The 57671-nt window shown below is 72.6% G+C and carries 46 protein-coding genes and 3 tRNA genes (2 of these 49 cut by a window edge); 24 read left to right on the top strand and 25 right to left on the bottom strand.

The genetic code is table 11. The features are described 5' to 3' along the window. Positions 1-1140 carry the 5' portion of an MFS transporter gene (locus OG422_RS09280; RefSeq protein ID WP_405741891.1) on the bottom strand. The gene continues 333 nt to the left of window position 1, outside the view, so 1140 of the gene's 1473 nt are visible here — the first part of the coding sequence; it begins with the start codon at positions 1138-1140; its stop codon lies beyond the left edge, outside the window. Between the two features lie 292 nt (positions 1141-1432). Between OG422_RS09280 and dusB the strand changes: the two genes are divergently transcribed. Further along, complete coding sequence (gene dusB, locus OG422_RS09275) at positions 1433-2560, top strand: tRNA dihydrouridine synthase DusB (RefSeq protein ID WP_143940321.1); 1128 nt, start codon at positions 1433-1435, stop codon at positions 2558-2560. Positions 2561-2661: 101 nt separating this feature from the next. Here the strand turns inward: dusB and OG422_RS09270 are convergent, their stop codons facing one another. Further along, positions 2662-3753: a glutathione S-transferase family protein gene (locus tag OG422_RS09270; protein ID WP_405741888.1), complete on the bottom strand. Its 1092-nt coding sequence runs from the start codon at positions 3751-3753 to the stop codon at positions 2662-2664. A gap of 443 nt (positions 3754-4196) precedes the next feature. Here OG422_RS09270 and ppdK point away from each other — a divergent pair, with 443 nt between their 5' ends. Further along, positions 4197-6977 (top strand): pyruvate, phosphate dikinase, encoded by a 2781-nt coding sequence (gene ppdK, locus OG422_RS09265; RefSeq protein ID WP_405741885.1) that lies wholly within the window; start codon positions 4197-4199, stop codon positions 6975-6977. Positions 6978-7169: 192 nt separating this feature from the next. Here the strand turns inward: ppdK and OG422_RS09260 are convergent, their stop codons facing one another. Then, on the bottom strand, positions 7170-7862 hold the full coding sequence (locus tag OG422_RS09260; protein ID WP_405741882.1) for a zf-HC2 domain-containing protein: 693 nt from the start codon (positions 7860-7862) through the stop codon (positions 7170-7172). Further along, the gene (locus OG422_RS09255; RefSeq protein WP_405741879.1) at positions 7859-8368 is read right to left on the bottom strand and encodes a sigma-70 family RNA polymerase sigma factor; all 510 of its coding nucleotides are present in this window, start codon (positions 8366-8368) and stop codon (positions 7859-7861) included. Before OG422_RS09255 ends, OG422_RS09260 begins: the two co-directional genes overlap by 4 nt. 547 nt (positions 8369-8915) lie before the next feature. Between OG422_RS09255 and OG422_RS09250 the strand changes: the two genes are divergently transcribed. Beyond that, complete coding sequence (locus OG422_RS09250) at positions 8916-9611, top strand: hypothetical protein (RefSeq protein WP_405741876.1); 696 nt, start codon at positions 8916-8918, stop codon at positions 9609-9611. An 852-nt stretch (positions 9612-10463) separates the two neighbouring features. Beyond that, positions 10464-11303: an ArsR/SmtB family transcription factor gene (locus OG422_RS09245; protein WP_405741873.1), complete on the top strand. Its 840-nt coding sequence runs from the start codon at positions 10464-10466 to the stop codon at positions 11301-11303. A 629-nt stretch (positions 11304-11932) separates the two neighbouring features. Here OG422_RS09245 and OG422_RS09240 read toward each other — a convergent pair. The 5 genes from OG422_RS09240 to OG422_RS09220 all read right to left on the bottom strand — a co-directional run bounded on the left by OG422_RS09240 (position 11933) and on the right by OG422_RS09220 (position 21719). Further along, positions 11933-12241: a hypothetical protein gene (locus OG422_RS09240; protein WP_405741870.1), complete on the bottom strand. Its 309-nt coding sequence runs from the start codon at positions 12239-12241 to the stop codon at positions 11933-11935. A gap of 712 nt (positions 12242-12953) precedes the next feature. Then, the gene (locus OG422_RS09235; protein ID WP_405741867.1) at positions 12954-13667 is read right to left on the bottom strand and encodes a hypothetical protein; all 714 of its coding nucleotides are present in this window, start codon (positions 13665-13667) and stop codon (positions 12954-12956) included. After that, entirely contained in the window at positions 13664-20518 is a 6855-nt protein-coding gene (locus OG422_RS09230) for a toxin glutamine deamidase domain-containing protein (protein WP_405747702.1), read from the bottom strand. Before OG422_RS09230 ends, OG422_RS09235 begins: the two co-directional genes overlap by 4 nt. Before the next feature lie 177 nt (positions 20519-20695). After that, entirely contained in the window at positions 20696-21181 is a 486-nt protein-coding gene (locus OG422_RS09225; RefSeq protein ID WP_405741864.1) for a hypothetical protein, read from the bottom strand. Between the two features lie 166 nt (positions 21182-21347). Beyond that, positions 21348-21719, bottom strand: a complete 372-nt coding sequence (locus OG422_RS09220) for a hypothetical protein (RefSeq protein ID WP_405741861.1) — start codon at positions 21717-21719, stop codon at positions 21348-21350. Between the two features lie 245 nt (positions 21720-21964). Between OG422_RS09220 and OG422_RS09215 the strand changes: the two genes are divergently transcribed. Beyond that, positions 21965-22729, top strand: coding sequence for an NAD(P)-binding domain-containing protein (locus OG422_RS09215; RefSeq protein ID WP_405741858.1), 765 nt, complete (start codon positions 21965-21967; stop codon positions 22727-22729). Between the two features lie 107 nt (positions 22730-22836). Here the strand turns inward: OG422_RS09215 and OG422_RS09210 are convergent, their stop codons facing one another. The 8 genes from OG422_RS09210 to nirB all read right to left on the bottom strand — a co-directional run bounded on the left by OG422_RS09210 (position 22837) and on the right by nirB (position 31583). After that, a complete protein-coding gene (locus OG422_RS09210; protein ID WP_405741855.1) occupies positions 22837-23673 on the bottom strand; it encodes a carbohydrate ABC transporter permease in 837 nt (278 codons plus the stop codon). 6 nt (positions 23674-23679) lie between these two features. Then, complete coding sequence (locus tag OG422_RS09205; protein WP_405747700.1) at positions 23680-24582, bottom strand: carbohydrate ABC transporter permease; 903 nt, start codon at positions 24580-24582, stop codon at positions 23680-23682. A gap of 83 nt (positions 24583-24665) precedes the next feature. Next, on the bottom strand, positions 24666-25934 hold the full coding sequence (locus OG422_RS09200) for an ABC transporter substrate-binding protein (protein WP_405741852.1): 1269 nt from the start codon (positions 25932-25934) through the stop codon (positions 24666-24668). A 240-nt stretch (positions 25935-26174) separates the two neighbouring features. Next, positions 26175-26993: a putative protein N(5)-glutamine methyltransferase gene (locus OG422_RS09195; protein WP_405741849.1), complete on the bottom strand. Its 819-nt coding sequence runs from the start codon at positions 26991-26993 to the stop codon at positions 26175-26177. 234 nt (positions 26994-27227) lie between these two features. Further along, complete coding sequence (locus OG422_RS09190; protein ID WP_405741846.1) at positions 27228-28178, bottom strand: oxidoreductase; 951 nt, start codon at positions 28176-28178, stop codon at positions 27228-27230. A gap of 82 nt (positions 28179-28260) precedes the next feature. Next, complete coding sequence (locus OG422_RS09185; RefSeq protein ID WP_143944505.1) at positions 28261-28452, bottom strand: hypothetical protein; 192 nt, start codon at positions 28450-28452, stop codon at positions 28261-28263. Positions 28453-28533: 81 nt separating this feature from the next. Continuing rightward, positions 28534-28959: a nitrite reductase small subunit NirD gene (gene nirD / locus OG422_RS09180; RefSeq protein WP_405741843.1), complete on the bottom strand. Its 426-nt coding sequence runs from the start codon at positions 28957-28959 to the stop codon at positions 28534-28536. After that, positions 28956-31583: a nitrite reductase large subunit NirB gene (gene nirB, locus OG422_RS09175; protein ID WP_405741840.1), complete on the bottom strand. Its 2628-nt coding sequence runs from the start codon at positions 31581-31583 to the stop codon at positions 28956-28958. Before nirB ends, nirD begins: the two co-directional genes overlap by 4 nt. A 257-nt stretch (positions 31584-31840) precedes the next feature. Here nirB and OG422_RS09170 point away from each other — a divergent pair, with 257 nt between their 5' ends. Next, positions 31841-32629: a sulfite exporter TauE/SafE family protein gene (locus tag OG422_RS09170; protein ID WP_405741838.1), complete on the top strand. Its 789-nt coding sequence runs from the start codon at positions 31841-31843 to the stop codon at positions 32627-32629. Between the two features lie 57 nt (positions 32630-32686). Here the strand turns inward: OG422_RS09170 and OG422_RS09165 are convergent, their stop codons facing one another. Continuing rightward, positions 32687-33067, bottom strand: a complete 381-nt coding sequence (locus tag OG422_RS09165; RefSeq protein ID WP_405741835.1) for a cupin — start codon at positions 33065-33067, stop codon at positions 32687-32689. Positions 33068-33684: 617 nt separating this feature from the next. On the opposite strand from OG422_RS09165, the gene cutA reads away from it, so the two are divergent. Next, on the top strand, positions 33685-34041 hold the full coding sequence (gene cutA / locus OG422_RS09160; RefSeq protein WP_405741832.1) for a divalent-cation tolerance protein CutA: 357 nt from the start codon (positions 33685-33687) through the stop codon (positions 34039-34041). Between the two features lies 1 nt (position 34042). Beyond that, positions 34043-35101 carry a hypothetical protein gene (locus OG422_RS09155; RefSeq protein WP_405741829.1) on the top strand — a complete coding sequence of 353 codons (1059 nt, stop codon included), beginning with the start codon at positions 34043-34045 and terminating at the stop codon, positions 35099-35101. A gap of 122 nt (positions 35102-35223) precedes the next feature. Here OG422_RS09155 and OG422_RS09150 read toward each other — a convergent pair whose 3' ends face one another. Then, a complete protein-coding gene (locus tag OG422_RS09150) occupies positions 35224-35904 on the bottom strand; it encodes a vancomycin high temperature exclusion protein (RefSeq protein ID WP_405741826.1) in 681 nt (226 codons plus the stop codon). A gap of 303 nt (positions 35905-36207) precedes the next feature. Here OG422_RS09150 and OG422_RS09145 point away from each other — a divergent pair, with 303 nt between their 5' ends. The 7 genes from OG422_RS09145 (at position 36208) to OG422_RS09115 (ending at position 45876) form a co-directional block, all read left to right on the top strand. Continuing rightward, positions 36208-37218, top strand: coding sequence for an adenosine deaminase (locus OG422_RS09145; RefSeq protein WP_405741824.1), 1011 nt, complete (start codon positions 36208-36210; stop codon positions 37216-37218). 184 nt (positions 37219-37402) lie between these two features. Further along, a complete protein-coding gene (locus tag OG422_RS09140; RefSeq protein ID WP_405741821.1) occupies positions 37403-38308 on the top strand; it encodes a sirohydrochlorin chelatase in 906 nt (301 codons plus the stop codon). After that, positions 38305-39696, top strand: a complete 1392-nt coding sequence (locus tag OG422_RS09135) for a deoxyguanosinetriphosphate triphosphohydrolase (protein ID WP_405741818.1) — start codon at positions 38305-38307, stop codon at positions 39694-39696. Before OG422_RS09140 ends, OG422_RS09135 begins: the two co-directional genes overlap by 4 nt. A gap of 274 nt (positions 39697-39970) precedes the next feature. After that, on the top strand, positions 39971-41233 hold the full coding sequence (locus tag OG422_RS09130; protein ID WP_143943833.1) for an NAD(P)/FAD-dependent oxidoreductase: 1263 nt from the start codon (positions 39971-39973) through the stop codon (positions 41231-41233). A gap of 9 nt (positions 41234-41242) precedes the next feature. After that, a complete protein-coding gene (locus OG422_RS09125; protein WP_143943834.1) occupies positions 41243-42268 on the top strand; it encodes a pyridoxal-phosphate dependent enzyme in 1026 nt (341 codons plus the stop codon). Between the two features lie 48 nt (positions 42269-42316). Continuing rightward, positions 42317-44227, top strand: a complete 1911-nt coding sequence (dnaG, locus tag OG422_RS09120; protein ID WP_405741814.1) for a DNA primase — start codon at positions 42317-42319, stop codon at positions 44225-44227. Between the two features lie 437 nt (positions 44228-44664). Continuing rightward, positions 44665-45876 carry a sigma-70 family RNA polymerase sigma factor gene (locus tag OG422_RS09115; RefSeq protein ID WP_405747698.1) on the top strand — a complete coding sequence of 404 codons (1212 nt, stop codon included), beginning with the start codon at positions 44665-44667 and terminating at the stop codon, positions 45874-45876. A gap of 5 nt (positions 45877-45881) precedes the next feature. On the opposite strand, the gene OG422_RS09110 is transcribed toward OG422_RS09115, so the two are convergent. Together OG422_RS09110 and OG422_RS09105 are read right to left on the bottom strand one after the other, a co-directional pair. Then, positions 45882-47366 (bottom strand): FGGY family carbohydrate kinase, encoded by a 1485-nt coding sequence (locus OG422_RS09110; protein ID WP_405741811.1) that lies wholly within the window; start codon positions 47364-47366, stop codon positions 45882-45884. Positions 47367-47447: 81 nt separating this feature from the next. Next, the gene (locus tag OG422_RS09105) at positions 47448-47747 is read right to left on the bottom strand and encodes a YtxH domain-containing protein (RefSeq protein ID WP_143943943.1); all 300 of its coding nucleotides are present in this window, start codon (positions 47745-47747) and stop codon (positions 47448-47450) included. A 273-nt stretch (positions 47748-48020) separates the two neighbouring features. Here OG422_RS09105 and OG422_RS09100 point away from each other — a divergent pair. The 5 genes from OG422_RS09100 to OG422_RS09080 all read left to right on the top strand — a co-directional run bounded on the left by OG422_RS09100 (position 48021) and on the right by OG422_RS09080 (position 49772). Then, positions 48021-48093: transfer RNA gene (locus tag OG422_RS09100), tRNA-Asn, on the top strand. Positions 48094-48098: 5 nt separating this feature from the next. Beyond that, positions 48099-48171: transfer RNA gene (locus tag OG422_RS09095), tRNA-Asn, on the top strand. A 180-nt stretch (positions 48172-48351) separates the two neighbouring features. Beyond that, positions 48352-48425 (top strand) — tRNA-Ile (locus OG422_RS09090). Positions 48426-48801: 376 nt separating this feature from the next. Beyond that, positions 48802-49185, top strand: a complete 384-nt coding sequence (trxA, locus tag OG422_RS09085) for a thioredoxin (RefSeq protein WP_143943944.1) — start codon at positions 48802-48804, stop codon at positions 49183-49185. Next, on the top strand, positions 49182-49772 hold the full coding sequence (locus OG422_RS09080; protein WP_405741808.1) for a histidine phosphatase family protein: 591 nt from the start codon (positions 49182-49184) through the stop codon (positions 49770-49772). Before trxA ends, OG422_RS09080 begins: the two co-directional genes overlap by 4 nt. 83 nt (positions 49773-49855) lie before the next feature. Here OG422_RS09080 and OG422_RS09075 read toward each other — a convergent pair whose 3' ends face one another. The 4 genes from OG422_RS09075 to OG422_RS09060 all read right to left on the bottom strand — a co-directional run bounded on the left by OG422_RS09075 (position 49856) and on the right by OG422_RS09060 (position 52959). Beyond that, positions 49856-50887, bottom strand: a complete 1032-nt coding sequence (locus OG422_RS09075; RefSeq protein WP_405741805.1) for a rod shape-determining protein — start codon at positions 50885-50887, stop codon at positions 49856-49858. Between the two features lie 149 nt (positions 50888-51036). Beyond that, positions 51037-51630, bottom strand: coding sequence for a hypothetical protein (locus tag OG422_RS09070; RefSeq protein WP_405741802.1), 594 nt, complete (start codon positions 51628-51630; stop codon positions 51037-51039). Positions 51631-51763: 133 nt separating this feature from the next. Beyond that, positions 51764-52417, bottom strand: coding sequence for a DsbA family protein (locus OG422_RS09065; protein ID WP_143943240.1), 654 nt, complete (start codon positions 52415-52417; stop codon positions 51764-51766). 110 nt (positions 52418-52527) lie between these two features. Continuing rightward, positions 52528-52959 (bottom strand): MarR family winged helix-turn-helix transcriptional regulator, encoded by a 432-nt coding sequence (locus OG422_RS09060; RefSeq protein ID WP_143943241.1) that lies wholly within the window; start codon positions 52957-52959, stop codon positions 52528-52530. Between the two features lie 88 nt (positions 52960-53047). Here OG422_RS09060 and OG422_RS09055 point away from each other — a divergent pair, with 88 nt between their 5' ends. From OG422_RS09055 to OG422_RS09040, 4 genes are all read left to right on the top strand, one after another. Beyond that, complete coding sequence (locus tag OG422_RS09055; protein ID WP_405741797.1) at positions 53048-54067, top strand: NADP-dependent oxidoreductase; 1020 nt, start codon at positions 53048-53050, stop codon at positions 54065-54067. 254 nt (positions 54068-54321) lie between these two features. After that, positions 54322-54750 (top strand): organic hydroperoxide resistance protein, encoded by a 429-nt coding sequence (locus OG422_RS09050; protein WP_405741794.1) that lies wholly within the window; start codon positions 54322-54324, stop codon positions 54748-54750. A 604-nt stretch (positions 54751-55354) separates the two neighbouring features. Beyond that, a complete protein-coding gene (locus OG422_RS09045; RefSeq protein ID WP_405741791.1) occupies positions 55355-56389 on the top strand; it encodes a LacI family DNA-binding transcriptional regulator in 1035 nt (344 codons plus the stop codon). A gap of 301 nt (positions 56390-56690) precedes the next feature. Next, positions 56691-57671, top strand: the 5' portion of a protein-coding gene (locus tag OG422_RS09040) for a sugar ABC transporter ATP-binding protein (RefSeq protein WP_405741788.1). It continues 762 nt past the right edge of the window; the window shows 981 of its 1743 coding nt (coding positions 1-981); its start codon is at positions 56691-56693; its stop codon lies off the right edge, out of view.

Below are 57671 nucleotides of genomic sequence, written 5' to 3'. Positions count from 1 at the left end.
GGTGTTGGTGATCGGCGCGTTGACCAGGCCGAAGCCGATGCCGAACAGGACGTACCCGGTGAACAGCAGCGCGGTGGTCGACTCGGCGTCGAACGCCGCGAACATCAGCCCGCTGGCGCCCATCGCGCAGCCCGCGAGCAGCAGCGGCAGCCGTGGCCCGCGGTTGCCGACCAGCCGCCCGGACAGCGGGGCGCACACCAGTGTCATCCCGGCCATCGGCAGCATGTACAGCCCGGCCTCCAGGGCGGAGCGGCCCCGGATGTCCTGGAGGTAGAGCGTGTTGAGGAAGAGGAACCCGGCCAGCGACGCGAAGGCGCAGACGGCTGTGACGGTGGCGCCGCTGAACGGCACGCTGTGGAAGAACCGCAGGTCGATCAGGGGTTCGCGGCGCCGCCGCTCGTAGCCGATCAGCGCGGCCAGCGCGGCCAGCGCGACGGCGGTGAACGTCAGGATCTCCGCGGAGAGCCAGCCCGTGCCCGGCGCCTCGATGATCGCGTACGTCAGGGCGCCCAGCAGCGCGATGACCAGCAGCTGGCCGACCGGATCGGGGCGGCGCGGCCGCGGTGCGCGGGACTCGGGGACGTACCGCAGGGTGAGGAAGAGGGCGAGGGCGCCGATCGGGACGTTGATCCAGAAGATCGAGCGCCAGCCGACGGACTCCACCAGCAGCCCGCCGATGACCGGCCCGGCGGCCATGCTGATGCCGACGACGCCGCCCCACACGCCGATCGCCCGGGCCCGCGCGCGCGGTTCCGTGAAGGTGTTGGTGATGATCGACATCGCGACGGGGTTGAGCATCGACCCGCCGACGGCCTGCACCATGCGGAAGACGACCAGCCAGGTGAGGCTGGGCGCGAGGCTGCACAGCAGCGAGCCCAGGCTGAAGACGGTCAGCCCGACGGTGAAGACGCGGCGCCGCCCGAGCCGGTCCGCGGTCGAGCCGGACAGCATCAGCAGCGACGCCAGGACCAGCGTGTAGGCGTCGATGGTCCACTGCAGGCCGGAGACGGAGGCGTGCAGCTCGCGCTGGAGGGAGGGGAGTGCGACGTTGAGGACGGTGTTGTCGAGGCTGACGATCAGCAGGCTCATGCAGCAGATCGCCAGGACGAGCAGGCGCCGCCGGTGGCTCAGCTCAGACATGGTTGAACGCTACAACGATATGTGCGGGGCGGCCCGGCCGGACGACGGGTTCCGGCCCGGCGTTGCGCGCGCCCGCGTGCCCGGCGCCGCCCCGGACCGGCCTGCACGGTGTGGTCCGGCGTCGCCCGGCGCAGGCCCGGTCCGACCCTCCCCGCACGCCCCGGCCCGGCCCCGGCCGCCGGTCCGGAAGGCACCCGCCGGGCCCGCCCGCCGGATGCGGGACAATGGGAGGTCGCACCGCCGGGTCGCCCGGCGCCGCACCGCCCCCGACCGCCGAAGGAATCCGCCTGCCATGACCTCGCTCCAGATCGGACCGCACACGGCGTCCCCGCCCGTGGTGCTCGCGCCCATGGCCGGGATCACCAACGCCCCGTTCCGGACGCTGTGCCGGGAGTTCTCCGGCGGCAAGGGCCTCTTCGTCAGCGAGATGATCACGACGCGGGCACTGGTCGAGCGCAACGAGAAGACCATGCAGCTGATCCACTTCGACGCGTCCGAGAAGCCGCGCTCGATCCAGCTGTACGGCGTCGACCCGGACACCGTCGGCAAGGCCGTCCGCATGATCGCCGACGAGGATCTGGCCGACCACATCGACCTGAACTTCGGCTGCCCGGTCCCCAAGGTGACCCGTAAGGGCGGCGGCTCCGCGCTGCCGTACAAGCGGCCGCTGCTGCGGGCGATCCTGCGCGACGCGGTGGCGAACGCGGGCAGCCTGCCGGTGACGATGAAGATGCGCAAGGGCATCGACGACGGCCACCTCACCTACCTCGACGCGGGCCGGATCGCCGCCGAGGAGGGCATCACCGCCCTCGCGCTGCACGGCCGGACCGCCGCCCAGCACTACAGCGGCACCGCCGACTGGGACGCCATCGCCCGCCTCAAGGAGCACGTTCCGGAGATCCCGGTGCTCGGCAACGGCGACATCTGGTGCGCCGACGACGCGCTGCGGATGGTCCGCGAGACCGGCTGCGATGGCGTGGTCGTCGGCCGCGGTTGCCTGGGCCGCCCCTGGCTCTTCGGCGATCTGGTCGCCGCCTTCGAGGGCACCGGTACGTACACCGAGCCGACGTTCCAGCAGGTCGCGGCCGTGATGGTGCGGCATGCGGCGCTGCTCGGCGAGTGGATCGGCGACGAGAAGCGCGGCGTGATCGACTTCCGCAAGCACGTCGCCTGGTACACCAAGGGCTTCGCGGTCGGCTCCGAGATGCGCCGCGGCCTCGCCGTCAGCTCCTCCCTCGCGGAGCTGGAGGATCTGCTCGGCAGGATCGACGGCGACCAGCCGTGGCCCGCGGGCGCCGACGGTCCGCGCGGCCGCACCTCGGGCCGCGACCGCGTCGTCCTGCCCGACGGCTGGCTCGACGACCCCAACGACTGCACGGGCGTCGGCGCCGACGCCGAACTGGACACCTCGGGCGGCTGAGCCCCGGCCCGGCACCCGCACCGGACCAGCTGGTTCCGCGCCCGCCCGGCCCGGCGCCCGCCGCCGCCCGGCCGGGGCCGCCGCGCCGGACGCCCGCGCGCTCATGGCCGTCCGCTCGGCGGCACCACCTCGGCCGCCGGTACCGGTCCGGGCGGGGTGCCGTCGCCGAACGGGCGGCCGCCCATCTCCTCGCGGTGGTGTGGCGTCAGCCAGCCGTCCAGCTCCGGGCCGTCCGGCACGATCCCGGTCGGGTTCACGCCGCTGTGCACCCGGTAGTAGTGCTGCTTGATGTGGTGGAAGTCGACGGTGTCGCCGAACCCGGGCGTCTGGTAGAGGTCCTTCGCGTACGCCCACAGCACCGGGTCCTCGGCCAGCTTGAAGCGGTTGCACTTGAAGTGGCCGTGGTAGACGGGGTCGAACCGCACCAGCGTGGTGAAGAGCCGGATATCGGCCTCGGTGATCGTGTCCCCGACGAGGTAGCGCCGCTCGGCCAGCCGCTCCGACAGCAGGTCCAGCCGCCGGAACACCGCCGCGTACGCCGTGTCGTACTCCTCCTGCCCGGTCGCGAACCCGGCGCGGTAGACCCCGTTGTTGACGTCCCGGTAGACGCCCTCCATCACCTCGTCGATCTCGTCACGCAGCGCCTCGGGGTAGAGGTCGGGCGCCCCGGGCCGGTGCAGCGCCCGCCACTCGGTGGCCAGGTCGAGCGTGATCTGCCGGAAATCGTTGGTGACGAGCTGTCCGCTCGGTACGTCCACGACCGCCGGGACGCTGACCCCGCCCGGGTATCCCGTCTCCCGCCGGTCGTACGCCTTGCTCAGGAAGCGGATGCCGAGGACGGGGTCGCGGCCGCCGGGGTCGAGGGTGAAGCGCCAGCTGCGGTCGTCCTGGATCGGGTCGACGATCCCCAGGGACAGCGCGTCCTCCAGCCCGAGCAGCCGCCGGGAGATCACCACCCGGCTCGCCCAGGGGCAGGCGCGGCTGGCGATCAGCCGGTAGCGCCCCGCCTCGACCGGCCAGCCGAACCGGCCGTCGGCGGTGATGCGGTCGGCGAAGTGGCTGCGGGAACGGGAGAACGGCTTGCGGCCGTAGGCGGTGTTGCCGACGCCGTCGCCGGTGGCGGACGCGGCTCCTCCTGCTGTGGGGGCGGCGTCCTCGGGTCCGGCGTCGTGGCTGTCGTGCGGGCGGGCCATCGCTCACTCCTTGCCGTGGGGTGCTGCTTGCCCGCCAGCTTTCCCGCCCGGGGCCGCCGCGTCCTGGAGGCATGGGCCGACCGGGCGCCCCGCCACCTGGCAGAGATCCGGAATCGGACCCGAGAGTGCTCGAATGATGGGACCGCAGCCCGTCCGAGCGCGTGATTCTCGCCACCCCTGATAGCCCCTGTGCTCAGATGAGCGGTTCGCGTGGGGTCCATCTCTCCAATGCTGGCACTGGGTGCCACGTAGTTGATGTTCATTACTCGTAGTGATGAACTCCAGAGAGTGAGGAAGCTGCGCAACTCGGCAACACTCCGCGCACGTCCGTTCAAGTGATGTATTCACTCGCCAAGGAGATATCTCTTTCGATCCGGTGGCGGACGGGCGGTTACGTACGGATGTCGACCAAGTGGACGTACCCAGATGCCTGCGATCTGGGTATGTTCCTCGCCGTCAGGGCAGCCATCCGCGAGGAGTCCAGTCCCGTGTCGGAAACACAGAATCCCCACGTAACCCAGCTTGCGTCCGCGAAGTTCGTGTACGACTTCACCGAGGGGAACAAGGACCTCAAGGATCTGCTCGGCGGCAAGGGCGCCAACCTCGCCGAGATGACGAACCTCGGTCTTCCCGTCCCGCCCGGCTTCACCATCACCACCGAAGCCTGCAAGGTGTACCTGGAGAGCGGGGAGGAGCCCGCGGCACTCCGTGCCGAGGTTTCGCACCACCTCGACGCCCTTGAGCAGCGGATGGGCAAGAAGCTCGGCCAGGCCGACGACCCGCTGCTCGTATCGGTGCGTTCGGGTGCGAAGTTCTCCATGCCCGGCATGATGGACACCGTCCTCAACATCGGCCTCTCCGACGCCTCGGTGAGCGGCCTGGCGCAGCAGGCGGGCTCCGAGCGGTTCGCGTGGGACTCCTACCGCCGCCTCATCCAGATGTTCGGCAAGACCGTGCTGGACGTCGACGGCGACCTCTTCGAGGAGGCGCTGGAGGAGGCGAAGAAGGCCAAGGGCGTCACCGTCGACGTCGACCTCGACGCGGGCGACCTCAAGACGCTGGTCGAGCAGTTCAAGGGCATCGTCGCCCAGGAGACCGGCCGGGACTTCCCGCAGAACCCGCGCGAGCAGATGGACCTCGCCGTCCGCGCGGTCTTCGACTCGTGGAACACCGACCGCGCCAAGCTCTACCGCCGCCAGGAGCGCATCCCCGGCGACCTCGGCACCGCCGTCAACGTCTGCTCGATGGTCTTCGGCAACCTCGGCCCGGAATCCGGCACCGGCGTCGCCTTCACCCGCGACCCGGCCAGCGGCCACCAGGGCGTCTACGGCGACTACCTGCAGAACGCGCAGGGCGAGGACGTCGTCGCCGGTATCCGCAACACCGTGCCGCTGGCCGACCTGGAGGGCATCGACAAGACCTCCTACGACCAGCTGATGCAGATCATGGAAACGCTCGAAACGCACTACAAGGACCTGTGCGACATCGAGTTCACCATCGAGCGCGGCAAGCTGTGGATGCTCCAGACCCGCGTCGGCAAGCGCACCGCCGGCGCCGCCTTCCGCATCGCCACCCAGCTCGTCGACCAGGGACTCATCGACGAGGCCGAGGCCCTGCAGCGGGTCAACGGCGCGCAGCTGGCGCAGCTGATGTTCCCCCGCTTCGACCTGGGGGCGAAGGCCGACACCATCGGCCGCGGCATCGCCGCCTCGCCCGGCGCCGCCGTCGGCAAGGCCGTCTTCGACTCGTACACCGCGGTCAAGTGGTCCCGCTCGGGTGAGAAGGTCATCCTCATCCGCCGTGAGACCAACCCCGACGACCTCAACGGCATGATCGCCGCCGAGGGCATCCTCACCTCCCGCGGCGGCAAGACCTCGCACGCCGCCGTCGTCGCCCGCGGCATGGGCAAGACCTGTGTCTGCGGCGCCGAGGAGCTGGAGGTGGACACCAAACGCCGCCGGATGACGACGCAGGACGGCGTGGTCGTCGAGGAGGGCGACACCGTCTCCATCGACGGCTCGACCGGCAAGGTCTACGTCGGCGAGGTGCCCGTCGTACCGTCCCCGGTCGTCGAGTACTTCGAGGGCCGGATGCACGCCGGTGCCGACGACGCCGACGAGCTGGTCAAGGCCGTCCACCGGATCATGGCGTACGCGGACCGGGTCCGCCGTCTGCGGGTCCGCGCCAACGCCGACAACGCCGAGGACGCCGCCCGCGCCCGCCGGTTCGGCGCCCAGGGCATCGGCCTGTGCCGCACCGAGCACATGTTCCTCGGCGAGCGCCGCGAGATGGTCGAGCGCCTGATCCTCGCCGACACCGACGCCGACCGGGACGCCGCCCTGGAGCAGCTGCTGCCGCTCCAGAAGGCCGACTTCATCGAGCTGTTCGAGTCGATGGACGGCCTGCCGGTCACCGTCCGGCTGCTGGACCCGCCGCTCCACGAGTTCCTGCCCGACATCACCGAGCTGTCGGTCCGCGTCGCGCTCGCCGAGGCCCGCAAGGACGCCAACGAGAACGACCTGCGCCTCCTCCAGGCCGTCCACAAGCTGCACGAGCAGAACCCGATGCTGGGCCTGCGCGGCGTCCGCCTCGGCCTGGTCATCCCCGGTCTGTTCGCCATGCAGGTACGGGCCATCGCGGAGGCCGCGGCCGAGCGCAAGGAGGCCAAGGGCGACCCGCGTGCGGAGATCATGATTCCGCTGGTGGGCACCGTCCAGGAGCTGGAGATCGTCCGCGACGAGGCCGAGCAGGTCATCGCGGAGGTCGAGAAGACCCACGGCGTCAGCCTCAAGCTCACCCTCGGCACCATGATCGAACTGCCCCGCGCCGCTCTCACGGCCGGTCAGATCGCCGAGTCCGCCGACTTCTTCTCGTTCGGCACGAACGACCTCACGCAGACGGTCTGGGGTTTCTCCCGCGACGACGTCGAGGCCAGTTTCTTCACCGCGTACCTGGAGAAGGGCATCTTCGGCGTCAGCCCCTTCGAGACGATCGACAAGGATGGTGTCGGCTCGCTGGTCCGCAACGCCGCCGCGGCGGGCCGGGCGACCCGCCCCGACCTGAAGCTCGGCGTCTGCGGTGAGCACGGAGGCGACCCGGAGTCCGTGCACTTCTTCCACGAGGTCGGACTCGACTACGTCTCCTGCTCGCCGTTCCGCATCCCGGTCGCCCGCCTGGAGGCGGGCCGGGCGGCCGCGGAGTCGAAGGGCAGCGACAGCCGCTGAACCGAATTTCCGGGGCCCCACGGATGCCGAGCGCACCGTGGCGCCCCGGAAACGCACCACCGGAGCCGGCGGCCGGGCGCCCGACCCTCACCCGCCCCTCGCCGGACTCCGGAACCCAACGAGGGCGGCACCTTGTGCGCAGGTGCCGCCCTCGTTTTTTTGCGGCTGGGGACCGTCGGGAGCGCGTCAGTCTCAGAGTGGTCGGGTCGTGGCGACCAGGCGTCCCGCATGGTCCATCACGGAGATGGATCGGATGTCGGGAAGGTGCAGGGCACTCGCCCCCGTCACGGCGGCGCTGCCGTTGGGAGTGATCCCCCAGGTGGCCGCCTGCTCCTTGCGGCCGTCTACCGAGGAGACCTGGAGGACGAAGGGTCCTGGTGCTCCTGCGGGCAGGTCGGCCAGCGTGACGCTCACCGCAGTGCCCCAGGGCTTGGCCGTGAGCGTGGCACTGCCGGACACGGAGTACTCGGCGGCTGAGGTGAAGGCCGTGGCCGGGTCGGCCGAGTGCGGGAACGACAGCATCGACCCCAGTCCGAGCCCGGCAACCACGATCAGAGCCGCAGCCAATGCCAGCCACTGCCGACGAGCCCGGCGCCTGCGTGCGACATCGTCGGCGCGGACCTGCTCCAGCAGACGGCCGAGCCCGGCCGACGAAGCCGGGGGCGCCGCATCGGCGTCGGCCTCGCGCGTGGCCTGGAGACGGGGCGCGGGCATGCCCGGGGAACGGCGGAGCAGTCCCGCCAGCGGGGCCGAGCGCGCGAGCTCGTCACGGCATTCCCGGCACGTGGGCAGGTGGGACTCCAGGACGCGGCGGTCGGTCTCGCTGAGACCGCCCAGCACATACGCGCCGATCAGCATGCGCACGTCATCGTGGTCGGTGCTCACCGTAGAACTCCCATTTCTTCAAAGGCTGCGCGCAGGTTGCGTACGGCGTAGTAAGCGCGGGACTTGACCGTCCCCTCCGGGATCGTGAGCCGTGACGCGGACTCGGCGACGGTCAGCCCCTCGAAGTACAGCGCCTGGATCACGTCACGATGCTCGCTGGACAAGCGCTCCAACGCTGCGGTGATCACGTGCCCCTCCAGCGCCGCCTCCACATCATCGGCGGAAGGTATGGCCGCGAGTGCCTCGTTGTTGTAGAGCGGTTCCGGACGTCGCTGCTCAGCGCGCCAGCCGTCGGTGAGCACGTTGCGGGCGATCGTGAAGAGATACGAGCGGATGGTGACGTGGTGTGCCTCGATCTTGTCGATGCTGCGCCACGCCCGCAGCAGCGTCTCCTGCACGATGTCCTCCGCCTGCTCGGGACTGCGCACATATCTGCGCACGAAGGAGAGCAGCACATCGTGGTGCTCGGTGTACAACGCAGTCATCAACTGCTCGTCCGGCGTCACGCTCGATGTCCTCGTCTCGCAGGCTGGGGTCGCTTGGAGCATCGCCGGGCCCGGGCTACGGGCGGTGGACAGCCCGCGCCCCGGGGAGGCGCGGAACCAGATCCGATCCATCCGACTCACTTCCATACCTGACCGCACTGGCCGCGCCGTCTTCGAGGACGGCTGCGACATGCGGCTTCTTGTGTCCTGAGGCACTGATCGTGTGCCCTCGCGGCTACGTATACGACGAGCTGGGAGTTTGAGTTCACCTTGCAGGCAGCGGATGAACTCAGGTTCTCGCCGTCCGTTCGACCGAAGGCCCGTCGGCGCTTTTTGGCAGGGGTGTGCACGGGCGTGCAGACGCGGGGTCGGCGTGGAGACCACGGGCGCGCCGGACGGCATCCTCGTCCGGAGCCGTAGGGACAAGGAACCGCCGGAACGCGACCGTGACCAGCCCCCGGCGCGCGCCACCCAAGAAAGCATTACTGGTCGGCCTGAGGACTGAACCGGGTGCCGCAGGTGGTCGTACGCATGACCGCAAGCCTCTCAACACTCAGGAGAACACGTCATGAGCAAGAAGAAGCTCGGCTGGACCCTCGGCGCGGGTGCGACCATGGTCCTCGGCCTGGGCGTCGCGGCCTCCGCGCTGTCCGGCGCGAACGCCTCAAGCCCGGACACGTCCGCCGCCAGTACATCGCACCCGGTCAAGGTGGAGGTCCTCGCGCCCAAGAGCGGGGACAACGCGGGCGTGGAGGGCAAGGGCTGGTTCGTGGACCTGAAGCTCTCCTTCCGGGGCAAGACCCTGGCCCAGACCGGCTTCAACGGGCTCCAGCTCACCGGCCCGGCCGCGCACAACAACATCGCCCCCTTCCCCAGCACGTTCTCCACCGGCCAGGACGACAAGATCCCTGGACTGGTCGTGCTGGACTCCACCACCAACAGCACCCTCCCCGGCTTCTCCGGGCCCGGCACCAACCTGGCCAACCTGTTCAACCTCTCCGGCGTCACCAACCGCACCCCGGACAAGACCGAACTGTGGGACACCTGGATCGTGGGCGCCCCCATCGCGGGGCAGAAGGTCGACACCACCCTGACCGTGGCCGTCGTCGGCGACCTCAACCACGACGGCATCTACAACGACGCACCCAACGTCGTGAAGGACCTCAACGGCGATGGGAAGACCGACGCCAAGGACCTGGCTCTGATGGGCGTCGCCTCCAACATCGTCACCGTCCCCTTCCACATCAACGCCGACCCCGCCTGATCCCCGCCAGGTCATCAGGGCGCCGCCCGGGCTCGCCAGTTCCCCGGATACATCACCGCCGGCGCACGCCCGGCCATACCGAAGACCGCCCCTGCCCGCAGTGGCATCCCGCTCCGCGGGCAGGGGGTGGGGCCGACACCCGGCCCCACCCCCTGTGAGGAGCTACTCCCATGAACTCCCCGAAGACCCGTGTGGCCCTGGTGGCCTCCACGGCACTGCTGGTCGCCACCGGCGCAGCGTCGAACGTCACCGCCGCCCCTGCGCCAGGTACGGCCTGGACCACGCCCAGTCGCTGTTCCAGGAGCGCTGACACGGTTGGGCGAACACCGCCTCGACTGGCTGCTGGAGGAGTGGGGATCTCCGCTCCGATTGGTCATGCGGACGAGGGCGGCACCCGTGCGGAGGTGCCGCCCTCGCTCTTTCCGAACTCCCCCCTCGGGAGCCGCCGCCTCCCCTGTCGGCGTGGGGGGCGGCTTTCAACGCAATGCGGCGCGGCCGGTACCATGCCCGTCACCCCCCACGGGATCGAGCAATCCGGGCCGCGTACACCGGCGTTGAATTGAGTACAGCATTCCTGGTGTCCACCCCTGTGCGCGACCCTTTTCAACTCTGGCCAAAAGGGCATGGTGACCGCACGTATCGGCGTGCATACTCAGGCGGTTGGGGTCGTCAGAGGTAACCAGGGGTGGGGGTTCGGTGTTACGCGTCCATTTCAGTGGACCCGATCTGGCCCGCGTGCGGATAGCCGCACGGCCCGATGTGCTGTGGGAAACAATTTTAAGTTTTCACCGACTCCGTGACCGGCGGGACGGCCTGGCCTTCGGGAAATGGCGCGCGGAAACCCGGGAAAAGTTGAACGGCGAAACGCGGCTGCTGGCGCCACTCGTCCCCACCCGGGGCTATTTCCCGGATTTCCTCACCCCGCCCGAGGGCCAACTCGGCGTCGACGACGCGCTGTCCGCACTGCGCGAGACGCCGCCCGCCCGCGTCCACACCGAACTGGCCGGGCTCGCCCGCACCCGGACGCTGCCCACCTGGATACGGGCCATGGGCGACGGCGACACCCGGCAGCTCGGCCATCTCGCCGGAGCCCTCCAGCGCTACCACGCGGCGGCCGTCGCCCCCTACTGGCCGCGACTTCAGGCCCGTATAGAAGCCGACCGCGCCGCCCGGGGCCGGACCCTGCTCGACGGCGGCGCCGACCGGCTGCTCGCCACCCTCCCGTCGGCACTGCGCTGGCGCGCCCCGGTCCTGGAGATCGATTACCCCGTCGACCGCGACCTCCACCTGGGAGGACGCGGGCTCCTCCTCATGCCGTCCTACTTCTGCCGCCGCACGCCGGTCACCTTCCACAACCCGGACCTCACACCGGTGCTGGTTTACCCCGTCGATCACCCGGCCCCACGCGCCACACCCGTACCACCGCCCGGCCGCTCCCTGGGGCGCCTCGTCGGGCAGACCCGCTCCGCGATCCTCCGCGGCGTCGGCGCCGGCTGCACCACCACCGAACTGGCCCGCCGCGTCGACGTCTCCCTCGCCTCCGCCAGCCAACACGCGACGGTGCTCCGCGACGCCGGCCTCCTCCTCACCCTCCGCCGCGGCAACGCGGTGCTGCACACCCTGACACCGCTCGGCGCGGCCCTCCTGCGGGGCGGTCAGGCCGGGGAAGCGGGGGCGGGCGGGGCGGCTTGAGCAGTCGGGGCGCCTCGTGACGGCGTTGGCGGCACGGCCGGTGTGAGGGGCGCCGGCATCGGGGCTGTACGGAGTCGACCGCAACGGCCGAGCGGCTCAGGCCCGTTCCCATCCGGCGCGGAGCAAGGGCGTGATGCCCTGGTGGACGTCGGGGTACCCCGGGCCGCCCGGAGTCCGGAGCGACCAGTGGACCGCGATGTCGAAGGTCAGCGTGGATCGGTCCCTGTGCACCTGGTACTCGAACGGCGCGTGCACGACGGCGGCCCCCGCAGGGCCGCGGACCCAGCGGGTGGCGTCGTGCGCCTCGACGGGCTGGAGCGAGTCGCGCCGGCGCGCCCAGAAAGTCCGGAGGGAGGCCGAACTCGCCGTGCCGGTAAGGGGCGTGCACCTCCATGGAGCGCGGTACGCAGAGGTTCTCCGAGAAGGCGAAGGCACCGTCGAGCGCCAGCTGCGCCAGCCGAAGGTGATCGTCCGCCCTCGCCTCCACGTCCCGCTCCGGACGGACGACGTGGCTGGGGAAGTCGAGAAGCCTGATGTCGGTCATGCGTGGCGCCTTCGGAATTCCCCCGGGGTGGGCGGGGCACTGTCCCCATTCCCCAGGGGCGCTGTTCCCACTGTCCCGACGGGAATTACTGGTTCTGCTCCCGGTAGAGCGCGATGGCGCTTTCGGTGGGGAGATTGGGGACGGTGACGGATTCGCCGGTCGCCTTGGACACCACGATTTTCGCTCCGCCGGGTGGTGCGGGAAGAGGGTTTCCTGCGGCATCGGTCCGGGAGACCCGGGGGAAAACGGGGTAGACGAGGTAGCCGATGTCGAATTCCTCGACCGCCAAGGGCACCGGCGTACCGTCGGGCAGCCTCGGCTCCGCGTAGCGGCTACGGACGAGGCCGAGCGCTTCCTCGGAAGTGGTCGGCGGGGTATCGGCGTGCTGGGGCATGGCCGCTTGGCTCCTGTTCGGCGTAATCCGGTGTGCTTCCGGGGGATCCTTCGTACGGCCCGGGCTGCAGATCGCCCGCGCCTCGTGCCGCCGCGAACCGAACCGCGTCGACCGCGGACGCCGGGCAGCGAATGAGGACAGCTCAGTTCACTGTGGGTAAGACCTGTCTTTCATGAGATTCCCTTCCTTGTTCCACTTTTGAAGGCTTACGCGGTGACCCTGAGTGTGGAAGAGTGTGTATCGGGCCAGGTTTCCGTTTGGGTGCCAGACACGCCATTCACCGATGGCGATGCCGTACCTGACGTTCCCCATACTTCTCTTTTTTCCATCCGGGTACCAGCACGTCTGTGTCCCGGAAGGAACGCCTTCGACACAAGAGATAGCGGCGATCAGTCGGCCTACTCCGTCGATGTGGATGACTTCCCCCGTGACGGGATCGTCCCCGCAAAAAAGGCGCGCATCTTCGTCGCGATGAGTGTCCTCGTGGGCGATGAACATCTTTCCCTCGTGCGGTGCGGGCGGACACATAGTGCTCTGCCAGCTGGCCGTTCGGGTGCCACTCACGCCCGCCGACCGCCACCCCCATCTCCGACTGCCCTTCCTTCTTCTTCGCCCCGTCGGCGTACCAATGCTGTTGGGGGCCGCAGGTCAGTCCCTCCAGTAGGTCACGAGGCCGGTGGTCCGACCCTCGGGGAAGGGAAGCCGCGAGAGATCAAGATCGCTGCCACCCGTCCTTGAGCAGGGTTTCGACGGCTCGGTCGACATCGGGGCGCCCTGGGCCTCCCGGAGCCCAGAGGGACCAGTAGGTAGAGATGTCCAGAGCGATCTCACCCTGATCTCTGTGAATTCGATACTCGAACGGTGCGTGTACGACAGACGCTCCGATCGGACCGTAGATCCAGGACGTGTCACCGATGGACTGGACCGGATGCTCCACGTGTCCTCGCGCCACTTCCAGGCTGACGGTTTGTTCACCCTCCGGGAGGAAATTCTCCGGGAGTCGGGCCATCATGCCGTTGAATTCGATCTCCTGCCATCCGATGCTGAGGCCGGCAGCGTCGGATGCGTCTTCGGTGAGAAGGCTCTCGACGAACTCGAGTGCCACGCTTTCGCTGACTTCCTGAACATTGGTCACCGGCGAATTGCGTCCGCGTGGGTCTACTGTGAGACCTTCCGGAAGGTTGCTGCATCGCAGTATCCCGAATTCGCGCAGGCGTGATGGTGAAGTGATGGGGAGGTCGAATTCATTATCCCAGTAAGAGGTTTCGACCTCCATGGCAAGTGGGATGCACAGCCTCTGCGAGAACTGAAAAACGCTGGCGATCGCGAGTCTGGCCAATCCGATGTGATCTTCGCTCATCGCTTCGACGTCGCGTTCCAGACGGATGGAAGATCCCGGAAAGTCGATAATTCTGGCCTGTGTCATCGGATGCGCTCCCACTTGACCCCGTCATGCATGTATTCCGCCAGTACGCCAAGGTCCGGATCCGAGCAGATGATGCGGTCCAGCTTTTCGGCGTCGGGTGTCTTTCCCAGATTCTCGAGGATGTCGTCGAAAAGATTCCTTTCACTGATGAGAGTGCCGTCCGGCCTGCGGAGGGTGACGCTTCCATCGGGGAGTCTCTCGGTCGTCAACCCCTTTTTCGATCGCACCTCGGCCTTCACCTTGAGGTAGATGCTGACATCTCGCGGCCGCGGAAGCGGGACGCCGTACGCCTCCCGCTTGTTGATTTTATCGAAGCCATGCGCTACCGCGTTTCTGATGTCGCCCGGCTTGGTGATCTCCTTCTCCACCGTCGTCACTTCTACGCGGCGTGTGATGGGACCGTCGGGTTCTGCGAGCCCGAGGTCAAATTCTGCTAGGGCCTCGTTCGATTCCGTGGTGGGCGCGTTCAACTCCAGTGCCGTGTGGAGCACATGGTCCGGATTCTCCTCCAGGAGCCTTCTTGCCTCGCGCATTTCGTTCAGGGTTTGTTCAAACTCTGCGTCGGCCTTCTGGGAGTGGAACTGGAGCCACGAATCCAGATCGACGATACGTTCCGCGGTGGGGCCGAGCAGGGCTTCGGCCTGGCTGCGGCGCTCGGCAAGGGACGACGGCTCATCGTCCGGGGCGGGGGCGCTGCCCGGTTCCTCGGGTGCCGGATGGTCGTCGGCCGAGGTGTGGTCGTCGTGCGGGTGCTCTTGCGCTGGTTCCGCCTCGGGCGTGGACAGGTGGTCGTCATCCGTCGCCGGAGTATCCCGAGGGGGTCCCTGGTGACCGTCCGGGCTCTGGCTCGACTGCGGGTCGGCCGGGGACGGGTTCTGCCTATGGGCATTCTCAGACGCCGGATGGCTGTCCGGTGCCGCGAGGGGCGGCTTGCCGTATGGCATCGGGTGTTGATCGTGGCGCAGCGCGTCGGCGAGGTACTGCGAGACGTGCGTGCCACGGCTGTCCGGCGTGTTCTCGCGGGCCGCCGCCGCACTGGGGAAAGGCTGCTCGCTGACGGGCGTGTCGTCGCTCTTGGCCGGGGCCTGGCCGATGGGCGTGCCCTCGGCCGTGGCATCGGGGTGGGAGCTGTCCTCCGGGACGGATGCGTGGGATGTGGCCCCGGATGAGGCGTCGGACGGCGACGTGCCCTCATCGGCCGTGTTCTTGGTGTCGGCCTTCGCGTCGGCGCCGTTGTCCGCCCCGTTGCCGGTCTCCTTGCCCTTGTCCTTCTTGTCCCCGTCATCGCCGGTCTTGTTGACCGCGTGATCCGCGTGGAGGGGCTGGCGGTCGGGGCCCAGGGGGATGTGCCAGACGTGTTCGGCCTGGGGGATGTGGAGCGGCTCGTGGCTGACCTTTCCGGACTGGGTGTCGATCCAGATGATCTTGCCGTGGTGGTTGACCGCGTTGAAGGCGTGGCCGCCGCCGTTGGGCCAGCTGACCTGGACGATCGCGGCCGAGCCGTGTCCGGCCTGCTGGAGTTCGTTCGCGATCCGCGCGGCCGTGGCAGGGTTGTTGCCGGGGCCGGCGTAGGAGTGGGTGGCGCCGCTCCAGCGGATCTGGTTCTCGTTGGCGTTGCTCTCGGGCGACCAGGAGTCCGGCTTCCCGTTGGCGTCGGTGTCGGGCGTGCGGGCGGCGGAGACCTGCGGGTTGCCGTACCAGGACTCCAGGAACGAACGGGAGCAGTCGGCGCAGTTGTTGCTGCGGCCGGGAACCGTGTGGCCGCCGTCGTTCTGCAACTGCCCCCAGGTACCGAAGGGGTCGGCGAACCGCTGGGGTGTGCCGTCCTCGTTGCGCGGAATGGCATCTTCCAGGCGCTGCTGGTCGTTGGGGTCGGGCGGGAGCAGGCCACCGGGGTGGTGGTCCAGATCGTCGCGGATCGCCCCGAGGCTGTTGGGGTCCTTCGCCTCGGAGTCCTGCTCCGCGTCGGCCTGGTGCTGCGGATCCTGCTGGTCCGGCTGCTGGTCGGCTTGGCCGTCGTCCTTCTGGTCCGGCTGCTCGGGCTGCTGTTCCCCGTGCTCGGGCTGATGCTCCGGCTGCTCGGCCTGGTGCTCCGGCTGCTCGGTCTCGTGCTCCGGCTGCTCGGTCTCGTGCTTCGGCGGCTCGGTGTGGGGCTCGGCCTGCGGGGCCGGCTCCTGCTGCGTCTGCGGGGACGCCTCGTCCACCGGGGGCTGCTGGTGGGGCACCTGCTGTTGCGGGGACTGCTGCGGACCTTGCTGCTTCGGCTGAGGCGCCTTCGCGGTCTGCTGCGACTGCTGGGGCTGGGATTGCTGCTGCGGGGCCGGCGCCTGTTGCTGAGGCGTCTGCTGCTGCGGCTGTTGGGTGTACGGGTTCTGCTGCTGAACCTGCGGGGGCGTCTGCTGCTGGTACGGGCCGGGCTGCTGTTGCGGCTGCGGCGACTGTGCGTACGGCGACGGCTGTTGCGGATTCTGCTGTGGCGACTGCGCGTACGGGCCCGGCTGCTGGGGCTGCTGGACGTACGGGTTCTGCTGGGGCGGGGGCTGCTGGGTATGCGGGCCCGGCTGCTGCGGTGAGTACGGACCCGGCTGCTGCTGGGCGTACGGCCCCGGCTGTTGCGGCGACGGGGAGTACGGGCCGGGTTGCTGCGCGTAGGGACCGGGCTGTTGTGGGTTCGGCTGCTGCGCGTACGGGCCCTGCTGCTGCGGCCCGGGCTGCTGGGCGTACGGCGTCTGCTGGTTCTGGGCGTACGGGCCGGGCTGCTGGTTCTGGGCGTAAGGGTTGGGCTGCTGGTGCTGTGGGGTCGGCTGCGGCGCGTAGGGGCCCGGCTGCTGTTGCGGGTGCGGCTGGTTCGGGCCGGGCTGCTGGGAGTGCGGGCCGGGTTGCTGCTGCGGGTGGGGCTGTTGTGCGTACGGTCCCGGCTGCTGCTGGGGCTGCGGCTGCTGGGCGTAGGGACCCGGCTGGGACTGCTGGTACGGGTTCGCCTGGGCCTGCTGCTGGTGCGGGCCCGGCTGCGGCTGCTGGGTGTACGGGCCCGGTTGGTTCTGCTGGGGCTGCGGCTGCTGCGCGTACGGTCCCGGCTGCTGGGCGTAGGGGTTCTGCTGGGGCTGGGGATGCTGGGTGTGCGGGCCCGGCTGGGGCTGGGCGTACGGGCCGGGGGCCTGCTGATGCTGAGGCTGCGGGTTCTGGGGATTCGGCTGTTGCGCGTACGGGCCGGGCTGCTGCGGCCCCGGCTGCGGCTGCTGCGCGTGGGGCCCCGGCTGTGGTGCGTACGGGCCCGGTTGTTGCTGGGGGTTGGGGCTCTGGTGGTTCTGGGGCTGAGGGTTTTGCTGGGCGGCGGCAGGGTCGAAGGGGCGGCGGTTGGCGTCAAGGGTGAGGTGCCAGACGTTCTCGGCGCTGGTGTTGATGGGCTGTTGGCTGATCTCGCCGCTCTGGCTGTCGACCCAGATGACGCGGCCGTTGTGGTTGACCGCGTTGAAGACGTGCGCGCCACCGCCGCTGCCGTCGGGCTTCTTGGGCCAGGTCACCAGGACCGCGGAGGAGGCGCCGTGGCCGGCCTTGCGCAGTTCGTCGGCGATCCGGGAATAGCCGTCCTTCGCGTTCTGCCCGGAGTTGCGGAAGGTCGTTCCGGCCCACTGCTCGATGTTGGCGGTGCCGTCGCGCTCTCCGGAGGCGCGGTCGATGCCGCCGTTGCCGTCCGGGTCGTAGGTGCGTACCGCGGAGACCTGCGGGTTGCCGTACCAGGACTCCATGAACGAACGAGTGCAGTCGGCGCAGTTGTTGGAGCGGCCGAGGACATTGACGCCGCCGTCGTTCTGGAGCTGCGCCCAGGGCTGGAACGGGTCGTTGAACGGCCGCGGGGACCCGTCCGGATTGCGTGGGAAGCTCGTCAACAGCGCCTGCTGGTCGTGCGCGTACGGCGAATACAGGCCGTTCGGCTTGACGTGGAGGCCGATGCGTACGTCGGTGTGGCTGCGCAGATGCGGGGGCTGCGGCACCGGCGGCTCATGCTGGGGCGGAACCTGGCCGTGGCCCTGCTCGGGACCCTGCTGGTGCGGCTGCTGTGGCTGCTGCTGAGGCGTGTGCTGCGGCTGTTGGTGCTGTGGGGTGTACGGGCCCTGGTGGTGGGGCTGTTGCGGGTGGGGAACGTTGCCGTGCGGGGCCGGGCTCCCGGCGGAGTGGAGGCCCGGGGTCGTCGGGGGCGTGGCCGGGGCGCCGTCCCGGGGGCGGTCCGTACGGCCGGGCTGCGTGGTGGCACCGGCCGGGGTGTCGGGGCGGCGCGGGGCGTCCGGCCCGGGCGCGTCCGGCCGGGGGGTGGCGGCGCCGGGGCGCGTGCCGGGTCCGTCGCCGGGGGGACGGTTGCCCTCCGGGGCGGGGGAGGCCGGGCGCCCGTCCCCGGGGGCGGTGGTCCCGGTCCGGTCGCCCCGGGGAGCCGTGGTGTCGGGCCGGTCGCCCCGGGGGCGGTCGGTGCCCGGGCGTTCGTCGGTCGGGCGGGTGGGGGAGCCGGTGGGGCGGGGTGCGGCTTCCGGGGTGCGTTGTCCCTCGTCCCGGCGGGTGGCGTCGGGCCGGGTGGCATCGCCGGTGCCGGGCCGGGACCCGCCGTCGCGGGCGGGCCCGTCGAGGCGCGGGTTGTGCGGCGGCGCCTGCGGGGCCGGCTGCCGGGTGTGGTCCTGGACCACCTGGGAGCCGTCGGGTCTGCGCTGGTCACCGGGTGGTGTGGCGTCGTTCGGCCGCGGGCCGTCGAGGCGGGGGTTGTAGGGCCGGGACGTCTCCTCCCGGCGTGGCCCGTCGAGACGGGGGTTGTACGGCCGCGACGTCTCTTCCCGGCGCGGGCCGTCGAGGCGCGGGTTGTACGCGGGGCGGTCGGGGGCGGGCCGCTGGGAGGCGTCCTGGATCGCCTGGGAGCCGTCGGGGCGGCGGTGGGGACCGGGGCGGTGGGGAGTGTTCGCGGACGGGGCGCCGCCGCGGGGCGAGGTGGTGCCGGGGCCGCCCTGGGAGGGGAAGCCGCCCTGGGGCGGCATGGCGCCCGTCATCACCGGGCCGCCGGACTGCGGGGCCCCGGACTGCGGGGACTGCTGGTGGGGCGCGGACGCGGTGGGTCCGGCGGTGTCCGGCGCCTGCTGGGTGGGCGGCGGCAGGGTCGCCGAACCGGCGGACTGGGTGGTGACGGTGGTGTCGTCGGGGTCGTGCACGGTCGGCATCGGGTTGCCGGGGGCCGGGTCGCGCTGCTGCACCGGGGGCGCGGACGGCGGGGCGCCCTGGGACGGCGCGCCCATGTGCGGCACGGACGGACGCCCGGCACCGGCCCCCGAGCCGCTGCCGGAGTCGCCGGAGGAATCGTGGCTCCCGGACGGACCGCCGTCGGCCACGGGCGGGTTGCCGCCCAGGGGCTCGGGGCCCGGCGAGGACGGCGCGGGCGACGGCTCGGGCACCGGCGACGGCTCGGGCCGCACCGCGTCCGGGGTGTTGTCGTGTGCGGGTTGGGTGCTGACGGGGTCGGGGCCGAGGTCGGGGCGCGTCGCGTTGTCGTGGGCGGGTCGGGTGCTGATCGAGTCCGGGTCGGGTCCCGGGGTGGGGCGTACCGCGTCCGGGGTGTTGTCGTGTGCGGGTTGGGTGCTGACGGGGTCCGGGCCGAGGTCGGGCCGTGTCGCGTTGTCGTGCGCGGGCTGCGTGCTGACCGGGTCCGGGCCGGTCGTGCCGTACGGGCTGTCGTTGCCGCCCTGGTAGCCGTCGTCGAACGGGGACCGCTGCTCCGGGGGCGGCAGCGGCTGGGTCGGCGGGAGGCGGTGCGCCGGGTCCGTGGTGGGGGAGTCGGGCGAGGCGGGGTCGGTGCGCGGGTCACCCGTGTCGCCCAGGGGGGTGTCCCGGTCGCCGCCCACGTTGTCCGACGCGCGCGGGGAGTGTGTGGCGGGTCCGTCGCCCGTGTCACCGCGGTCGCCCGGGCCGTCACCGGTGTCGCTGCGGTCGCCTCCGTCGGGACCGTCGCCGCCCTCGGAACGCGAACCGGGACCGTCGCCGCCCTCGGGCCCGCTGCCCTCGGGCCCGTCGCCACCGCGGTCGCCCGGGCCGTCACCGCCGTGTTCGCCCGAGCCGCCGTCGCCGTCGCCGTCGCTGCCGCGGCCGGCGGCGGAGTCCAGGCCGCCGTGGGCGCGGTTCCCGGCCCGGCCGGCGGCGCCGTCGCGCAGGCTCTCGCCGAGCGTCTCGCCGGTGTTCTCCAGGGCGTCCTTGCCTGCCGCGTACCCCTCCTTCGCGGTGCGGCTGAGGTTGTAGCCGTTCTGCGCGCCGAAGTTCTGGTTGACGGTCTGCGCGATGAGGTCGGAAGCCATCGCCTCCAGCGCCGAGATGACCGGCTCCTTGGCCGCCTCAAGAATGGCGTCCAGCAGCTGCTTGGCGACCTCCTTGAGGAGGCGGCGGACCATCTCACGCGTGGCCAGCGTCGCCGCCGCGCCACCGATCTCCGACAGGCCGAGCGTGAACGGTGCTGCCACCTGTGCCGCGATGATCTCCGCCGCCAGAATCGCCAACTGGACAATGACGGCCACCTTCATGCCGATGACCAGCATCGCCGCGGCTTCCAGCGTGAAGGCGATCACCTCGGCGGCCTGCGCCGCGTCGTCGAGGTACCCCGAGCCGCCGGAGAACTTGTCCCACTCCTTCCGGAAGCCGTCGATGGCGTCTCCGGAGTTCTCCGACAGGACGTTCCCGGCGTACGACGTGCCCTGCGCCGCGTGCCCCTGGACCTCCGACGCGAAGGTGCGCCACACCTGGGCGCACTCCATGAGCTTGTCCTCATCCGCGTGCGGCCAGTTGAAGCCGAGCATGTCCAGGACCCACTCCAGCGGATCCGGCAGCATGACAGACAAGATGAAGCTCCCCCGTGAGATGACGCTGCATGGTGCGTGGGCGGAAGGCGGGTGGTGACCTGCCGTCCGGTGGGTGCCCGCGGTGCGGCGCCGACGTGATCAGGGCTCGGGAAACCGGGCCCCGGTGTGCGGAATCAGTGGCCGGGCGCGGGCGGGAAGGACGACAGGTCAGACCGGCTTTATGCTGCTGGAGGAGGCCGTCGGGTCCTGCCAGCCCTGCTTGTTCGCGACCTTCTGCTTGATCAGCGTGTCGTTGAAGTCCTCGTTCTCGGCATGGTTCTTGGACATCTCCTGCAGCGCCTTGCCGATCTTCTGGAACTGCGCGGACAGATGCCCCATCGACTCGTACATGCCGTCGCGGACGCCCTCGTAGACGACGCCGAACTTCTCGCCGATGTCGTCGTCGCCCCAGGGCGGGGCGCCGGCCATGCTGTCGAGCGTCGTCAGACCGCCGACGAATTGCTGCCCGAACGACTTCTCCGGCGGGGCGCCGCCGCCCGGCTTCGCCGTGGCGGGCGGTCCGGCGCCCAGTGCGCTCAGGCCGTCCATCAGCCGTGTGACCGACGCGGAGAAGTCCTCGCCGAGCTGGTTGAAGTTGGTGCCCTGGGCCTTCAGGCCCTCGGTATTGACCTGGAAGCTGCTCGATCCGGCCACGACGTCCCCCGACTCCGTAACGGTTGTCCCATGACACTTTCAAGACGGAGTGTAGTCAGGGGCACTGACAAGAGAACAGGTGATACGGGCCACGCGCTGTCCTGGCGGCGGTGAGCGGGCGCGCCGGCGGGCAGGAGCGGCCCGCCGGCGCCCGTTGCGCGGGAGGTCAGCCGGGCCGGTTGGCGCGGAGACGGTGGTAGAGCTTGACGGCTTCCGGCGGCGGGAAGTTGGGAAGGAAGGTCACCTCACCGTCCTCCTTGGCGATCACGACGTTGCTGCCGCCGGGCTGCGCCGGGGGAGCGCTCGGGTCCTCCGGGAGCGGCCAGCCCGCGTGGATGAGGTAGCCCTCGTCGAATTCGTGGACGAACAGGCCGGTGGGGCCACCGGGCGAGCCGACCGGCGGGAAGTGGTTCCGCCCGATCTCCAGCGCCTCGTCCGCGCTGTGCGGCACCGGTCCGCCCGTGGTCTGCGCCTCCGGTGGAAGCGGCGGCGGCGGGGGCAGGGCGGAACCGCCGACCGGCGTGCCGGGGTCAGTCATGGATGCTCCTCGTTCGGTGCGCTGCGGATGAGGACGGTCAAGGTAACCCACGCGGCCGAGGGCCGATCGGTTTCGCCGGAGGACCCGGGACGGGCGGACGTGCCGGGCAGCCGATGACCCGCCGCAACGTAGCCGCGTGGCCCCTCCCTTGACGGAACGGTAAGTGGCCTGCGTGTGCATGCCGTTCGCACCTACACTGCGCGGCGAAACGCGGGCCACCACCGGCGAGACGACAGGGAGACGCAGTGGAGCGCATCGGGATCATCGGCGTGGGCGAGATCGGCCGGGCCATCGTGGACGGCCTGTGCGACGGCGTCGAGGAGCCACCGGAGATCTACCTCTCGCCTCGCGGCGCCCGTACGTCCGCGGAGCTGTCCCAGCGGTATCCGAATGTGCAGGTGTGCGCTGACAACCAGGACGTGGTGAACCACTCCGACGTGGTGATCATCGCTGTCCGCCCGGTGGGCCACGCCGAGGCGCTCGCCGGGCTCCGGATCGGCAGCGACCGTACCGTGGTCAGCGTGATCGCCGGTGTCGCCCTCAGCGAACTGCGCCGGACGCTCGGCACCGGCGCTCCCCTGGTGCGTGCCATCCCGCTGCCCGCCGCGCGCGAGCGCCGGTCCGTCACCGTCACCCACCCCTCCCACCCGGTGGTCGACGCCCTCTTCGATCGCCTCGGCGGGGCGCTGCCGGTCGCGGACGAAGCGGCCTTCAGCGTCTTCTCCACGCTGACGGGCACGCTGACCGTCCATTACCGGTACCTGGCCACGCTCACCGACTGGGCCTCCCGGCAGGGCATTCCCTCCGAGGACGCCGACCGCTACATCCGCGGCCTCTTCCAGGGCGTCGGGCGCGCGTTGGGCGACGGCACGCGCTCCCTGCATCAGCTCGCGAGTGACCACGAGACGCCGAACGGAAGCAACGAGCGCATCCGCAGCACCTGGTTCGACACGGCCAACTCCGAGGCTCTGGTCAGAGCACTGGACGCGCTCCTCGCCCACCTCGCATAGCCACGTCGGCGCAGGTCACCGCACTCCCCTCCGCCCCTCCCGGTGTGCAGGGCGAACACGATGCCCCGGCACCCCCACCGGGACCCGCGCCCCCCCTCGCCCGGCCCTCAGTCGTCGATCCCCGACCGCTCCACCCCCGCCACGATGTACCGCTGAAGCAGCAGGAAGACGACGATCAGCGGGGCGATGGAGACCGCGGCGGCGACGAAGAGTTTGTGGAGGTTGAGGTTCTGGGCGGTGGTGAAGGTCGACAGGGCGACCTGGACCGTCCATGCCTCCTGGTCCTGGCCGATGACCAGCGGCCACAGGAAGGCGTTCCAGGCGCCGATGAAGACGATGGTGGAGACGGCGGCGAACACCGGGCGGGAGTTGGGGACGACGATGCGCCAGTACGTCCGCCAGTGGCCGAGGCCGTCGACCCGCGCCGCGTCCTCCAGCTCCCGGGGGAAGCCGAGGAAGTACTGCCGGAAGATGAAGCAGGCGAACGCGCTGAACAGCGTCGGGATCACCAGACCGCGCAGCGTGGAGATCCAGCCCAGCGACGACACCAGCACAAAGCTCGGTACGAACGTCACGGCCGCCGGGACCATCAGCGTGCCGAGGATCGCGTAGAAGACGGCGTTGGCGCCGCGGTACGGGATGCGGGCCAGCCCGTACCCGGCGAGGGACGCCAACAGCACCGTGCCGAGCGTCGTGGAGACCGCGATCAGCGTGGAGTTGAGCAGCGCGTGGCCCAGCGGGAGGTTCGGATCGCCGAAGACCTTGGTGAGGTTCGACCACTGCACATGGTGCGGGAAGAACGTCCAGTCCGGCGCGGTGATATCCGCCTCGGTGGCCAGGCCGTTGCGCACCAGCAGGTAGAAGGGGACGAGGAAGAGCAGCGCCAGGGCGGTCAGCAGCGCCACCCGCAGCGCGCGGCCCACCCGGATCCAGGCGTGGTGCATCGGCGGTCAGTCCTCCTTGCGGCCGAGGCCGAGCCAGCGGGCCTGGACGACCGTCGCCACCGCGATGATCAGCGCGAGGATCACCGCGCCCGCGCTGCCCAGCCCGAGGTTCTGTTCCCGGCCGAGTGCCGTGTAGTAGAGGTAGACCAGCGGCGGCCGGGCGTAGGGCGGATAGCCGCGGGCGTCGCTCAGCAGGTTGTAGAACTCGTCGAACGCCTGGAACGCGTTGATCACCAGCAGCAGCACCACCGCCACGGACGTGGCCCGCAGCTGCGGGAAGGTGATGTGGCGGAACGTCTGCCAGCCGGTCCGCGCGCCGTCCACCGCCGCCGCCTCGTAGAGCTGCGGGGAGATCCGCTGGAGCCCGGCGAGGAAGAGGATCATGTAGAAGCCGGCCTGGAGCCAGAGCCGGACGGTCACGATGACCAGCCAGTACCAGGGCGGATCGGTCGTCGACAGCCAGGCCGTCTGGTCCGCGCCGAACCAGCCCAGCACCGTGTTGACCAGGCCGAAGCGCACCCCGCTGAAGAGCGACAGCTTCCAGATCAGCGCCGCCACCACATACGAGCACGCCGTCGGCAGGAAGAACACCGACCGGAAGAACGCCTGGGCGAAGCGCAGCCGGTTGACCATCACGGCCAGTGCCAGCGACAGCGCATACGTCGCGGGGACGATGAACAGGGTGAACAGCGCGAAGGTGCCCAGGCTGGAGAGGAACGCGCCGTCCGTCAGCATCGACGTGTAGTTGCCGAGGCCCACGAAGTCGGTCGGGGTGACGGTGTTGTGCGCGTCGAAGAAGCTGAGGTAGACGCTCCACGCCAGCGGTACGTACGTGAACAACGCCAGGCCCAGCGCGAACGGGCCGACGAAGATCCAGAACCACAGGGAGCGGCGTTGCGGGCCGAACAACCGCGCGCCGGGCGTGCGCCGTTCGCGCTCCGCGGCGCCGCGCGCTCCCTGCCCGTCCGGGGGAGCCTCCGCCGTCCGCGCCGTCACCTCTTCCTGACCCGGGCCAGCTCGGCGTCGACCTTGCGCACCACGGTCCGCATCTCGCTCTCCGGGGAGGCGCCGTCCTTGATGATGTGGCTCAGCGCGTCCTGGTAGGCGGTGCGCGACGCCGTCGTCCACCGCAGCGGTTCGGCGTGGCCGTGGTCGGTGGCGTAACGCACCGCATCCGCGGCGGCGCCCGTCCGCAGCCGCGCCGCCTTCTTCGCCAGCGATGTCCGGGCCGGGATGTGGAAGCCGTACGACAGCGCGAAGTCCTGCTGGAGGTCGGTGCGTTCGATCCACAGCCAGGACGCGAACGCCTTGGCCTCCGCCGTACGGGCGCTGTGCGCGCTGACCGCCGAGGCGTAGGCACCCACCGGGACGGCCGGTGCGCCGTGCGGGCCGTCCGCCGGGAACGGCAGGACGCCGAAGTCGTCGCCGAACGTCTGCTGGATCTGCGGCAGCGCCCACAGGCCCGACCACTGCATCGCGGTGAGTTCCTGGAGGAACGCCGCCGGGTCGGACCAGTCGGTGGGGGCGCCCAGCAGCAGCGACGTGTCGGCGTACAGGCGGCGGATCTTGCCGAGGGTACGGGCGGCCGCCGGGTCGTCGAAGCCGACCTTGCCGTCCTCGGTGACCAGGCTCAGCCCGGCGGCGAAGAGCGGCGTGCCGCCGAGGACGCCCGCGCCGCCGTCGTTCCCAAGGAACAGCCCCTTGGTCTTCTTCGTCGTCAGTTTCCGCGCGGCGTCCACCAGGGCGTCCAGGGTGCGCGGCGGTTCGACCCCGGCATCCTTCAGGAGGCTTTTGCGGTAGTAGAGCAGCTGGGTGTCGATGGTCTGCGGGATGCCCCAGATACGGTCCTGCCAGATCTTGGGGGCCAGCACCGCCTGGTGGAAGTCGTCCTTGACCGGCTCGGCCTCGGCCGTCAGATCGACGACTTGGCCGCCGCGGATCTGGTCCAGCGTCGGGCCGTTGACCTCGAAGACGTCCGGTCCGGAGTCGGTCAGTAGCGCGGCGGCGGTCTGCCGGTCGTAGTCGCCGGGCCGCCACTGGACGGTGACGTGCGCCTTCTTGTACGCGTCGGCATAGCGCCGGACGGCCCGTTCGACGCCGGGCTCACCGTACTGGTGGTACCACTGGCTGATCCCGGGCCCCGAACCGTCGCCGCCCCGCCCGGTGTTGGAGCCGCAGGCGGCCAGCAGGCCGGTGAGCGTGAGCCCCCCGGTGGCGGCCAGCAGCCCCCTTCTGCCGATGCCTGTGCCGGTGCCCGTCATGGCCTCGCCCCCTGCGTCCGCTGCTCGGTGCCTGCCGACGGTGATCGACGATCACCGCGTGGTGCCCGACCACTGTGCCGTACGCGCGTTACCACCGCATGGCAACTGGACGAATCCGCACGGTGAGCGGTGAGGTGACGGCCCGTCCGGGGCGCCCCGGGGTGCGCGGCGGGGGCGCCCGGGGCGCGCCGCACGCCCTGCACGCCCCGCGCACCCTGCGCGCCCCGGGAACGGCGGGCGCTACGTGCCGCTTACGGGGCGGGTGCCGATGACGACCGTGGCGGCCCGTTCCTCGCAGCGTTCCGTACGGGCGTGCAGGCCGCTGCCGGACAGGGCGCGGAGGGCCGCCGGTGCCTGCCGTTCGCTGGTCTCGCTCAGCACGCTGCCGCCGGGCGCGAGCCACTGCGGGGCCGCCTCGGCGACCCGGCGCAGCACATCGAGGCCGTCGGCGCCGCCGTCCAGCGCCACCCGTGGTTCGTGGTCCCGCGCCTCCGGCGGCAGCAGCCCGACCTCCTGGGACGGGACGTACGGGACGTTGGCCAGCAGGACGTCGATCCGGCCGCGCAACTCCTGGGGGAGCGCGGCGAAGAGGTCGCCCTCATGGACCCGGCCGCCCGCCGTGGCGACATTGGCGCGGGCGCAGCGCACCGCCGCCGGGTCGATGTCGGCGGCGTGCAGTTCGACCGGCCCGGCAGCGGCGGCCAGGGCCGCGCCCAGCGCACCCGAGCCGCAGCACAGATCGACGACGACCGCGCCGGGGCGGGTGCGCCGGGCGGCCCGGCGGACGAGGAATTCGCTGCGCCGCCGGGGGACGAAGACGCCCGGCCCGACGCATATCCGGTGGCCGCAGAACTCGGCCCAGCCCAGGACGTGTTCGAGGGGCAGGCCGTCCATGCGGCGCCGCGCCATGGCGGCGAGTTCGGCGGGGGTACGGGCGGTGGCGAGGAGCAGTTCCGCCTCGTCCTCGGCGAAGACACATCCGGCGGCGCGGAGGCGCGCGACGAGGCCGGGCGAGGACGGCGGTGCGGAGGAAGGGACGGCGGGGCGACGCGCGGGCATGAGGGCCTTTCGGGGTGCCGAAAAGGGCGCTCTCCGGTCACCTCTGCCTGGTGAACCGCGCGGTGTCGGGGCGAGAGCACCCACCTGATACAGCGGTGATGGGTCCCACCTCCTCGTCTCGTCCACTGCGAATGCGCCGTCACTCTACCCCGGGGGCGCGCGCCGGGGACCCGCGCGCCGGTCGCCGCCCGGAGCCCGGTGAGGCTCCGGTCTCAGGCCGGTGCGGGCCCTGGCTCAGGCCGGTTTCCGGCCGCCGCGCACCGTGAAGTCGTAGCGCACCCCGGTGAGTTCCTCCGACGCCTCCCAGAGGCGGGCGGCGGCCGCGTCATCGCGTGCCCAAGGGGCGCGGGGTGAGGGGGCCGGGGCGCCGCGGAGCAGGGCGCGGGGGCCGACGAAGGTGTCCGGCTCCATGTGCGGGGCGGTGGCGGCGCACAGGACGGGCAGCGCGCCGCCCTCCGGGCTCTGCCCGATGAGGCGGTTGCCCAGCTCCATCAGGTGCTCCGCGGACCGGCGGCCCTCCATACGGGGCGCCGTGGTCAGCAGGTTGGTGGCGGCGTACCCCGGGTGTGCGGCGGCCGCGACGACGGGGGAGCCGACCGCAGCCAGCCGCCGCGCCAGCTCGTGGACGAAGAGGAGGTTGGCGCTCTTGGAACGGGCGTAGGCGCGCCAACGTCGGTAGGGACGCGTGCTGTTGAGGTCGTCCGGGTCGATCCCGGCGAGGATGTGGAGAAAGCTGGAGACGGTCACGACACGGGCGCCCGGGGTGGCGAGCAGCCGGGGCAGCAGAAGGCCGGTGAGGGCGAAGTGGCCCAGGTGGTTGATGCCGAACTGCCGCTCGAAGCCGTCGGCGGTGGTGCCGCGGGGCAGCGCCATCACGCCCGCGTTGTTGATGAGCAGGTCGAGGCGGACGCCGTCGAAGCTGTCGAGCCCGGCGGCGAAGTCGCGGACGGACGCGAGGTCCGCCAGGTCCAGGCGGCGGAACTCCGCCTCGGCGGCGGGCACCTCGCGCCGCAGCTCGGCGAGGGCCGCCTCACCGCGCGCTGCATTACGGCAGGCCAGCACCACCCGGGCACCGCGCCGGGCGAGCTCCCGCGCGGTGGCGTAGCCGATACCGCTGTTGGCGCCCGTGACGACGGCGCAGCGGCCCGTCTGGTCCGGGATGTGGCTGGGGTTCCACCGGGGCACGGCGCCTCCTCCGTCGGGGACGCATCAGCGTACGCCCGGGGCGCACGGAACCGGACGGGCGCGGGGTCCGCACCCGGGGCACTCAGGGTGATGCGGGCGGGCCCGGTGGGGTTTCTCCCTCCGCGGGCCGTGTGACGGCGGCCAGGCGGTGGTCCCAGTCGGCGGCGAGGCGGTCCAGCCAGCGGGCCGTGGCGCCCAGCCGCGCCGGGACGACCGCGTACCGCGTCTCCCGGCCCGCCCGGTGGCCGGTGACCAGCCCGGACCGGCCGAGCACGCCGAGGTGTTTGGCCCCGAGGGCGCCGCGGGGCCGGGCCTCCCCGAAACCGCCGCGGGGCCCGCCCCCGGGAGCGCCCCGCTACGGCTCCCGCACCCGTACCGCGTACACCGGCACCGCCACCCCCGGATCGTCCAGGCAGGCCCCGCTGGCGAGGTCGAAACGCTGCTTGAGCAGCGGTGAGGCGACGTACGGGCGGCCCGCCGCCGAACCGGTCAGGCCGCGGGAGAGGACCTGTGCGCCGGTGAACGGGTCGCGGTTGCCGATCGCGTACACCGCTCCCGCCCGGTCGCGGAAGAGCGCCGCCTGGCCGCCGTCGGGCAGCAGCACGGCGGCCCCGCGCCCGGGGGTGAGCGCGGTGAGCGCACAGACCGGGAACCAGCCGTCGGGCCCGTACACCTCGACGACGCCCGCCGCCGTGCCCGGGGCGCCCGCGGTGGACCGCACGCCGGGCGCGCACCCCGCGCCCGCCGCACCTGTGGCGGCCCTCGTGTCCATGGAGGTCATCGCGCAAAGGTCCCTTCCAGTGTGCGTACGGGCAGGTCCGGCCCGGCCAGGAGGGGCAGGTCGGGCTTGATCTGGTCGCGTTCGGGGACGAAGCGGACCGACGGGTCCGGTGCGTCCGGCGCGTTGACGAAGGAGGCGAAGCGGGCCAGCCGCTCCGGGTCGGCGAGGGTGAGCCCCCACTCGTCCAGGTAGCCGTCGACATGCGCCGCCATCAGGGACTCCAGCTCCGCGCAGAGCCCCAGGGAGTCGTGCACCACCACGTCCCGTACGTGGCCGAGACCGCCCTCGATCCGCTCCAGCCACGCCGCGGTGCGCTCCAGCCGGTCGGCGGTGCGGAGGTAGAACATCAGGAACCGGTCGATGAGCCGCACCAGTTCGGCGTCCGACAGGTCCTGCGCCAGCAGATCGGCGTGGCGGGGCGTGGCGCCGCCGTTGCCGCCCACGTAGAGGTTCCAGCCGCCCGCGGTGGCGATGACGCCGAAGTCCTTGCCGCGGGCCTCCGCGCACTCGCGGGCGCACCCGGAGACCGCCGATTTCAGCTTGTGCGGCGCGCGCAGCCCCCGGTAGCGCAGCTCCAGCGCGATCGCCATCCGTACGGAGTCCTGCACGCCGTAGCGGCACCAGGTCCGCCCCACGCAGGACTTCACCGTCCGCAGCGCCTTGCCGTACGCGTGCCCCGACTCGAAACCGGCGGCCACCAGCCGCGCCCAGATCCGCGGCAGTTGCTCGACGCGGGCGCCCAGCAGATCGATCCGCTGCCCGCCGGTGATCTTCGTGTAGAGCCCGAACTCGCGGGCCACCTCCCCGATGACGATCAGCTTCTCCGGCGTGATCTCGCCGCCGGGGATCCGCGGCACGACCGAGTACGAGCCGTTGCGCTGGAGGTTCGCCAGATGGTGGTCGTTGGTGTCCTGAAGGGCGGCCTGCTCGCCGTCGAGGACGTACCCGTCGGCGCCGACCGTGGGCGCCAGCGACGCGATGACCGAACCGATCACCGGCTTGCAGATCTCGCACCCCTCACCGCCCCGCGCCCGCGGCCGTCCGTACGACTCCAGCAGCGCGGCGTACGAAGGCAACCGCAGCGTCCGGACGATCTCGTACAGCTCCGCGCGGGTGTGCGGGAAGCAGCCGCACAGCCCGGTGTCGACGACGGCGCCGGACGCGGTCAGTTCGTCGTGGACGACGGCGGTCAGCGTCCGGACGCAACTGCCGCAGCCCGTACCGGCCTTGGTGCACTTTTTCACCTCGGGCACGGAGGTGCAGGAGTGCGTGGTGACGGCCGCGCGGACCGTGCCCTTGGTGACGTTGTGGCAGCTGCACAGCACCGCGTCGTCGGGCAGCGCCCCCGGGCCGAGCGCGGCACCACCCGCCCCGGTGGGCACCACCAGCTCCTCGGGCGCCACCGGGGGCACCGACCCGGTCAGCGGGCGCAGCATGCCGTACGCCTCGGCGTCGCCGACCAGCACGCCGCCCAGCAACTCCCCGCCCGCGCCCACCACCAGCTTCTTGTAGATCCCGGCGCGGGCGTCCGCGTAGACGACGTCCAGGCTGCCCTCCGTGGTGCCGTGCGCGTCGCCGAACGACGCCACGTCCACCCCGAGCAGCTTCAGCTTGGTGGACAGGTCCGCCCCGGTGAACGCCGGTACCTCCTGCCCGGCTATCGCCGCCGCGGCGGTGCGGGCCATCTCGTACCCCGGCGCCACCAGGCCGTACACCCGGCCGTCGGCGGCCCGCGCGCACTCGCCGATCGCGTAGAGCGCCGGGTCGTCGGTGCGGCACCGCGTGTCGACGACGACCCCGCCGCGCTCCCCGACCGGCAGCCCGCACTCGCGCGCCAGCTGATCGCGCGGCCGCACCCCCGCCGAGAACACCACGAGGTCCGCCGGTATCCGGCTGCCGTCCGACAGCTCCAGCGCGGTGACCGCGCCGGACGCGTCCGCGACGATTTCCTTCCCGGCGACCCCGGTGTGCACCCGCAGCCCCTGCCCCTCGACCGTACGGCCCAGGGCGCGCCCGCCGCCCTCGTCCACCTGGAGGGACATCAGCCGGGGGCCGAACTCCACGATGTGGGTGCGCAGTCCGAGCCCCTTCAGCGCGCCGGCCGCCTCCAGGCCCAGCAGCCCGCCGCCGATCACCGCACCGGTGCGGGAGCTGCCCGCGTACTCCTCGATGGCGAGCAGATCCTCGACGGTGCGGTAGACGAAGCACCCCGCGCTGTCCCGCCCGGGGACCGGCGGCACGAACGGGGACGAGCCGGTGGCCAGTACGAGGGTGTCGTAGCGGACGGTGCGGCCGGAGCGGGTGGTGACGGTGCGGGTCCGCCGGTCGATCGCCGCCGCCGGGTCGCCCAGGCGGAGTTCGATGGAGTGGCGGGTGAGGAAGTCCGGGTCGGTGAGGGAGAGTTCCTCGGGGCTGCGGCCGGCGAAGTACGAGGTCAGCTGGACGCGGTCGTACGCGGGTCGGGGCTCCTCGCCCAGTACCACGATCCGGGTCTGCCCGGTGACGCCCCGGTCCGCCAACTCCTCCAGGAACCGCTGGCCGACCATGCCGTGCCCGATGAGCACGAGGGCCGGGCGGTGCGCCGGGGGCGCTGCGGCAGAGGGGCGGGCGGTGGCTGGGGCCATGTCGGTGCCTCCATCACGGGGGAGCGGGGAGCGGGGAGCGGGGGAACGGCGCAACGGGGGAGCGGGCGTCGTTCAGCGTCCGCCGCCGCTGTTACCCGTAGGGGTCCTGCCTGTTTCCCGTACGGAACGCTGCGCTCAGCGGGCGGGGGGTGGGGGTGTGAGGGGGCGGAGGGGCCGGAACGGCGGGCGGGCGCGGGGCGGTCGACGCCGTGGCCGACAACGCGGCTGGCGGGGCGGCGCGTTCGTAAGATCGCACGGTGCCCCCTGACATATCCCTCACCGTCCTGTCCCTGCTCTGCCTGGCGGCGCTCGCCGCGGGCTGGATCGACGCCGTCGTGGGCGGCGGCGGGCTGCTGCTGCTCCCCGCACTGCTGGTCGGCCTGCCGCACACCCCCGTCGTCCAGGTCCTGGGCACCAACAAGTCCGCGGCTGTCGTCGGCACCACCGCCGCCGCTGTGACCTACGTCCGCAAGACGCCCGTCGACGTGTGGGCGGCGCTGCGGATCGGGCTCGCCGCCCTCGCCGGATCGCTCGGGGGTGCCTTCTTCGCCGCCGGGATCAACAGCGCGGTGCTCCGCCCGCTGATCATGGTGATCCTCCTCGGCGTGCTCGCGTTCGTCCTCCTCCGCCCGGCCTTCGGGGCCGCGTCCGCACCGTCCGGGCCGGTCACCCGGCGCCGGGTGCTGGCGGCGATCCTCCTGGTGGGCCTCGGCATCGGCTTCTACGACGGGCTGATCGGGCCCGGCACCGGGGCGTTCTTGATCGTCGCGCTCTCCGCAGTGCTCCGCATGAACCTGGTGGCCGCCTCCGCCACCGCCAAGATCGTCAACGTGTGCACCAACGTGGGCGCGCTCACGGTCTTCACCCTCCAGGGCGCCGTCCTGTGGCAACTCGGCGCGGTACTCGCCCTGTTCAACCTCATCGGCGGCATGGTGGGCGCCCGCATGGCGCTCAAGCGGGGCGCCGGATTCGTCCGCGGCGTGCTGGTGGTCGTGGTCGTCGGGCTGCTGTGCAAGTTGGCGTACGACCAGTGGTACGGGGCCTGAGCCGCTGTGTCCCGCGCGCCCCGGGGCCGTCACCTCAGGCGCGCCGCCCCGGGCTCGTCACCCCTGGGCCGTCGCCGACCCCGCCGGGGCGGGGTGAGGTGTCTCCGGTACGGCGGTGACGGCGGTGAGCAGGACCGCGGAGTCCTCGACGGCGTGCAGGGCGTGGCGTTCCTGGGGGATGCGGGCGATCTGTCCGGCGACCAGTTCGCGGTTGCCGCCGGGGGCGGTGAGCCGGACCCGGCCGTGCAGCACCTCCAGGCTGGCCGCGGGCGGTGCGTTGTGCTCCTCCAGCGCGCGGCCCGCCAGCAGCGCGATCACGGTCTGGCGCAGCGGTCCGTCGTGCAGGAACAGATGGGCGCTGCGGCCGTGCGCCGAGGTGCGGGCGTCGTCGAGCCGATCGCGGACGAGGGCCTTGAGGTCGTTGACGTCGTTGTCCATGCCGTGCCCTGCCCTTTCCGCCGCCGCCCTCGGCCTTCCGGCCATCCGGGCGTCCGGCCGTCCCGCTTCCGGCCTCCCGCCGCCCCGTCCGCCCGCCACCGGGCCGACCCGGTCGTGCGGCCTGCCGGATACGCCGGGCCGTGCCGCGGCCCACGGGCCCCGGGGGCCGTGTGCCGTCCGTCCCGTTCCATCGTGGCCGCTGGTACGCGGGGCGCAAGCCGGGCCGACGGGGAGAGGCGGACAGGCCGGGCGGGGGAGATGCAGCCGGGCCCGTACGGGGCGCCCCCGCCGGGCCGTGCGCGCCCGGCGCCCGCCCCGGCCCGGACCGCCCCGTCCGGCGCCGGTCGCCGCCCTCCGGCGCCCGCGTCGGCCCCGCTCGCCTGGCGCCCGCGCGCGAAGTCGGGGCGCGCGTTCGCGATCACACGCCCCGGGCCGCACCCCGGTCGGTGCCCCGCTCCCGTCCGGTGCCGCCGTCCCGGTCCACTGTGATCGTCCGCGTCCGTACCATGCCCTCCGGGGATCAACTCGGCCTCTCCGCCCAAGAATCGTCCCGCCATGAACCGTTCCGGCCGGGAATCGTCCCGGCCGGGGCACCCGACCCGCAAAGGTGCGCATCCGTGACCGACCCGTACGAGCCCCCGGAACCCGCCGGCGGCCCGGCCCGCTGCCTGACCGTGCTGACGACCACCGACGACGAGGCGAAGGCGCAGGAGCTGGCGCGCGGTGCGATCGCGGCGCGGGTGGCGGCGTGCGCGCAGGTCAGCGCCCCGGTGACGTCCGTCTACCGCTGGGCGGGCGCCGTGGAGACCAGCCGTGAGGTGCAGGTGCTGTTCAAGACCACCGAAGCCCGCTACGACGCGCTGGAGGCCCATATCCGGGCGGCGCACGACTACGACACCCCCGAGATCATCGCGACGCCCGTGGTGCGCGGCTCGGCGGACTATCTGGACTGGATCGCGAAGGAGACCCGCTGACATGCGACGACACGGCAGGAAGCACCGCGGGAAAGCGGTGGCGGCCGCGCTCGGCGCGGGCCTCGGCCTGGCCGCCTGGCTGACCACGGCAACGGTCAGTCAGGCCGGAACCACCGGCTCCGACAACCGCCCTCAGGGGCACGCGGCACCCGGCGCCCCCGAGGGCGGCGCCCCCTCTGCGTCCCCGGGGCCGTCCGCCACCGGCGACGGCCACACCCCCCGGATCACCATCACCTCCGCCGCCGCCTCCTGGACGACCGAGGCGGCCGCCGATTTCTGGACGCCCGCCAAGATGGCCGCGGCGTTCCCCCGCAGGACCGCGCCGGGCGGCCCGGAGGCGATGACCTCGTCCGGCACTCCGGCCGCGGCGTCCGTGCCCACCGCCCGGCACATCGACGGCATCCCGTCCGTCGGGGTCCTCTTCTCCGTCGACAAGGACGCCCGCGCGCACTACTGCACCGCGAGCGTGGTCACCAGCCCGCGCCGCAACCTCCTGCTCACCGCGGGCCACTGCAATCCCGGTACGCACGCCGCGTTCGTCCCGAAGTACCGCTCCGGGGCGACCATCCAGCCGTACGGGGTGTGGGCGATCACCAAGTCGTTCACGTACCCGGGGCACGGCACCACGGGCGACGCCTCCGACCTGGACTTCGCGTTCGCCACCGTCGCCCCCGACGGGCGTGGCCGCTCCGTCGAATCGCTCACCGGGGGCAACACCCTCACCCCGACCCCCGGTTACACCAACGACAACGTCACCGTCATCGGTTACCCGAGCGTCCGCAACGACCCCCAGGACCGTGCCGTACGCTGCGAAACCGGCACCCGGCGGCTGGACGGATACCGCCAACTCCGCATGGAGTGCAACGGGTTCCACGGCGGCACCTCGGGCAGCCCCTGGCTGACCCACTTCGACGAGCGGACCAAGACCGGCCGCGTCATCGGCAACATCGGCGGCCTCAACGGCGGCGGCCCCAGCGGCCCCCACGCCGACCGCACCTCCTACAGCCCCTATTACGGCGCGAACATCCTCATGCTCTACCTTCGGGCGATCAGCGGGTGAGCAAGGGGCTCCGGGGGTACCTGGCCGCGTGTCCGTCCTTGGGGCGGTCGCACGGCCGCGTGCCCCCGGGGCTGCGGTCCGGCCGGGCGCCCCCTGGGGCGGGCCCGGCCCAGGGGCTACCCCTACCGCAACGCCGCCATCAGCCCCCGTTCGCGCGGCCCCAGGAAGCGCGGGTCGGGCCGCAGGGCCGCGTCGGCCGCCGCCTTTCCCGCCGCGGCGACCTCCCGTACGCCGCCGTACACCCAGGTCACATCGTGCGGGGCGGCCACGCCCACGCCGTACGCGTCGATCCCCGCAGCGGTGCACAGCGCCAGCGCCCGCCGGATGTGGAAGCCCTGGCTCACCAGCACGGCGCGCCGCACGCCGAAGATCCGGCGCGCCCGGCTGCACGAGTCCCAGGTGTCGAACCCGGCGTGGTCCCCGACGATCCGCCGCCCCGGAACGCCGCGGTGCACCAGATAGCGGCGCATCGCGTCCGGCTCGTCGTAGTCGGCCCGCCCGTGGTCGCCGGTCACCAGGACCGCCCGGACCGTGCCGCGCCGGTAGAGCCGTCCGGCCGCGTCCAGCCGGTCCGCCAGATAGGGCGACGGTTCGCCGTCCCAGAGGCCCGCCCCGAACACCACCGCCACGGGGGCGCGCGGCACCTCGTCGAGCGCCCGCACCCGCGGCCCCGCGGAGACGTTCAGCCAGGTCGCCGGAGCCAGCGCCAGGACGGTCAGCGCCACCACGACCTGGTAGACGCGCCGCTGCCCCCGCCGGGTCCGCGGCAGCCGCCACCACACCCGCCCCTTCGGCCCCCGCATCCCCGTTCCTCCACTCCCCGGGGCCGGACCCGGCCCGCACGTCACCGGCAGCGACGCAGGGCGGCCCGGCACGGTTGCAGCAAGGCCCTCGCCACCGGGCCCGAAGCCACGGCCGAACGCCCCGGTGGACACCTGGTCGACGCCCCGGCCCCGCCCCGCGCCCGTCGCTCGCCGCCCCGCTCCGCACCACCGCACGTCCTCGCCGCACGGCCCCCGGCCCACCACCCGCAACGCCCCCACCACGGCTAACCTGGGCGAATCCGCCGACCGGCCATCGATCCGTACCGCAGAACAGGTGTGACCGTGCCTTCCTCCCCGCCCGCCGCCCCCGCCCCGCTCCCCAAGGCCGAACTGCATCTGCACATCGAGGGCACCCTGGAGCCCGAGCTGGCCTTCGCCCTCGCCGAGCGGAACGGCGTCACCCTGCCGTACGCCTCCCGCGACGAGCTGCGCCGCGCCTACTCCTTCACCGACCTGCAGTCGTTCCTGAACCTCTACTACGCGCTGATGGCCGTCCTGCGCACCGAGGACGACTTCCACGACCTCGCCGACGCCTACCTCGCCCGCGCCCGCGCCCAGGGCGTCCGGCACGCCGAGATCTTCTTCGACCCGCAGGCCCACACCGCCCGCGGCGTCCCCCTCGTCACCGTGATCAACGGCCTGGCCCGCGCGCTCGACGCCGCCCCGGAGCGGCACGGCATCACCACCCGCCTGATCATGTGCTTCCTGCGCGACGAGAGCGCCGAATCGGCCCTCGCCACCTTCGAGGCGGCCCGCCCGCACCTCGACCGCATCGCCGCCGTCGGCCTCGACTCGGCCGAGGTCGGCCACCCGCCGTCGAAGTTCCGCGAGGTCTACGAACTGGCCCGCGAGGCGGGGCTCAAGTGCGTCGCCCACGCCGGTGAGGAGGGTCCGCCCGCGTACGTCTGGGAGGCGCTGGACATCCTCGGCGTGGACCGCATCGACCACGGCGTGCGCAGCATGGAGGACGAGCGGCTGGTGGCCCGCCTCGCCGCCGAACAGGTGCCGCTGACCGTCTGCCCGCTCTCCAACCTCCGGCTGCGCGTCATCGACGACCTCGCCGACCACCCGCTGCCCGCCATGCTCGACGCCGGACTGCTGGTCACCGTCAACTCCGACGACCCCGCCTACTTCGGCGGCTACGCCGACGACAACTTCACCGCCGTACGCGACGCCCTCCACCTGGACGACGCGACGCTCCGCACCCTGGCCCGCAACTCGTTCCGCGCGGCCTTCCTGGACGAGGCGACCCGCGAGAAGTACCTGAAGGAGCTCGACGCGCACCAGGGCTAGGGCGAAGGGGCCACCCGGTGACGACGCGGTCCGCATCCGGTGGCGACGGGCCCCGCACCCGGCGTGGGGCGGCTGCCGCCCCGCCCGCCCCTCTCACGCCCCCTCCCCGCCCAAGGTGCCCCCGGTTACCACCCGTTCCCCGTCGGGAAACACCCCCGAAACGCCCGCTCGGCACCCTCGCCCCATGACGGCGTCCCGCACCCGCACCCAGCTCCGTCCGCCCGGCGCAGCCCTGTACGAGACCGGTGGACCGGGCCCGGCCGGGCCGGGTTCCGCCGGGCCGGGCCCCAGCAGGCCGGGCCCCGGCGGCGGGCCTCCCCGCCTCCTCCAGGCTGCCCCCACCCTCGTCGCCGTAGCCCACGGCAGCCGCGACCCGCGTGCCCTGCCCGTCGTCCGCGCGCTGCTGGCGCGGGTCCGGGCGCTCCGCCCCGGGTTACCCGTCCGGCTGGGCCACCTCGGGCTCGACCGGCCGCTGCTCGCCGATACCCTCGCCGGGCTCCGTGGCGGCGCCGTGCTCGTCCCGCTGCTCTTCGGCCACGGTCACCACGTCACCCACGACCTGCCCGCCGCTCTCGCCACCGCCCCGCACCTGGACGGCAGGATCGCCGCGCCCCTGGGCCCGCACCCGTTGCTCGCCGAGGCGCCGCACGGCCGCCTCGCCGAAGCCGGATTCGACCCGTACGCCGCGCCCGGGCGCCGCGCCCACACCGCCGTTGTCCTCGCCGCCGCCGGTTCCCGTGCCCCGCGCTCCGCCGCGGACACCGACGCCGTCGCCGCGCTCCTGTCGGCCCGGCTCGGCGGCCTCCCCGTCGTCACCGGGTACGCCTCCGCCGCCGCGCCCACCGTCACCGGGGCGGTCCGCGCCCTCACCGCCCGGGGGCACCGCCGGATCGCCGTCGCCGGATGCTTCGCCGCCCGGTGCGCCGCCGACGCCCCGGACATCGCCGCCGCCCCTCTGGGGGACCACCCGGCCCTCGCCCGCCTGCTGCTGCACCGCTACGACGACGCACTCGTCGCCGGAGGCGGAGGTGCTGCCGGAGGCGGCGCTTCCGTTCGGGACTCCACCGGGGCGGCTACCGTCGCAGTATGACGGGCATTCCTGCACACACCGGCTGTACCGGCCACGAGGACACCGGCGGACCGGCCGAGGCGCACCCGGGCCGCCAGGCACCGGCCGGTCCGCCGTCCGCCACCCCCGGATACGCCCCGGCGGACGCCGACCGCTGGGTCGCCGAGCCGGACAAACGCCCCGGCCGCACCGCCTTCCAGCGCGACCGGGCGCGCGTCCTGCACTCCGCCGCCCTGCGCCGCCTCGCCGGGAAGACGCAGGTCGTCACGCCCGGCACCCGCACCCACCTCTGGGACGCCAGCCCCCGCACCCGCCTCACCCACTCCCTGGAGTGCGCCCAGGTGGGCCGCGAACTCGGCGCGGCCCTCGGCTGCGACCCCGACCTCGTCGAGACCGCCTGCCTGGCCCACGACCTCGGCCACCCGCCCTTCGGGCACAACGGCGAGCAGGCCCTCAACGAGGTCGCCGCGGCGTGCGGCGGCTTCGAGGGCAACGCCCAGTCGCTCCGCCTCCTCGCCCGCCTGGAACCCAAACGTTTCCGCACCACCGCCGACGGCCCCCCCGTCAGCGTCGGCCTCAACCTCACCCGTGCCGCGCTGGACGCCGCGACCAAATACCCCTGGCCCCGGGGCGGCCACCCCACCGACCCCACCTCGCCCAAATTCGGTGTCTACGCGGACGACCTGCCGGTCTTCGCCTGGTTCCGCCAGGGCGCCCCCGCCGCCGCCCGCAGCTTCGAGGCCCAGGTCATGGACTGGTCCGACGACGTCGCCTACTCCGTCCACGACGTCGAGGACGGTCTGCACGCCGGGCACCTCGACCCCAACCTCCTGCTCGCCGACGCCGAACGCGCCGAGATCTTCGCCGTCGCCGCCCGCCGCTACGCCCCCGGCGCCGGGCCCGCCGAACTGGCCGCCGCCCTCGACCGCCTCCTCGACCAGGAGTGGTGGCCGCACGGCTACGACGGCTCGGCCCTCGCCCAGGCCCGCCTCAAGGACGCCACCAGCCAGCTCATCGGCCGCTTCTGCACCGCCGCCGAGGCCGCCACCCGCGCCGCGTACGGCACCGGCCGCCTCACCCGGTACGGCGCCTCCCTCGTCGTCCCGGAGGAGAGCCGGCTGGAGTGCGCCGTCCTCAAGGCCGTCGCCGACCGCTACGTCATGCAGCGCCCCGACCAGGAGGCGCTCCGCGCCGACCAGCGCGTCGTCCTCGCCGAACTCGCCGAGGCCCTGCTGCGCCGCGCCCCCGACGGCCTCGACCCGCAGTTCCGGTCACGTTTCGACGAAGCTGACGCCGCCGCCGATGACACCGCCCGGATGCGCGTCGTCATCGACCAGATCGCCGCCCTCACCGACGCCTCGGCCCGCAGCCTCCACGCCCGCCTCACCCGTGCCCCCGGGGCGCCCTGACCGCGCCACCCGGGACGCGCCGCACCGGACCGGACCCTTCCGTCCGCCCCCGCCGTGCGGGAGGCTCGGACGGCGCACGGCGGCCGCATCCGGGGCGCGCACACCACGTGGGTGTCGCCGGGCGCGACACCCGCACCGGTACCAGGCCGCGAAACACGGTAACGAGGACGGAGAACGGGGGAGCGTACACGGGGGACCGAACAGCGGGGGAACGATCGGCGACGTGCACGGCCGCGGAAGCGGACGTACGGCACCGACAACGAGGAGGAAGCAAGTGGTCGAAGCACACCAGACGTTTGTCATCGTCGGGGGCGGCCTGGCCGGGGCGAAAGCCGCCGAGACCCTCCGCGCGGAGGGCTTCACCGGACGGGTGATCCTCATCTGCGACGAGCGCGACCACCCGTACGAACGCCCGCCGCTGTCCAAGGGATACCTGCTCGGCAAGGAGGAGCGCGACAGCGTCTTCGTCCACGAACCCGCCTGGTACGCGGGCGCCGACATCGAACTGCACCTCGGCCAGCCCGCCGTCCACCTGGACCCGGACGCCCGGACCGTACGCCTCGGCGACGGCACCCTCATCGTCTACGACAAGCTGCTGCTGGCCACCGGCGCCGAACCGCGCCGCCTCGACATCCCCGGCACCGGCCTCGCGGGCGTCCACCATCTGCGCCGCCTCGCCCACGCCGAGCGGCTGCGCGGCGTCCTCGCCTCCCTGGGCCGCGACAACGGCCATCTCGTCATCGCCGGGGCAGGGTGGATCGGCCTCGAAGTCGCCGCCGCGGCTCGCTCGTACGGCGCCGAGGTGACCGTCGTGGAGACCGCGCCGACGCCGCTGCACACCGTCCTCGGCCCCGAGCTGGGTGACCTCTTCGGCGATCTGCACCGCGAGCGCGGCGTCCGTTTCCACTTCGGCGCCCGCCTCACCGAGATCGTCGGCCAGGACGGCATGGTGCTCGCCGTCCGCACCGACGACGGCGAGGAGCACCCCGCCCACGCCGTCCTCGCCGCCATCGGCGCCGCGCCCCGCACCTCCCTCGCCGAACAGGCCGGACTGGCCCTCGTCGACCGCTCCTCCGGTGGCGGCATCGCCGTCGACGCGGCCCTGCGCACCTCCGACCCGCACGTCTACGCCGCGGGCGACGTCGCCGCCGCCGACCATCCGCTGCTGGACACCCGCATCCGCGTCGAGCACTGGGCCAACGCCCTCAACGGCGGCCCCGCCGCGGCCCGCGCCATGCTCGGCCAGGACGTCGCCTACGACCGCGTCCCGTACTTCTTCTCCGACCAGTACGACGTCGGCATGGAGTACTCCGGCTACGCCCCGCCCGGCTCGTACGACCAGGTCGTCTGCCGCGGTGACGTCGCCAAGCGTGAGTTCATCGCCTTCTGGCTGTCCGAGGGACGGCTGCTCGCCGGGATGAACGTCAACGTCTGGGACGTCACCGAGCCGATCCAGCAACTCATCCGCTCCGGGCACCCGTTGGACCCCGCGGCCCTGGCCGATCCCGAGGTTTCCTTGGAGAGCCTGCTCCCGTAGCGTGCCGCCATGAGCGCCCGCATCTCCGGCCCCAGTGGCCCCACGCCGCCCGCCGGCCCCGCCGCGGCCGTCACCCTCGACTCCGTCCGTGACGCCGCGGCCCGGCTGGCGGGCGTCGCGCACCGCACCCCGGTGCTGCGCTCGCGCACCCTGGACGCGCTGGTGGGCGCCGAGGTCCACCTCAAGTGCGAGTCCTTCCAGCGCGTCGGCGCGTTCAAGTTCCGCGGCGCCTACAACGCCGTCGCCCGCCTCACCCCCGAGCAGCGTCGCCGCGGCGTCGCCGCCTACTCCTCCGGCAACCACGCCCAGGCCGTCGCCCTCGCCGCCCGCGAACTGGGCACCACCGCCGTCATCCTCATGCCCGAGGACGCCCCGCGCTCCAAGCGCGAGGCCACCGCGGGCTACGGCGCGGAGATCGTCACGTACGACCGCTACACCGGCGACCGCACCGCCCTCGGCCGCGCACTGGCCGAGGAGCGCGGGCTGGCCCTCATCCCGCCCTACGACCACCCGGACGTCATCGCGGGCCAGGGCACCACCGCCCTGGAGCTGATCGAGGAGACCGGGCCGCTGGGCGCGCTGCTCACACCCGTCGGCGGGGGCGGCCTGATGGCGGGCTGCGCCACCGCCGCCACCGCCCTCGTCCCCGGTATCCGCATGATCGGCGTGGAGCCGGAGACCGGCGACGACACCGCGCGCTCGCTCGCCGCCGGGGAGCGCGTCGCCGTCCCCGTGCCGCGCACCATCGCCGACGGGCAGGCCATCGAGATGCCCGGCGAGCTGACCTTCGCGATCAACCGGCGGCTCCTCGACTCCGTCGTGCTCGTCACGGACGACGAGATCCGCGCCGCCATGCGGTTCGCCTTCGAACGCCTCAAGATCGTCACCGAGCCCAGCGGTGCCTGCGCCCTCGCCGCCCTGCTCAGCGGCCGTATCGCCGCGCTCCCGCCCCGCGTCGGCGTGGTCGTCTCGGGCGGCAACATCGCCCTCGACCGCTTCCTGGAGGTGATGGGCGCGGCCCCGGACGCCCTCTGACGCGGCGGCCCGGACGGGACTGTCGGCGCCCGGCCGTAGAATTCACGCGTGGCAGGCAGGATCAACGATGACGACGTGAAGGCGGTACGGGACGCGGTCCCGATCGACGCCGTCGTGTCCGAATACCTCCAGCTCCGCAACGCCGGAGGCGGCAACCTCAAGGGCCTGTGCCCGTTCCACGACGAGAAGTCCCCGTCCTTCCACGTCAGCACGGCCAAGGGGCTCTACCACTGCTTCGGCTGCCAGGAGGGCGGCGACACCGTCGACTTCATCATGAAGATCGACCACCTCTCCTTCGCCGAGACCATCGAACGCCTCGCCGCCCAGGCGGGCATCACCCTGCGTTACGAGGAAGGCGGCTACACCCCCGGCCGCCAGCAGGGCGAACGCACCCGCCTGGTCGAGGCCCACAAGGCCGCCGCCGGCTACTACATCGAGCAGCTCGACTCGCCCGAGGCCGAGATCGGCCGCCGCTTCCTCGCCGAGCGCGGCTTCGACCAGGCCGCCGCCCAGCACTTCGGCGTCGGCTACAGCCCCGCCGGGTGGGACCACCTCACCCGCTTCCTGCGCGGCCGTGGCTTCACCGACAAGGAGCTGATCCTCTCCGGTCTCTCCCAGGACGGCCGCCGCGGCCCCATCGACCGCTTCCGCGGCCGCCTGATGTGGCCGATCCGCGACATCTCCGGCGAGGTCGTCGGATTCGGCGCCCGCAAGCTCCGCGACGACGACAACGGCCCCAAGTACCTCAACACCCCCGAGACCCCGATCTACAAGAAGGGCCAGGTCCTGTACGGCATCGACCTGGCCAAGAAGGAGATCGCCAAGTCCTCCCGCGCGGTCGTCGTCGAGGGCTACACGGACGTGATGGCCTGCCACCTCGCCGGAGTCACCACCGCCATCGCCACCTGCGGTACCGCCTTCGGCGGCGACCACATCAAGATCCTCCGCAGACTCCTGATGGACAACGGCTCGGCTCGGGTGATCTTCACCTTCGACGGTGACGCGGCGGGCCAGAAGGCCGCCCTGCGCGCCTTCGAGGACGACCAGAAGTTCGCCGCCGAGACCTACATCGCCATTGCCCCCGACGGCATGGACCCCTGCGAGCTGCGCCTCGCCAAGGGCGACACGGCCGTCGCCGATCTTGCCGAACCCCGCACCCCGCTCTTCGAGTTCGCCCTCCGCCAGATCGTGAGCCGCTACGCGCTGGAGACCCCTGCGGGTCGCGCCGCCGCCCTCGACGAGGCGGCGCCCGTCGTGGCCCGCATCAAGAACAGTGGCGCGCAGCACGAAGTGGCCGTCCAGCTGGCCGGGATGCTCGGCATCCTCGACACCCAGTTCGTGGTCCGCCGCGTCGGGCAGCTCGCCCGCTGGGCCCGCGAGCGCGGCCGCGACGGCGGGCCCGACCAGTCCCGCAGAGCCCCCCGCGGCCGGGCCCCGGTGTCCGAGGCCGAGGCGCCCGCCCCCGGCCTGCGCGGTCCCGCGCTCAACCTCCGCAGCCCCGCCCACCGCGTCGAGCGCGAACTCCTCAAGCTCGCCCTCCAACGCCCCGACCTGGTCTCCCCGGCCTTCGACGCGTACGGCATCGATGAGTTCACCGCCCCGCCGTACGTCGTGGTCCGCCGCTGCATCGAGGACGCCGGGGGCGCCGCGGCGCACGACGACGGCTACGTCCAGCGGGTCCGCGAGGCCGCGCCCGACGACACCGTCCGCGCCATGGTCACCGAGCTGATCGTCGAGCCGCTGCACACCCGCCGCGACCCGGACGAGGCATACGCGGGCGTCCAGCTCGTCGCCGTCCGCCTCGCCGCCGTCAACCAGCGCATCACCGAGATCCGCGGCACCCTCCAGCGCCTCGGCCCCCGCGCCGACCCGGAACACCTCGCCGCCGTCCAGAACGAACTCTGGGTCCTCCAGCAGTACGGCCAGTCCCTGCGCGAACGGGGGTACGCGGCGCTGTAGGCGCGGCGGGCAGGGCGCGGGCCCCGTTCACGCCGCCCGGCCGCGGGGCCTGCCCCTGCCGTCCGGCCTCGCCTTCCGTTCCGGCAGCCCGGCCCCGGGCCCGGCTCCCCCTTCCGGCCGCCCGGCTCCGGGACAGCGCCGCCGCTGCGGCAGCCCGGCCCCGCCCCGTCGGCCCCAGGAACACCCCCGCGCCCCGCACACCCGATCGCCGCGCTCCGCCCGACGCCCCGGCGTATCCGGACGGTCACGGAACGAACTCAGAAAGTGCTCGCACGCCCCTCGTGGCAGCCCTGTGTCGTACTCCACACTGAGAAGCGGTGCGCGAGTCCGCCGCGCCCCATCCGCTCCCGCGCACCCGCTTCCCGCCCGCGGCCACTCGCGGTACGGCGGCCGGCCCGCCGCCGCTCCCGGACCCTGCCGCCCGCGCAGCGAATCCCCTGGAGGTCGCCCCCGTGCAGAGCCAGATCCTCCCCGGGGCGCCCGGCGCCCCGCAGGCCGCGACCGGGAAGACCCTGCCGCAGGGGGAGGAAGCCCCGGCCCGCGGCCCGGCCGGCCGCGGCGGCCCCCATAAGGCCCCCGGCGCGTTCCGCGTCCCCACGCAGCCCGCCCGCCCCGCCCCGCCGGACGCCGGACACCTCCCGGAGGGGCCGCCGGCCGTCCCCGGCGAGGAGGCGGACGGCGTCCCCGAGGACGAGGCGGACAGCGTCCCCGGCCCGCCGCTGCGTTCCGAGGCGGCGGGCCCGTCCGCCGACCTCTTCCGCCAGTACCTCCGCGAGATCGGCCGCATCCCGCTGCTCACCGCCGCCGACGAGGTCGACCTCGCGCGCCGCGTCGAGGCCGGGCTCTTCGCCGAGGAGAAGCTGGCCCGCACTCCGGACCTCGGCTCCCAACTCGCCGGCGATCTCGACACATTGGTGGTCCGCGGCCGGATGGCCAAACGCCGTCTGATCGAGGCCAACCTCCGCCTCGTCGTCTCCGTCGCCAAGCGCTACCTCGGCCGCGGCCTGACCATGCTCGACCTCGTCCAGGAGGGCAATCTCGGCCTGATCCGCGCCGTCGAGAAGTTCGACTACGCCCGCGGCTTCAAGTTCTCCACCTACGCCACCTGGTGGATCCGCCAGGCGATGTCCCGCGCCCTCGCCGACCAGGCCCGCACCATCCGCGTACCGGTGCACGTCGTCGAACTGATCAACCGCGTGGTCCGCACCCAGCGCCGCATCCTCCAGGAGACCGGCAGCGAACCGTCCCACGACGAGATCGCCGTCCACCTCGGCCTCACCACCGAACGCGTCGAGGAGGTCCTGCGCCTCGCCCAGGAACCGGTCTCGCTGCACGCCCCCGTGGGCGAGGAGGACGACGTCTCCTTCGGCGACCTCATCGAGGACGGCGACGCCCCCTCACCCGCCGAATCCGCCGCCTTCCTCCTGCTCCGCGAACACCTCGACGCCGTCCTGTCCACCCTCGGCGAACGCGAACGCCGCGTCGTCCAGCTCCGCTACGGACTCGCCGACGGCCGCCCCCGCACCCTGGAGGAGATCGGCCGCCTCTTCGGCGTCACCCGCGAACGCATACGCCAGATCGAGTCCAAAACCCTCGGCAAGCTCCGCGACCACGCCTACGCCGACCAGCTCCGCGGCTACCTCGACTGACGCCGTCACCCCTCCGGTACGAACGCCTCCGCGGGCGGCGCCGCGGTGAACGCCCCCGGGTACGCCTCCTCCCGCACCGCCGCGTACTGCTGGCGCACCGCCTGCCCCACCGGCAGCTCCTCGCCCGGCTCGAAGACCTGGCTCGCGGCCGCCGGCCACTGCGGCGGCTCCGCCGGACCGCCCGGCTCGGCGGTGGGCAGCGTGCCGTGCGCCGCGCCGAGCGCCCACGCCGCCTGCCGTGCCGCGCCCAGCGCCGCGTACTCGGCCGGCTGTGGCACCACGACCTGCACGCCGAAGAGCGCCGGCGCCACCGCCTGCACCGCGGTCAGCTCCGCCGCCGCGCCCAGCAGGAAGACCCGGCGTACCGTCACGCCCCGGCCGCGCAGCACGTCCAGCGCGTCGGCGAGCCCGCAGAGCATCCCCTCGACCGCGGCGCGCGCCAGATGCTCCGGCTTCATGCTCTCCCGGCGCATTCCGTGCAACGACCCCGCGGTGTGCGGCAGATGCGGCGTCCGCTCGCCCTCCAGATACGGCAGCAGCACCATGCCGTACGCACCGGGCGTCGACGTCAGCGCCAGCTCCGACAACCCCTCCAGGTCCGTCCCGAGCATCTCGGCGGTGCCGCGCAGCACCCGCACCGCGTTGCTCGTGTGCACCACCGGCAGATGGCGGCCCGTCGCATCGGCGAACGAGGTGATGGTGCCCTCGGCGTCGACCAGCGCCTCGTGGTGGATGCTGAACACCGAACCCGACGCGCCCAGCGAGATCACCGCGTCGCCGACGCCCACGCCGAGCCCGAAGGCCGCCGCCATCGTCTCGCCCGTACCCGCGGAGATCAGCAGCCCCTCCGGGGTGAAGCCCGCCGTCCCCCAGGGGCGCAGCACCTCCGGCAGCCGCACCTGATGTCCGAGCGCCATCTCCACCAGATCCGGCCGGTACGCCTCGGCGGCCGCCGACCAGAACCCGGTGGTCGAGGCACCGCCCCGGTCCGTCGTCCGCCGCGCCGGGCGGCCCAGCAGCTGCCAGGCCAGCCAGTCGTGCGGCTGCATGACCTCGGCGATCCGGGCGGCGTTTGCTGGTTCGCTCCGCGCCAGCCAGCGCAGCTTGGTCACCGGGTGTGCCGCCTGTGGCACCGCCCCGATGGCCTGCGCCCACGCCGCCCGTCCGCCGAGCGAGTCCGCCAGATCGGCCGCGGCGCTCTGCGCCCGCTTGTCGTTGCCGACCAGCGCCGGGCGGACGAGCCCGCCCTCGGCGTCCAGCGGCACCAGCCCGTGCTGCTGAGCCGAGACCCCGATCGCCTGGACGCCTTCGAGCAGCCCGTTCCCGGCGGCCTCACCCAGTGACATCAGCCACGCCTGAGGGTCGACCTCGGGCCCCTTCTCGACAGGGTGCGGCGCGTACCCCCGCCTGATGACGGCACCGGTATCGGTATCGCAGACCACGATCCGTGTGCACTCGGAAGAACTGTCCAACCCGGCGACTTTCCCCATGGCTCCAGATGATGCCCCATCCGGCGGGCCCGGGACGCCTCAGGGTTTACGACGGCCGCCGCGGGGCGGGGGCGGGCGGCGTCAGGTGTTGCTCGTACCCCAGTCGTCCGGGTCGGCATCGCGCTGCTCACGCAGCGAACGGACCCGGTCGGTGACCGCCTGCGGCATCCGGTCGCCGACCTTGGCCGAAACCTTGTCGAACGCCTTCGTCGCCGCCTCCCGGCCGCCCAGCGCGGCGGTTTCGGCGGTGTTGCGGACCGCGGGGTTCTCCGCGACCCGCCGGGCCGCCTTGCGCAGCTGTTCGTACCGCTCCCGTCCGGCCCGCGTGCCGAGCACGTATCCGACGGCCAGTCCCGCGATGAACGTGAGCCGGTAGCGCATCGCTCCACCCTTTCCTGTCGTCGGCGGCGCGTCCGCCGGGGAGGGGCCGTGCCGCCTCCGCCGCGGTGCCGCCCGCCGATGGCGTTCGGTCGCGTCCGGTACCGGTGCACCGGACCTGCGGGCTGTGCCGCGCGCCTGCCCTGCGGGGCCGGTGATCACCTGTGGCGATACCGATTGGCGGAGCACCCCCCTGCTTGCGCTAATGTATGTGTCGCAGCGAGCGCACGCCGTCCGGAGTTCCGGTCGGCGAAGCATTCGAGGCACACGCAGCATTCCCCTGTAGCTCAATTGGCAGAGCAGCCGGCTGTTAACCGGCAGGTTACTGGTTCGAGTCCAGTCGGGGGAGCGCGATCCCCTGTAGCTCAATTGGCAGAGCATTCGGCTGTTAACCGGAGGGTTACTGGTTCGAGTCCAGTCGGGGGAGCAACAATGAAGAGGGCCCCGGAAAGGGGTCCTTTTTCATGTGTGGGGAACCGAAAGCCCTGCGGGTGAAGTCCTGTTGACCGTGCACAGCCGCCGGACGGCAGCCCACACGGGCAGCAGATCGTATGAGCGGCTATGCTGCGGCAGACGGCGCGCACAAATGTGCGCGGCGCGCCGTGTGGGGGCAGTAGCTCAGCCGGTCAGAGCAGCGGACTCATAATCCGTCGGTCGTGGGTTCGAGCCCCACCTGCCCCACACAGGCCAGGCGTCTTGCCTGGGAGGCACGTAACAGGGCCCTCGCAGTCGACTGTGAGGGCCCTCACTCTATGCGCGGACGGGGCGCGGGAGCCCCGGCGCGGCCCGCGTCTCCCCGGTGGCACCCGAACGCCCCGGGCCGCCGCCCGATCGGCGGCGGGACCGCCCCGCACAGGCCCTCGGCGACCCGTCCCGGGGCGCCCTCCGGGTGTGCTGAGCGCCACGTCAAACGCGTGTCACCGGGATGTCTAGGACGCCGCGCCGTGGGCAGGGGAGCGGGACGGTCCGGCGTGCGGAATACGGTGCGGGGCGATCCCGTTGCCGCAGCTGGATACGGACCGGACATACACGACAGACCCGCAAGTAGGGAGCCCGCATGAGCACCGTAGAGCTGACCAAGGAAAACTTCGACGAGATCGTCTCCGGCAACGACTTCGTCCTCATCGACTTCTGGGCCGAGTGGTGCGGCCCGTGCAAGCAGTTCGGTCCGGTCTTCGAGCGGTCCTCCGACAAGCACGACGATCTGGTCTTCGCCAAGGTGGACACCGAGGCGCAGCCCGAGCTGGCCCAGGCGTTCCAGATCCAGTCGATCCCCACGCTGATGATCGTCCGCGACAACATCGCGGTGTTCGCCCAGCCCGGGGCGCTGCCGGAGGCCGCCCTGGAGGACGTCATCGGGCAGGCCCGCGGCCTGGACATGGACGAGGTCCGCACCTCGGTCGCCGAGGCGCAGCAGGCCGAGCAGGCGCAGGAGAAGTGAGCGAGCTGCTGCTGGTCCGGCACGGCGAGACCGAGTGGAGCAGGGACGGCCGGCACACCAGCTGGACGGATCTGCCGCTCACCGCCGAGGGCGAGGAGCAGGCCCGCGCCCTGCGGCCCCTCCTCGCCCACCGGCGGATCGCCTCCGTCCGCGTCAGCCCGATGGCACGTGCACGGCGCACCGCGGAGCTCGCCGGGCTGGACGGTGCGCGGACCGACGACGGTCTGCGCGAATGGGACTACGGGGGCTACGAGGGCATCTCGACGCCGGACATCCAGCGGGAGCGGCCGGAGTGGTTCCTCTTCACCGACGGCACCGTTCCCGGCCCCGACGGGCATCCCGGGGAGTCCCCCGAGGAGGTCGGGGCGCGCGCGGACGCCGTCCTGGCGCGCGTAGTGCCGCTGCTGGCGGCGGACGACGGGGACGTGGCGCTCGTCGCGCACGCGCATTTCCTGCGGGTGCTGACCGCCCGCAGGCTCGGTCTGCCGCCGTCCGCGGGGGCGCTGTTCACGTTCGGGACCGGCGCCGTCGGCATCCTCGGCACCGAGCACGGCCGACCCGCCGTGGTGGCGTGGAACGCCCGGTAGCCGCCGGGCCGTGAGCGGCGGCGGTGTTGCCCCACGGGCATGTTCGAGGGCGGCGGGCCGTGCCGTCGGCGGGCGCCCCGGTGTCAGGGCGCCATCGGGTCGAGGTACATCGGCTCGACCTTGCCCTCGATCATGGCGCCGAGCCCCTGGACGGCGCAGGTGTCGGGCCGGTCGGCGATGTGCACCGGCACGGTGGTCGCCTCCCGGATCATCGACTCCAGGCCCGGGATCAGCGCACTGCCCCCGGCCAGCATGATGCCGCGCTCGCCGAGATCGGCGACGAGGTCCGGCGGGCAGCGGCGCAGCACCGACCCGATGCCGTCCAGGATCGCCGTCAGCGGTGTCGCGATGGCGTGCCGGACCCGGTCGGTGTCCACCTGCACGCACCGCGTCGTCCCGCTGACCACATCGCGTCCGTGCACCTCCGCCGGCCCCGCGGCGAGGCCGCCGGTGCCGGAGAGCATCAGATGCAGCGGCCGTACCGCGCGGCTCGCCAGGTGCACCGCGTGGTGCTGGCGCAGATGCTGGACGACGGCGTGATCGATGGCGTTGCCGCCCACCGCCACGGTCTCCGCCGCCACGATCGATCCCAGGGAGAGCACCGCGATCTGCGTGGTGCCCGCCCCGCACACCACGATCATGGTCGCCTCGGGCTGCTCGACGGGCAGTCCGCAGCCGACCGCCGCGGCCACCAGCGTGTCGACCAGCTCCACGCGCCGTGCCCCCAGCCCGCTCAGCGTCTCCACCGCGGCGCGCTGCGCCAGCGGTTCGCTGCCGAACGGCTGGCAGATCGCGGCCCGCATCGTCGGCCGCCGCCGCCAGGTCCGGCGCAGCTTGTTGCCGACGAGCTGCCGCAGCAGCCGCTGGGCCATGTCGATGTCGACCACCGTGCCGTTGGCGACCGGCCGTACGACCCGGATGTACTCCGGCGTACGGCCGTCCATCACCGCGGCGTCGGTGCCGACGGCCAGCAGCGCGCCGGTACGGACGTTCACGGCGGCCACCGTCGGCTCGTCGACGATCAGCCCCTGATTCTTGAGGTAGATGCGGGTCCGGGACGCCCCGATGTCGACTGCCACCGAACAACGGCGCAGCTGGGCGAGGCTGGTGGTCATGGAAGATTCCTCCCCTGTGGGCCGGTACGGATGGAGCGTCGCAAGGAGCACTCCCGGCCATCCTGTGGCGCCCGCCCGCCCGCTGCGCGTTGAGGAGGTCCGGTCGGGGGACGTACCGATACCCGCCGGGAACGGGCCCCGGGGCGGCGTCAGCTCAGCCGGCGCTGGAAGAGGCCCCAGGTGAACTCCAGGACGGCGGAGCGGAGTTCACCCGTCGGGCCGGGGAGCGTGGCCCACAGGTTCCAGCGGTTGGGGGCGTCGCCCTCCAAGGGGCGGGCCGGGGCGAAGGCGCGGGCGGCCTCGTCGGCGGTGCAGGACCAAGGGGTGAGGTCGTCGGCGGTGCGCAGCCGCGGGGCGGGGGCCCCGGGTGCGCGGACCAGCCAGGCGTTCCAGACGGCGCCGCCCGGCGCGGTCAGCACCTCGAACCGCAGATCGGGCCAGAGCGGCACCGGCCAGCGCAGCGCCTCGCAGGTCAGATCGCCGACCCGGCGGGTCGTGACGGTCTCGGGCGTACCGAGCAGTGCACGGTAGGGCCGCGCCCCGGTGCGCGCCCCGGGCGCGTGCAGCCGGGCCTGCCACCGCTTGTTCGCCTCGCGCTGCTGGGCCCGGGACACGTCGAGTTCCCGTAGCGCCGCCTCGACGAGACCGGGCTGGTGGTCGGCCATCCGCCGCAACAGCACGAGCTGGAACGCGAGCGGGCCGGGCAGCGCACCGGAGGGGCCGGGGGCGTGGGGTGGGTTCATGGGGGACATCGTTGTGCACGAGGGGTGGTGGACGGTGCGGGCCGCGTCGGGCGCGCCACCGGGTCGGGGAGGTAGGGGAGTTGGGGAGCGGCGGGGTGACGACCGGGCCGTCACCCCGCCCGCTCGCGGCCCGTCAGCTGAAGTCGAACTCCCCGGTGCGGGTCCGCTTCAGCTCGAAGAAGCGGTCGTAGCCCGCGAGCAGCCGGGCGCCGTCGAAGACCCGCACCGCGTCCTCGCCGCGCGGGATCGACATCAGGACCGGCCCGAAGAACGCGACCCCGTCGATGTGGATCGTCGGCGTGCCGACGTCCTCGCCCACCGGGTCCATGCCCTCGTGGTGGCTCCGGCGCAGCAGTTCGTCGTAGCGGTCGGTCTCGGCCGCCCCGGCCAGCGCGGCGGGCAGCCCCACCTCGGCCAGCGCCTCCCGGATCACGTTCTCGGTGTCCTCGCGGGCCTCGTTGTGCAGCCGGGTGCCGAGCGCGGTGTACAGATCGCGCAGCACCTCCTCGCCGTGCCCGGCAGCCGCGGCGATGCAGACCCGCACCGGGCCCCATCCCTCGTCCAGCAGCGCCCGGTACTTCTCCGGCAGGTCCTCGCGCCCCTCGTTCAGCACGGACAGGCTCATGACCCGGAACCGCAGATCCAGGTCGCGGTGGCGCTCGACCTCCAGGATCCACCGGGAGGAGATCCAGGCGAACGGGCAGATGGGATCGAAGTAGAAGTCGACGGTGTGGCGGGCGGACCCGGGCTGCGGGGTGCGGTCTTCCGGGGCGGTGATCTCGGTCATGGGCTCAGGCTATGCCGGGACGAGGCGTAGTGCCCGGGCCATTTTCCGTCCGCAGGGGTGGGCCACCGGGCGCCGCCACCCGGCCGGAGCCGAACCGGCGCCGTGGCCGCTCACTCCGGGGCGGTGCCGAGCATCCGCTGCAGCAGCTCCTTGAGCAGGGTCCGCTCGGCGACCGTCAGGCGGCCCAGCGGCTCGCGCGCGAAGTTCAGCGAGCCGCGCAGCGCCTCGGCGGTGCGTCTGCCCTCGTCCGTCGGGGCGGCCAGTTTCACCCGGCGGTCGGCGGGGTCGGGCCGCCGCTCGACCAGCCCGCGGGACTCCAGCCGGTCGACGATGCCGGTGATGTTCGACGGCTCGCACTTCAGGCGCTGCGCTATCCGCCGCATGGGGAGCGGCTGGGCGGCCAGCAGGCCGAGCACCCGGGCCTGCGCCCCGGTGAGGGAGTGCTGCGACGCCGCGTGCTCGTACTCCTCGTGGTAACGGGCGACGACGGTGCCGATGAGATCGACGACCTCGACGGTCAGGTGGTCTGCGCGCGGAGTCATGTCCACCAGGATACCCAATTGCTTGACAGGATGAAATATTCAGAGGCATGGTTGTTTCAGTAGCTGAAGCATCAGGAAGGATCGCGTCATGTCCGCACTGCCCACGACCAGCCGTGAATGGCACCTCGTCGCCCGTCCGCACGGCTGGCCCACGCCGGACGACTTCGCCCTGCGCGAGGCCGCGGTGCCCGAGGTCGGCGAGGGCCAGGTCCTCGTCCGCACGCGGCACTTCTCCGTCGACCCCTATATGCGTGGCCGGATGAACGACGTGAAGTCCTACGTCCCGCCGTTCCAGCTGGACCGCCCCATGGACGGCGGCGCGGTCGGCGAGGTCATCGCCTCGCGCTCGGCCGACGTGGCCGTCGGCGACCATGTGCTGCACGGTCTCGGCTGGCGGGAGTACGCGGTGCTCGACGCCGCGCGCGCCGCGAAGATCGACCCTTCGTTGGCCCCGCTGAGCGCCTATCTCGGCGTGCTGGGTATGCCCGGCCTGACCGCCTACGCGGGTCTGCTGGAGGTGGCCTCCTTCAAGGAGGGGGACGCGGTCTTCGTCTCCGGCGCGGCCGGTGCGGTGGGCAGCGAGGTCGGTCAGATCGCCAAGCTCAAGGGTGCGTCCCGGGTGATCGGCTCGGCCGGTTCCGACGAGAAGGTCAAGCTCCTCGTGGAGGAGTACGGCTTCGACGCGGCGTTCAACTACAAGAACGGCCCGGTCTCCGGGCAGCTCAAGGCAGCCGCACCGGACGGCATCGACGTCTACTTCGACAACGTCGGCGGCGACCACCTCGAAGCGGCCATCAGCTCCCTCAACGTCCATGGCCGTGCGGCGATCTGCGGCATGATCTCGATGTACAACGCCACCGAGCCCACCCCGGCCCCGCGCAACCTCGCGCTGGTCATCGGCAAGCGGCTCCGCCTCCAGGGTCTGCTGGTCGCCGATCACAGCGCGCTGCAGCCGCAGTTCGTCGAGGAGGTCTCCGGCTGGATCCGTTCCGGTGCGCTGAAGTACCGCGAGACCGAGGTCGTCGGCATCGAGAACGGCGTCGAGGCGTTCCTCGGCCTCCTCCGCGGCGAGAACACCGGCAAGATGATCGTGACCGTGGCGGACTGACCCGCCTCCGCCGTGGATCGGCGCCGGGGCCGCGCGCCGAGGGGGACGGCGTACGGTCCCGGGGCCTGCGAACTCGGCAGCTGCTGGCCGGTGTGAGGTGGTCGGCGTCCGGTGGCGGTGCCGTCGGTCGGCCCGCCGTCGGTCGGGCCCGGCTTCACCGGCTCGCCGCGCCATGCGTACGGGGGGACCGTTAGGCTCGGGGCAAGCCGTCGCGATCGTGGGCGCGAGTCGCGGCGAACCGCAGGAGGATTCACATGTCCATCCAGCCGGTCGACGTCGTCTACACCGCCGTCGCCACCGCCGAGAACGGCCGCGACGGCCGCGTCTCCAGCGACGACGGCAAGCTCGACGTCATCGTCAACCCGCCCAAGGAGCAAGGTGGCAGCGGCGCGGGCACCAACCCGGAGCAGCTGTTCGCCGCGGGCTACAGCGCCTGCTTCCAGGGCGCGCTCAGCGTCGTCGCCCGCCAGGAAAAGGCCGACGTCTCGGGCTCCCGCGTCACCGCCCATGTCGGCATCGGCAAGACCCCGGCCGGTGGCTTCGGCCTCAAGGTCGAGATCTCCGCGTCGATTCCCCACGTCGACGCCGCCACTGCCAAGGAACTCATCGAGAAGGCCCACCAGGTGTGCCCGTACTCGAACGCCACCCGCGGCAACATCGAGGTCACGCTTACCGTCGCCTGACCTACGGGACCGGCGTCGCCAGCCGCGAACCCTCAACTGGCTGACACCGCAAGACGGTGGGGCAGTTGAACCTGAAGGCCGCTTCCGGTGGGGGGCGGCCTTTGGGGGTTGTGGGGTGTAGGGGGAGGGCTGGCGTGTTGTCAGGGACCTTGTCTGGTGGGGTGGGTGACTGGGATTCAAGGGGCGACTCCATTCGATGTCCTGACTACTGGTCACCGATGTGTCTCGGCCAGCCACGGCAGGCCACCCGGGCCTGCTGCCCTGACCCGCCGTCGACGGCGACACCGGCGATCGGCCAGCCGGACGATCGGCGCATCGGTGACCTGCGTACCGAGCCACCAGTCAGCCGATCGACCGGCGCCCCGGTGACCGGCGTAGCCGAGCGCCCCAGCGCACCGAGCCACCCCCCCCGTATCCGCCTCCCGGACCGCCGCGTCCCGCCCTCGCCCGGCCGCCGAGGACGCATCGGCATCAGCCGAAGCACCCCCCCCACGTGACGCAGGCCACGTCCCCGCCGCCTTGACGAAGCCCGCATGTAATCGATTTCGTATCCTCCGAGAAATCGATTACACGTCGATCGCACGCAGAGGATGGCAACGGCGCCATGGCGAACATCAAGGACGTGGCGGAGCGGGCAGGAGTCTCGGTCGCCACCGTGTCACGGGTGCTCAACGGGCACAGTCCCGTGGCCGAGACACGGGAGCGGGTGCTCGCCGCCGTGCGGGAGCTGGGGTATCGCCCCAACAACGTCGCCCGTGCCCTGCGCACCGCGCGGACCGGCACACTCGGGCTGATCATCGGCGATCTCACCAATCCGTTCTTCACCGAGCTGGCCGACGCCGTCGAGGACGAGGCCCGCAGCCTCGGCTACAGCCTGGTCATCGGCAACGCCGGCGAACGCCCCGACCAGCAGGACGACTACATCCGCACGCTCCTCGACCGGCAGATCGACGGGCTGCTGGTCAGCTCGGCGGGCACCGGCTCCACGATGCTCGGCGAGGTCGTCGCGTCCGGTACGCCGCTGGTGCTGCTGGACCGGATCGTGCCCGGCGTCGACGCTCCGTGCGTACGCGCAGATGGCCGGGAAGCCCTCACCGACCTCGCCGCGCACCTCGCCGCCCTCGGGCGCCGTCGTCCCGCGATCATCGTGGCACCGGCCGGTACGCCCACCGGCGACGAACGGCTCCGGCTCTTCCGTACGGCGCTCGCCGCGCACGGCATCGCGCTCCCCGACGCGTGCGTCGGCGCCACCCCGGACCTTCAGCACACCGGCGGCCGCGCCGTGATGCGTGCCTTCCTCGATCTTCCCGAGCCGCCGGACGCGGTGCTGGCCACCGACAACCTCATGGCGCTCGGCGCGATGGACGAACTGCGCGCGCGGGGGCTGCGCATCCCCGAGGACATGGCGCTGGTGGTCTACGACGAGGTCCCGTGGTTCCGCCATGCCGATCCGCCGCTGACCGTCATCGCCCAGCCCACCCGTGAGCTGGGGCGGGCCGCCGTGCACACGCTGCTGGCACGTATCGAGGGCCGCGAGGCCGCATCGGTGCTGCTCCCGGCGCTATTGGTGGCCCGGAGCTCGTGCGGCGAACCGGCCGGGGGGCGGGTGCCCGTGCCCAGGCCCGCCGATGCCGTATGAGCCGACTGTTCTGAACGCCGACGTGTCCTGAGCGGCGGACCGCCCACCGGACCGCCCACCGGACCGCCCACCGGACCGCCCACCGGACCGCCCTCCGGGCCGATCCCGGCCAGGCGCGGTCCGGCGACGCCCCCAACTCGCCGCGTCCCCGGCCCCGTTCCGGGAAGGACGTCAAGCAGGCGCCGAGGCGAACCCCGGAGGCGCCATCCGCCCCCGGCGCCCCGAACCCGCCACCCGTCCCCCACCCACACCACCAAGCACGAGAACCCCGAGCACCACACCGAGGAAGAGAGGGCAGCGCATGACCGGCGTCAAAGACGACGTACCGGGCGGCCGCGAACTGCTGCGCGTGGTGGGGGTGACGAAGTCGTTCCCCGGCGTGCGCGCGCTGGACGGCGTGGACCTGAGCCTGCGCTCCGGCGAAGTGCACGTCCTGCTCGGCGAGAACGGCGCGGGCAAGAGCACCCTCATCAAGATGCTCTCCGGCGCCCACCGCCCCGACCAGGGACGCATCCTCGCCGCCGGAGGCGCGGACGGCAGTGCCGACGGACTCCACGAGGTGCACATCCGCTCCGCCCAGGACGCGGAACGGATCGGGATCGCCACCATCTACCAGGAGTTCAACCTCGTCCCCGGCCTGACGGTCGCCGAGAACATCTTCCTGGGGCGGCAGCCGCGCACCGCACTCGGACTCGTCGACAGGAAGACGATGCGGGCGCGCGCCGCCGAGCTGCTGCGCCGGGTCCGCCTGGACGTCTCCCCGTCCACCCCGGTCGCGGAACTGGGCATCGCCCGGCTCCAGATGGTGGAGATCGCCAAGGCGCTCAGCCTTGATGCCCGCGTCCTGATCATGGATGAGCCGACCGCGGTCCTCACCTCCGAGGAGGTCGAAACGCTCTTCGGCATCGTGCGGGAGCTGCGCGCGGACGGCGTGGGCGTCATCTTCATCACCCACCACCTGGAGGAGATCGGTGCCCTCGGCGACCGCGTCACCGTCCTGCGCGACGGCCGTTCGGTCGCCGAGGTCCCGGCCACCACCGACGAGGACGAGCTGATCCGGCTGATGGTCGGCCGCGACATCTCCGAGCAGTATCCGCGCGTACGCCCCGACTCCCCGGGCGCGCCGCTGCTGCGCGTACACGGTCTGACCAGGCACGGAGCGCGCGGCAGTAAGGGCGCACCGGCCCGGCCCGTCTTCGAGGGCGTCGACTTCGAGGTGCGCGCGGGCGAGGTGGTCGGCCTCGCCGGGCTCGTCGGCGCGGGCCGTACCGAGGTCGCGCGG

It is taken from the genome of Streptomyces sp. NBC_01525 (genome assembly GCF_045040405.1).
Classification (GTDB): Bacteria; Actinomycetota; Actinomycetes; order Streptomycetales; family Streptomycetaceae; genus Streptomyces; species Streptomyces benahoarensis.
Note: the sequence above shows the minus strand (reverse complement) of the source record. Positions and strands in the feature narration are given on the sequence as shown.

What these genes read in the sequence shown, in the direction of transcription:
- nirB (WP_405741840.1), bottom strand. Translation starts at nt 31,583, where the DNA reads ATGGCCCCAGCCACCGCCCGCCCCTCTGCCGCAGCGCCCCCGGCGCAC.
- OG422_RS09165 (WP_405741835.1), bottom strand. Translation starts at nt 33,067, where the DNA reads ATGGACAACGACGTCAACGACCTCAAGGCCCTCGTCCGCGATCGGCTC.
- OG422_RS09250 (WP_405741876.1), top strand. Translation starts at nt 8,916, where the DNA reads ATGAGCAAGAAGAAGCTCGGCTGGACCCTCGGCGCGGGTGCGACCATG.
- ppdK (WP_405741885.1), top strand. Translation starts at nt 4,197, where the DNA reads ATGTTCCTCGCCGTCAGGGCAGCCATCCGCGAGGAGTCCAGTCCCGTG.
- OG422_RS09065 (WP_143943240.1), bottom strand. Translation starts at nt 52,417, where the DNA reads ATGACCGAGATCACCGCCCCGGAAGACCGCACCCCGCAGCCCGGGTCC.
- OG422_RS09050 (WP_405741794.1), top strand. Translation starts at nt 54,322, where the DNA reads ATGTCCATCCAGCCGGTCGACGTCGTCTACACCGCCGTCGCCACCGCC.
- OG422_RS09140 (WP_405741821.1), top strand. Translation starts at nt 37,403, where the DNA reads ATGACGGCGTCCCGCACCCGCACCCAGCTCCGTCCGCCCGGCGCAGCC.
- OG422_RS09075 (WP_405741805.1), bottom strand. Translation starts at nt 50,887, where the DNA reads ATGACCACCAGCCTCGCCCAGCTGCGCCGTTGTTCGGTGGCAGTCGAC.
- OG422_RS09155 (WP_405741829.1), top strand. Translation starts at nt 34,043, where the DNA reads ATGCGACGACACGGCAGGAAGCACCGCGGGAAAGCGGTGGCGGCCGCG.
- OG422_RS09045 (WP_405741791.1), top strand. Translation starts at nt 55,355, where the DNA reads ATGGCGAACATCAAGGACGTGGCGGAGCGGGCAGGAGTCTCGGTCGCC.
- OG422_RS09060 (WP_143943241.1), bottom strand. Translation starts at nt 52,959, where the DNA reads ATGACTCCGCGCGCAGACCACCTGACCGTCGAGGTCGTCGATCTCATC.
- OG422_RS09125 (WP_143943834.1), top strand. Translation starts at nt 41,243, where the DNA reads ATGAGCGCCCGCATCTCCGGCCCCAGTGGCCCCACGCCGCCCGCCGGC.
- nirD (WP_405741843.1), bottom strand. Translation starts at nt 28,959, where the DNA reads ATGACCTCCATGGACACGAGGGCCGCCACAGGTGCGGCGGGCGCGGGG.
- OG422_RS09240 (WP_405741870.1), bottom strand. Translation starts at nt 12,241, where the DNA reads ATGCCCCAGCACGCCGATACCCCGCCGACCACTTCCGAGGAAGCGCTC.
- OG422_RS09150 (WP_405741826.1), bottom strand. Translation starts at nt 35,904, where the DNA reads ATGCGGGGGCCGAAGGGGCGGGTGTGGTGGCGGCTGCCGCGGACCCGG.
- OG422_RS09235 (WP_405741867.1), bottom strand. Translation starts at nt 13,667, where the DNA reads ATGACACAGGCCAGAATTATCGACTTTCCGGGATCTTCCATCCGTCTG.
- OG422_RS09220 (WP_405741861.1), bottom strand. Translation starts at nt 21,719, where the DNA reads ATGACTGACCCCGGCACGCCGGTCGGCGGTTCCGCCCTGCCCCCGCCG.
- dusB (WP_143940321.1), top strand. Translation starts at nt 1,433, where the DNA reads ATGACCTCGCTCCAGATCGGACCGCACACGGCGTCCCCGCCCGTGGTG.
- OG422_RS09230 (WP_405747702.1), bottom strand. Translation starts at nt 20,518, where the DNA reads ATGCTGCCGGATCCGCTGGAGTGGGTCCTGGACATGCTCGGCTTCAAC.
- OG422_RS09055 (WP_405741797.1), top strand. Translation starts at nt 53,048, where the DNA reads ATGTCCGCACTGCCCACGACCAGCCGTGAATGGCACCTCGTCGCCCGT.
- OG422_RS09195 (WP_405741849.1), bottom strand. Translation starts at nt 26,993, where the DNA reads ATGCCCGCGCGTCGCCCCGCCGTCCCTTCCTCCGCACCGCCGTCCTCG.
- OG422_RS09200 (WP_405741852.1), bottom strand. Translation starts at nt 25,934, where the DNA reads ATGACGGGCACCGGCACAGGCATCGGCAGAAGGGGGCTGCTGGCCGCC.
- OG422_RS09135 (WP_405741818.1), top strand. Translation starts at nt 38,305, where the DNA reads ATGACGGGCATTCCTGCACACACCGGCTGTACCGGCCACGAGGACACC.
- OG422_RS09210 (WP_405741855.1), bottom strand. Translation starts at nt 23,673, where the DNA reads ATGCACCACGCCTGGATCCGGGTGGGCCGCGCGCTGCGGGTGGCGCTG.
- OG422_RS09105 (WP_143943943.1), bottom strand. Translation starts at nt 47,747, where the DNA reads ATGCGCTACCGGCTCACGTTCATCGCGGGACTGGCCGTCGGATACGTG.
- OG422_RS09070 (WP_405741802.1), bottom strand. Translation starts at nt 51,630, where the DNA reads ATGAACCCACCCCACGCCCCCGGCCCCTCCGGTGCGCTGCCCGGCCCG.
- trxA (WP_143943944.1), top strand. Translation starts at nt 48,802, where the DNA reads ATGAGCACCGTAGAGCTGACCAAGGAAAACTTCGACGAGATCGTCTCC.
- OG422_RS09270 (WP_405741888.1), bottom strand. Translation starts at nt 3,753, where the DNA reads ATGGCCCGCCCGCACGACAGCCACGACGCCGGACCCGAGGACGCCGCC.
- OG422_RS09110 (WP_405741811.1), bottom strand. Translation starts at nt 47,366, where the DNA reads ATGGGGAAAGTCGCCGGGTTGGACAGTTCTTCCGAGTGCACACGGATC.